This is a genomic window from Streptomyces sp. NPDC037273 (assembly GCF_055603625.1).
Genome location: NZ_JBVJVO010000002.1, coordinates 433,019 through 490,689, shown reverse-complemented (window position 1 = coordinate 490,689; position 57,671 = coordinate 433,019). Strand labels below are relative to the sequence as shown.

Genomic DNA, 57,671 nt, shown 5'->3' with positions numbered 1-57,671 from the left:
AGTGCGTCGCCTTGCTGGTGCACGTCGGGGCCGGGCCGGTCGCGGGGCTGGCGCCGCGCGATCCGTGTCGGGCGGTCCAGCCCGCCCCGCGGGTCTGCGGCTTGAGGACGATGTCCTCAGCCGCCGGCGATGCTGTCCAGGTGCCGCGGTCGCGGGCGTCCGCCAGCGTCTTGCGGGCGCCGGAGGGAAACGGTTCGGGTCCGCCGCTGGCGGGTCCGCCGGCGCAGATGGTGGGCACAGGCCGGTCGGTGGCGCCCCAGCCGAGTGCCTCGGCCATGGACACCCACTGTTCGCGGCCCGGCCCGAACAGCGACTCGGGCTCGGCGACGCGGGCGTGTGTCGGAGGTGGAGGCTCTGCGGTACGCACGCGCGAGGCGAGGAGGATCGCGCGCTTCCTTGTCTGCGGGACGCCGTAGTCGGCTGCGTTGAGGACACCGGTCCACACCGAGAAGCCCCAGGACCGCAGGATCGCAGCGTACTGCTTCCACAGCGGCAAAACGTCTGGGACTTCCTCCATCGCCACCCACTCCGGCTCGCCGACCGAAGCGAGGGCGTGGAGGTAGCGCATCGGTTCTGCCGCGAGGAGGGACCGCTCGTCCTGGCAGGCGGCCAGGAGCCTGTCGCGGGTGTCGCGGCCGGCGGCAAGGTCGGTGACCGCCTGGTGCACGAGCGGCTGGTCCACCAGGCCCAGGCGTTTGCCCGCCGTGCTCCATGCCTGGCACGGCGGGGAGGCGATGAATCCGCGCGTGCGGCCGGCGAAGATCCGAGCCGGGTAGGCCGCGACGTCTGTGCGGATGGTGAGCAGGCCAGCGGCGGCGCGTGTCTTGCACGCCCACTCGTCCCACTCCAGTCCCACGTCCCGGATCCCGAAGTGTTGCAGGGGGAAACTCCAGCCACCCGGTCCCGCGAACAGGTCGATCACGAGATCGCGATCCGTGATCACGAGGCGAGCCCGAAGTCGTCCTGCCCGACCTCTGCGTCGGTGTCGCAGCTGCAGCTCCAGGGGGCGCAGCCGTTCACCACATCCAGCTCGGCGGCTTCTGCCTCGGCCTCCGCCGCGGCGTCGAGGGCAGCGCGCTCGGCTCTGGTGACGTGGTCGATCGGGGCCTCGCCGAGCGGGACACGCGAACGGTGCAGGGACGCCTGGCCCCGCAGGGCGTTGCCGGCCGCGCTGGCGCGGGCGTTGCCCTTCCTGATCGCGGCGTCCAACTCGACGACATCCGCCCATTCGGCAGGCGAGGTGTCACGGGTATGCCGCCACTGAGCATTTCCGTGGAGCGGGCAAGTTATCGAGAATCGAGACAAGTTCGTGACCTTTCGTCTGAGGGAGGGAGTGCCCTCCCAGGCCGGTTGTGGGGTGCCTGAGCGGGCGTGGTGGACACGCGGCATGGCTGCGTTCATGGCGTTCTTCGATGGTTCGACCAGCACCTGGCGGGTCAGCTCAGCCGCCGTGACTTCTGGGATCACGGAACTCTGGGCCGAGGTCGAAGCCGATCCAACGCAACGCAGTGAGATATGCGCCTTCACCTGGAACTTCTGCACGGATGAGAGCCCGGGCGAGGTGCTCCTGGCGGAGGTGGGGCAGGGCCTGGGTGATCGCGGCCAGGGGTTCGTGCGGGGTGAGACGGGTGGCGGTGATCTTCCAAAGAGGGTCGGGGTGCTGGATCGTCCACCATGTCCCGCCGGGGCTGGACGGCGCGAAAACCAGCAGTAGATCGTGCCCCGGGCTGTCCACGCTGACGTGACCGGACGCCGGGTCATGAGTGTGCTCCCACCCGAACAGGTGGATCAGGGGCCCGAGGACATCCGCGAGCCGGTCACCCGTGCCGGCCAAATACCGAGGTGACACCAGGAAGCGGTCCGTGGCGCTGCTCTCCACGGCTACCTGCTTCGCGTGACGGAGACATCGGCCTGCTTGGGCACGGATGGTGTCGTGTTCAGGGCCGGCCGGGACGCCGCCGCGGTGGTGCCGGCGGCGCGCGCGACATCGAAGGCGGCGTGGGCGCAGCTTGTGGCCACGAGGTGGAGGCGGCCGGCGGCTTCTTCCAGGGCGCCCTGGACATCGCCCAGCCCCGTCTCCTGCCGCACCCGGGCCATGTCCTCCGCGATCTCGGGAGATGGGGGAAGCCCGATGGTGTTCAGTGGGTCGCCGGCGACGGCGGAGGCGATGAAGGCGGAGCCGGCGGAGGCCGCAGCGACGTTCGCGGTCAGTTCGGCGAGCACCCGCTGGCTCTCGGGAACCTTCGCGTACGGGCCCGCGGCGAGAGCCCGGGTCAGCCCGACGAGCTTGGCGTTGACCTGCTGCGAGGCGAGGAAGAGACGGGTGCCCTGGGCGAAGATCTCCTCGCTGTCAGAGTCCTTCAGGCGGCGGACACGGACGTCATGTCCTGAGAGAGATCCAGCAGAGGGTTGGGGGACTCCATGGCGGAGCGTCCCTTCGGGGGCCCCTATGGGTTTGGTCAAGGTGATGGGGGGCGGGCGGCGGGCTAGCGCCGTGCGCCTGCGGGCCGAGGTGCGCCCGCGCGTGCCGCGGTGGGGCTCGGGACGGCGGTGGGGAGGGACGGAACGGAGCGGGCTTCCAGCAGGGTCCGGACACCGCTGGAGGTGAGCCGCGCGCTGTACCGCTCTGTCGGGCCCTGCAGCGGGGTGAGGTCGACCAGCTTCTTGTCGACGAGCGCATCGATGGTCGTGGCCCGCAGATGAGCAGGCAGGGGCGTGTCGACCTCCCGGACACCCGAGTACGAGGTTCGGACGACCGCGTCGCCGCGGGCGAAGACCGCCAGGCCCTTGCGCTGGGCCTCGCTCACCTTGACGGCCGTGCTGCCCGTCACGGCCTGTTCACGGGCCGCACGCTCCTGGGCGTAGAGGACGCCGTCGTGACGCAGGAGAGCGGCGCCGACGTCCTGAACGGCCACTGGGGTTCTCGCCAGCGTGTCATTGGCCTGCCCGAGCAGGTGCTCGGACGCTGAGGCATCGCCGTGCGCGAGGGCGGAGATGGCGTTCGCTGCGTGTCCGGCGGCGTTGGTGGTCGCCTCCGTGAGGTGGCGCAGAAGAGCGACGGCGTGAAGGCCGTCCGTGGTGGTGGGGGCGTCGCTCAGCGCGGTCTGAGCCAGGAGCCTGCCGGCCAGGAGCGAGGTCTGGTGTATCCAGCCGGTGGCCCGGACTGTGTCCGCGAGCCGGTCGGCCGCAGAGCCGCGCTGACGCCGGAGGGCATCGAGCCTGTTCATGCTGACCAGCAGGTGTCGGGTGAGAGAGTCGAGGTCTTCGGGGCTCGGGACCGAGCTGTGGGAGAAGTCCAACGGTGTTCCCTGGGGTCGGTGGGTGAGTCCGGAAACAGGCCGCGGGGGCCTGGCCGGAGGGGAAGAGCGTTACGGATGCCGGGCGCTGGCCGTCGGAACTGCGGGGGTGGTCGGCACCTTCACGGCTGTCAGCGCGCGTTCGGCGGTGGCCCAGTCGATGAGGATCTGGTCCTCGGCCCGGGCGGCGGCGGAGGCCAGCCGTCGGGAGAGGTGTTGGGCGAGCCCGCGGTACGTGCCGGCGGCGCGGAGGAGTTCCTCGACCGCCTCGGACAGGTAGTGGCGGCTGGTGTCTGCCGTCCGGTCACCGTCCTCGTAGAGGAGGGCGTCGGTGCGCCCGGTGATGCCGTACGTGCACAGGGAGGCCGCGACGGACATCTGCAGAGCAGCCTCTGAGAAACGGGCAAGGGTCTCGGGCCCGTGCTTCATGACGGCGTACTGGCTGGCCGAGAGGATGTCGAGCTGTTGCATACACCTGATGGACAGCTGGTGGATGCGTACGGTGATGGGGGCGATCTCCCGGACGGGACGGGTGATGTCGCTAGCCCGCACGCCGTCGATCTCGACGCGCAGGTCTCCTAGTTCGCCCGGTACGAGCCCCAAGAGCCGGGTCTGTTCGGCGAGGTCGATGGCCTTCACTGGTCTCCACGGCGAGGGGCGGTGTGCGCGGACAAGGGCGGGGGCCTGTCAGTGGCAGGGGTGGGAACGGTTAGGCACTGTCCGGCGGATCATGTGATTCCTAGGATCCAGGGGTGTCATTTCCCTGTTGGACAGTGCCGGGGGACTGGCTGGATGCGGCAGTGATGAGCGGTGCGGGTCCAGTGCTTCCCGCAGCGGACGGCGAACGGGGGGCCTGTGGGGAGTCGGCGGCTGCATGCGTGGCTCGGGTCGGCGGTGGCGCTGCTTCTCGCGGTATTCGCTGCCATGCTTCTGGGCAGGTCGTGGACCACCTGCGACGTGGGAGTGAACAACGCGGCCAACAGCGGTTTCCTGCTGTGGCTGTTCGTTCCGGGCCTCTGGACGGTCCTGCTGCTGGTCTGGGTCGCGGTGGGCGCCCTTCTTGGGAACCGTCCCCTTCTCCATGCCTTTGCCCTCGCGGTGACGCTCCTCGGTGTTGTCTGGTGCGTCCTCTCGATCTTCTGGGAGGGCGCCGCCACTCCTCCGTGCCCCGGCGGCGTGCCCCCGTGGTGGCCGAGCTTCATCCCCGTCCCGGGATTCTGAGAGATCGGTTCCGGTAGTTCACGGCTTGAGCCAGAGGCGGATTGCTGCTGCGGTGACGGTGCCGTGGAAGACATAGGCTCGCTTGTCGTAACGGGTTGCGACAGCACGGGAGTTCTTGAGGCGGTTGATGGTCCGTTCGACCTCGTTGCGGCGCTTGTATCGGTCAGGGTCGAAGCCGGTGGGTCTTCCGCCCGCGCTGCCTTTGCGTCGGCGGTTGGCGCGTTGGTCCTTCGGTTCCGGGATGGTGTGCTTGATGTCGCGTCGTCGCAGGTAGCGGCGGTTTCGGCGGGAGCTGTATGCCTTGTCGCCGCTGACGTGGTCGGGTCGGGTCCGGGGTCGTCCGCCCAGCGGGCGGGGCACCCGGATCCGGTCCAGGACCTCGATCATCTGTGGGGCGTCGCCCCACTGGCCCGGAGTGATCAGGAGAGCCATCGGGCGGCAGCCGCCTTCCCCGGCGAGGTGGATCTTGCAGGTCAGCCCGCCCCGGGACCGTCCGAGCCCCTCGTCGGGGCGGTGGTGCCGGGGCGTCGTCCTTTTTTCGGAACCCGCGGTGTGGCCTTGCGGGCTCCGGCGGCGTGCTGGTGGGCCCGGCAGGAGGTCGAGTCGACACCGACCATGCCCCAGTCGATCCGGCCGGCCAGGTCGGCGTGGGCCTGGACCGCCTGCAGGATCCGGTCCCAGGTGCCGTCCGCCGACCAGCGGCGATGCCTCTCGTAAACGGATTTCCAGGAGCCGTATCGTTCCGGCAGGTCACGCCACGGGACGCCGGTACGGATCCGGAACAGGATCCCGTTGAGCACGGTGCGGTGGTCGTTCCACCGTCCTCCCCGCCTGCCCGAAGGCGGCAGATGCGGCTCCACAAGCGACCACTCGCGATTCGTTAGATCTCCCCGCCCCATGACCGAACCAACGCGCGACTGATCAGGAAGTCACATGATCCGCCGGGCAGGCCCTAAGCGGTCTGGCCGAAGTCGCCCTGAGCAGGCTGCTGTTTGGCGACGGCGCGTGCGGTGATGGCCTTCGAGGCGCGCGCGGAGGCCGTTGCGAGCTCTTCAGCGCCTGGCTCGGCGTACCAGGGGCGCAGGTCGAGCATGGCGACGCGCATGCCGGTGGCCAGGCACAGGGCGGAGCCCTTGGGCAGGGCGCGGATCGCGTCGGCGGGCAAGATTCGTTCCTGCCGCGTCGACACCGAGGTCGACTTCCCAGACTCGGAGTGCGAGGTCGAGATGGTCTCGACGTCGTGATCGCCGACCATCCGCGAGAGCTTGTCCGCGAAATCCGGATCGTCGATACCAGAGCCGATGATCTTCACGGTGGCCGCGCTCCACATGGCGTCCATGCCCGCGTCCCCCCAGACTTTCTGGCCCTGGCGGTAGGACTGAAGGATGGTGATGGGGATGATCCCGCGGGAGCCCAAGTGGCTGTACAGATCGGGCAGGTCGCTGATCTTGCACACGTTGGCGGCCTCGTCGAGGATCGCGAGCATCGGCGGGTCGAGTCGCCCGCCGGCGCGCTCGGCCTGGGTGGTCGCTGCCCGCATCACGCTGTCTGCGCACGCCGCGATCAGCGCGCTCGCGCCGCCTCCGCCGTCCTTCGACAGCAGGAACAGGGAGTCCGTGCTCGTCACGAAGTCGGCCGGGCGGAACTCGGGGACGTCCTTCTGCGGCGTCACCCAGGCGGCGATGTCCTGGTTGAGGAGGGCGGAGGCGTACTGCCGGGCCGTCTCGTAGATGCCGTCCCTCGTCTCCGGCGGTCCCTCCACCGTGCCCTTCAACTGCGATGCCACGGAGGTGAATCGGTGGTCACGCAGGATGTCGAGCGGGCGCCGGTCGGCGGGGAAGGCCAGCCACTGCATCACGTCGGTGATCGGCCGCTCGTCCAGCGCGGCGGCCAGGAACAGCTGCGACAAGATGTTGCTGCCGGCCTTGGACCAGAAGTCACCCTGCTGGCTCGCGTCCACGCTCGCGGCGAGGAAGTGCCCGGCAAGCCTCCCGGCGCCGTCGAGCGTCTTGGCGTCGGCGAGCGGATTCCACCACATGCTCCGCTCGGCATGGGCGATCTGCTGAGGGTCCATCGACCACACCCGGCCCACCCTGCTGCGCGCATCGTGGCACGTCGTATATGCGTCGCCTGCCGCTTTGTTGGAGGTGAGCAGGACTGGTCCGGGTGCGGCGAGGATCGAGGGGATGGCGAGGCTGGTCGTCTTGCCGGAGCGCGGCGCCATGATCGCGACGGCCACGTCCTCGAAGCCCATGCGGACCTCGTGGCGGGTCCCGGCGAGGTTGCCGACGAGGATGCCGGCGTCGCGGGGTTCGATGTGTTTGGCGTGTCTCAAGCTCGGCCGCAGGGAGCGGGCCTTGGCATCGACGGCCTTGGCGAGCAGCGGTTGGATGTCGCGGGCCGTCGCCATCCCGTCGACGGTCTTCTTTCCGCCGCCGGACCGGTTCTTGTACCGGAGCCACAGGAGGCCCGCGCAGGCGGCGAGGGCCAGCGTCAGCAGGACGGGGACGATACGGGTGGCGACGAGGAGGAGCGTTTCTCCAGTCGCGGGCCAGAGCTGGTCGGGGTGGAGGAGGGCGTCGGTCGGCTGGTAGGGGACCCAGGGGCCGCCCGTCGCCCAGGCGGCGAAGTTGCCGCTCAGCCAGGCGATGGAGGCGGCGGGAAGGCCGACGGCGAAGCCGGCGAGGAGCACCTTCAGGGCTATGTCGTAGCCGTCGGAGCCGGACGAAGGGGAGCTGGGCATGGGCAAGGGGCGGCGGTTCCTTGAGCGGTGCCGCCGGGGACGGCGGCGGGACGGTCAGCGGGGGTGGCGCCGCGTCGGCGGGGACGGACCTGCCGCGGGCGGGGGAGGAGAGCCGGGCCGGCGGGCGGCCAGGCGTGAGACGCGGGCGGGCAGGACAGAGGCGAGGCTTTCGGCCGGCACCTGCTGCCACTGCAGGTCGAGCCGGTGCCGGTTGAGGCTGGGCGCCTGCTCGTAGGTCCGCCGAAGCGGCGCCGGGTGGGAGAGGGCCTGGGCGAAGACGGTGACCCAGGCCGGGTTGCCGGGGCCGGCGAGGTAGACGGGGGACACCAGTGCCTGGTCGACCAGCTCGTGCTTGTTCATCAGCGCCTCACCGCCGACCGGCTGGCGGCGGGCTGCTGGACGGGGCTCGCGATGGCGATGGGGGCCGGTGCGGGGGTTTTGAGGGCGACGGCGTGCAGGTCGAGGATGGCGTGTCCGTGGGTGGCCCAGGCATCCAGGTAGCCCCGGGCTTCAGCGTTCCGCTCGGCCAGCGCGTCGATGAACTGCTCGTCGGTCGGCCGGGAGGTGCGCATGGCCTCGCGGGTCTCAGCCCACTCGGTACGCAGAGCCTCCAGGCGGTCGAGGCCCTTGGTGAGTTCGCTCAGCTGCCACGGCCAGCGGGACTCGACGTCGCCGGCGGCGATGTGCTGCAGCTGGAACCCGGCCGTCGCGAGCAGCTCGCGCGCCGAGCGGCGGACGGGTTCGAAAGCGCGCCAAGTCTGTGTGTCTCGCTGAACCTTGCGCCAGCCGTACGACTCGTCGTCGTACGGCATGCCGTCGGTGTCGGTGTGCTCGTCGGAGTAGGAATCCCAGGAGGCGAGGATCATCTCGCTCTGCACCAGGAACGTCGCCAGTGCCTGGAGCGCGGCGGCGTGCTGGTCGGCGCGATAGGGGAACGAGGGCAGGGTGTTTCCTTCGGTGCGGGTGCGGGTGCGGGTGCGGGTGCGGGTGCGGGTCAGCGGCGGCGGACGGGGGTGCCGGGCAGCGCGACTGGGCCCGTGCAGGTGGTGCGTGTGGGAGGCGCGGGCCGTTGCTGGCGGGCCTCGGCGAGGCGCTTGCGGTGTGCGGTGACGATGAGGGTGCCGATTTCGACTTCCTGGCCCACGTGTAGATGGGGCCCTTCGTCGATCTCGAAGCGGGGCCGCAGAGCGGGGGCTGGGTCGCAGAGAGCGGTGGCGACCGCGCTCACCACTTGGTCCGGGGCGCGGGGGTCGAGGGACGCTCGCCACAGAAAGCCCTCGGGGCCGTACGGACCCGAGTTCCGGGCGACCTCGATCTCCCATCCACACAGGCCCATGGAGGGGGAAATGCGCTGCTCGACCTCGGTGGTGCGGTCGGGGGAAACGATCTTGTGACCGCCGGCGGTGTCTGCCGTGTGCTCCCAGCCCCGCGCGACGAGGACGCTCGCCATGTCACCGCAGGCGTTGTCCGGGGCGGGGCGCATGAGCGCGTCGGTGAGCCCGGCGATGATCTCCACGGGGGCGTCGCCGCTGAACGAGGCGTACCAGTGGCCCGGGCCGAGGATGCTGTTCACCTTCCACCAGCCGCGAAAGTGGTGAGGGGATGGCTTGAAGATGAGTTCGTGCTCTTGGTCGGGGCTCTTCATGTGGATGACCGGATGCAGTGGATCGGAGTGCACGGTCCAACCTGCGGCGCACAGAGCGTGGGTGATGTGCCGGGGGTCACCGGGGCCCGCGAGGTAACGGGGCAACACCGGTGAGCCGAGTTTGCCCAGGTAGTCGTCGGCGAAGGCATCCAGCTGACGCGAGTCGATCACGAAGACGCTGTTCCTTCCGGTGGGTTCTAACGACGGGTACGGGCTCCGCCGCTCGTTGCGTATGGGCGGACGGGAGCAGGCTTGCGGGTGCGGACCCGGGCGGAGGCCCAGGAGTTTCGTCCCCAGGTGGCAGCGCGGGCGGCGGTGATCCGGGCCTGCTGCCAGGAGCTGACCTCGGAAGGCCGTACGGACACGGAGGTGACCTGGATCCACTTCGAGGGCGGGACGTGTCCGCGGGGCCGCATCACCGGCTGCGGGTCGGCGATGGCCGCGGAGAAGTTCTCGATCAGGTGCATGGGGGTCGTGGCCGAGAACACGGCGTCCCAGGTCCGGCCGTGCTCGGTGCAGGCGCCGGCCCACCAGTGAGCCTGACTGGGTCCGTTCTGGTGGAACTGCAGCCAGGTGTTCCGGTCGGGGCTGACGGCGGTGAAGTGCTGGTCGCGCTCGGTTTCCCAGTGCTGTTGCTGGAGCGGGGCCCATGGGTTGGGGGCGTGGGCGGAGCGGTCGCGGGTGAGGGCGTCGGTGAATCCGGCGACGATCTCCACTGGGGTTTGCTGGGTGAAGGTGACCTGCCAGCCGGGCTCGGTCGCGGTGGGCTGGCCCTGGATGTGCCAGCCGCCCGGCTGCGCGGCGGGGTCGTAGGCGACACGCACCAGGTGGTCGGCGCGGTCGAAGATGAGCGGTCCGCCCGTGACGGAGCGGTCGGTCCAGCCGGAGGCGCGCAGGAACTCGGTCACGTGCCGGATGTCGCCGCCGCCGGCCAGGTGCCGGGGTTCGACGAGGTAGTGCTGCTCGGCCTGCTCGCTGGTGCCCCGGGTGGGGTGGTGCCGGTGGCTCATCGGTGCCTCCGTACGACGAGCGGGACCGGTGCCGGCGGCTTGACGGTCGTGGTGGATGGGTTGCGGGCTTCGGCGAGGGTGTCGAGGTGCTCGTCGAGGTCGAGGCCGATGTCGTGCAGTTCGTTGGCGGCGCGGCCCAGGGCGAGCCAGACTTCCGGCGGCAGCAGTCCTTGCGTGGCCTGCCGCTGGGCGAAGCGGCTGGCGGTGGCGGCCAGGGCGCCACGCTCGGGGTCGAAGACGTCCGCCAAGACGGCCACGGTGTCGGGTGGTGAGCATGGCTGGGTCAGGTACTCGTTGAGGTGGTCGAGCCGGGCGGCGATGCTGCGAGCCTGATAGGCGCCGTAGGTACGAGGGGAAGACTGTTTGTTCAGAGGGGGCTCCAGGAGAGCAGCGGATCGGGGCGAGCCGGGGTGCGGTCAGCGCCGGGGGCGGGGTGAGCCGGCGGACGGGGGCGGCGGAGGCTGGGAGGGATCCGCGTTCGGCTTCTGCGAGGTGCGGTGGGCGAGCATGCTCTGTGCCCAGGCGGTGACGTCGAGCTCGTCGGGCTCGATGTTGACGTCGAACCCCGCGAGCAGGAGCGGGAGGATCGCGCGGGTGACGAGCTGGCGCTGCGCCTTCTGACTCAGGCCCTCGGGGGTCTCGTGCCAGGTGTAGACGGGGCAGTCGGGCACCTCATGCCGCCGTTCCAGGCCGGACTCGTCAAGCCGGGCGAGGAGTTCCTCGGGGGCGCCGGTCCTGGTGATGATGTGGAGCCGGTCGGGATGGCCGGCCTTGCGGTAGATCTCGACGTCCTTGTTTGTCTCGTCCGCGAGGGTCAAAGGGTTCTCCAAGAAGAAGGGGATTACGGGCCCGGGCGGCGTGCAGGCCCCTTCGAGGCCGCGGCCCGCGGGGGAGGCGAGGCTGGTGCGACTGACGCCGGCGAGCGGGCTGCGTGCGTGCGCAGCTCTTCGATCTCCCGGGTCTTCCTCAACAGCACGTCGGTGAGGTCCCCCAGGCGTTCCACCGGCCCCCCGTCCCGGGGCTCTGCGGGCACGTGGTCGCCCCAGGACGTCCAGACGGAGACCAGCACGTCCCGCAGCCGGGGCAGTACCCCGGTCTCAGGTGCGGAGATCTCGGCGAGGACGCCGGCGAGCACCGGTCCTTCGTCGGTCTTGCGGGCGAGTTCTGACAGGTAGGTCAGGTACCGGTGGGCGGCTTCCCGGTCTCCGCCCTGGGTGGCGAGGACGTTGAGGTTGGGGTCGAGGTAGGTGCTGTATCCGGCGCTCAGCAGTGCGTACGAGGCGACGGTCGCCCCGATGCGCTGCTGCTCGACGGGCATGGTGACCGGCAGCCGGTGGTAGTAGGTGTTGGGGCCGGGGTGGCGGGTGAAGCCGCCGGTCGTCTGCAGGATGCCGGCTGCCCGCTGGTCCCCGCCGACGGCGAGGACGAGCTGGCTGCGCGGGTCGCGCGTGATCGTCACGTAGCGGGGGAGAAGGAACTCGGGCTCTTCGGTGGGGTTCATCGGTTACGAGCGGCGGACGCCGTCGTGAGGGCGGGGAGGGGGCGGGGCGCGGCCGGTGGTGGCGGAGCAGGATGCCGCATTCCGATGCCGACCCCGATTTCGGCCAGGCGGGCGCCTACGGCTCGTATGGCACGCGCCTGCGCGGCCGTGTCGTCGCCGGCCAGGACGAGCAGGTCCTGGCGGGTGTTGTGTACGAAGCCGTGCTCGGTCAGCAGCTTGGCCAACGGAGCGGAGCCGGGGAGCGGGGTGGTCAGGGCGTCCTCCGCCCAGGTGAGGTCGATCCTCTCGGGCAGCGGCGAGCCGAGCGCGGCGGCGTTGCGGCGGACGTGCGCCAGGGCGTCGGCGTAGCGGGGCAGCAGGTGAAGGATGAGGGCCTCGGCGGCGTGGAACGGGTCGGCGGGGACGGCGAGGCCATCGGGCTCGCGGACTCCCGTGTACGCGGCGGCGGGGAGGTCTGCGGGGGCCAGGGCGGCGACGAGGAACCCTTCGGGCCGGTCGAGGTGGTCGATGACGAGCAGGCGGGTGTTGTCGTCGGTGCGAGTGAGAACCGCGCAGTGGGCCACGCCGTGGGTGGCGATGGTGTGGGCGGTCTGGTCCATGTCCCACACGGCGGTGGTGAGGTGGTCGTACTCGGCGCCGCCGCCGTGGTCGGGGTGGTACTGGCTGGTCCACCGGCCGGGCAGCTCGCCGGCGAGGATGGTCGCGAAGGATTCGAGGTCGCTGGAGGCGGTGTCGTTCAAGGCGGTCCTTGGTGCGTGGGTCAAAGGCGCCGGGCCGGCGGCGGGGCGGGCGGCCGGGGTGGCAGGGCGGGGATGGGGCAGGGGCAGTGGACGGACGCTTCACGTTCGTTTTCCGCGACTTCGCTCGGGCAGGGGCGGCGCGCGGGGTGGTCCTCGTGCCGGTCGGCGAGCTCGGTGCGCAGCTGGTGGAGCTGGGCGGCGACGATCGCGAGGTGGTGGCCGCTCAGGCTGCACAGGGTGGCGGCGGTATGCCGGTCAAAGCCTGGTCGAAGGTGTCGAGGAACTCAGCCGTCGCGTCCATTACTTGACCGAGAGCGGGGAGCACACTGTCGTGGGCGGCGGTCAGCTCAGTCAGGACGGCGGCTGCGTCATGCGTGCTGGTGGCGCGGTGGAGGCTGTCGGCGAGGGCGGCGACCTGCGCGCCGAGGGGTAGATCGTGGGTGGTGTGCCGGTCGGTGTCGAACGGCTCGTCGCAGGCGACCCAGTAGCCGACCGACCGGAGCGCGGAGACCGCGGTGGCGGCGAGGGCCTCCTCGGCGGTCTGGTCGAGGCCGGCGGGGGCACGGTGGTACTGCTCGTGCTGGCGGAGACGTGAACGAAGCCGGTGCGCTGCAGGATGCTGTGCGCCTCCGGATCACTGCCGTGGGCGAGGACTTCGCCGGCGTGCGGATCGCGGTGCAGTTCGATGTGGCGGCGGGGTGCCGAGAACGTCGTCACCCAGCAGGGGTCCAACGTTGAGCATCCGCTCGTGAATCCGGATGATCATCGGCTGGCCGCCTTCGCGTCGGAGGCGTGGACGAGCTGGCCGCGGTCAGTCACCCGGTACCAGCCGAGATCGACCTGTTCCGTGCCGACGACCTTCGGGAGAAGGTAGTCCTCCAGGGCGCGCAGGTAGATCAGGCAGTCGGGGCACCGCTTGGAGAGATGGACGAGGTAGCGGGGGCGGGCGGTGACGAATGACTGCGCGCCGCCTAGCGGGTTGCGCACCCGCCAGCCGTCCTCGTCGGTCGGGATGTGCCACGAGGGGGCCACCACGGTCATCGCGTCGCCCCACAGTTCGCCGTCGGCGACGCCCTTGATCACCACGATCTGGTCGCCGGCGGCGAAGTGAGTGTGGGTGACGTCGCGATCGGAGGTGATGGTGTCGGCGGGTGCGAACGCGGGGCGAGTGGGTTCGGGCACAGCGAAGTCCTTCCGCAGAAAGCCGCAGGTGGCGTTGGGGGCAGGACTCCATGGTCTGGAAATCGGCCGGTTAGGCTAACCGGCGAACGTGCGCTATATATCTGCGGCTTCGCTCCCGGGCTGGCCTTGCGGGAGCGCCGGTCAGCGGTGCGGGTTCTCGGTGCCGATGTCGTCGCTCGTCGCGGCGTCGAGCAGCTCCGGAAGGTCGGTCCCTTCGGCGTCGCGCTGGTCGATCCACCAGCCTGCGCGGCTGATCGTACGGATCTTCTCCTCCAGGACCGCCCAGTCCGCCTCGTCCCAGGCCCCTTCCCTGGCCAGGGCCGTGTACGCGGCGGTGACCAGCTGGAACCGGGAGCGCTCGCCCCACGCCAGGGCCTGCTCGGGCCCCTCCAGCGGAGGCATGTCGAACTGCTCGGCCCACTCGGCGGCAGCCGCCTGCTCTTCCGCGCGCCGGGCGGCGAGCCACTGTTCCTTCGCGGCCGAGTCGGCGTCGCGGGCGGCCTTCCAGCACTCGGTGCACCCACGGCCGGCGAGCCAACGGGCGAACCCGGCCCGGCGGTCGGCCGGCCGGTCGGCAAGGTTGTGGGTGACCTCGTGTCCGCAGCTGTGGATGACGATCCAGGCGGTCTTGATGGGCATGAACGATTCTCCTTCGTCGAGGGATGTGCGAGGTGGGGTGGGAAGGCGGCGGTGCCGGCCGGGTCTGCGGCGCGGGCCGAGTAGGGGCCGGGAGAGTGCGAAGACGGCGGTGGCGATAGCGGCGCCCCCGGCAGGGAGGGCGGACAGGCTGAGGAGATGATCGGTAAGGGTGCCGGCGAGGACGGTGCCTGCAGCCTGCCCGGTGCCGATGGCGAGGATCAGCCACGAGTACGCCTCGGTGGTCCGTGAGGCGGGGGCGAGAACGTCGATCGTCTCGAACCCGCAGGTGACGACCATGGTGAGGAACAGCCCCGGCAGGGCAGCGGCGATGATCGCCGCCTGCGGGCCTGGCTGGACCAGCAACCCCAGCCATCCGGCACCGAACAGCGCTGCGGTGCAGATGAGTTGGGTGGCAGGAGCGGCGCGGCGGCCGAGACGGGCGAAGAGCAGGCCGCCGAGGAACGAGCCGGTGGAGAAAGCTGCCGGGAGTACGCCTGTCAGCCAGTTCGTCTGGTGCAGCTCGGCGACGACGGCGGCCCAGACGCCCAGGCCGCCCAGGGACACACCGAGGGCAGCGAGGCCGATGCACAACAGGGCCAGGCCGCCGCTCGCGAGCCGCTGCCGCTTCGCCGGGCGGGTGGACTCGGCGGCTTTTTCGCAGCCGGGTCGCCAGGCGCGTGAGGGCGGGGAGGTGAGGACCGCGGCGGTGCCGAGAAGGCCGAGCGCGGAGGCCGCGGCCAGGGCGACGTCGGCGCCGAATGTGGCGGCGAGCCAGGTGGCCAGAAGCGGGCCGGTGACGTACATCAGGCCCTGGGAGCCCGTGTCGAGGGCCTGGATGACCTTCCTCTGACCCGGATCGGTCACGACGCTCGGCCACAGTGACCTCAGCCCCGACTCCAGTGGAGGGTTGGCGAGGCCGGCGAGCGCGACGGTGGCGCCGATCGTCCAGATGCTGCCGCCCGGCCCGATGACGGGCAGCGCGAGCAGGCTGCTGCTGGCGATGACGGCGGCCGGCGCGCTCACACGGGTCTGCCCGTGGCGGTCCATGAGCCGGCCCTTCACCGGCTGGGTGACGCTGGCGGTCAGCCCGTAGACGGCGGCGAGCGTGCTGGCCGTCGCCAGCGAGCCTCCGCTGCCCGTGATCCACAGGACCAGGGAGACGGCGACCATGCCGCTGGGCATTCGGCCGGTCAGGGTGCCGGCGAGGAGGCGCAGGACGTGGCGTGTCCCCAAAACGGCCCGGTAGCTCAAGGGCGGTCGGGCAGAAAGACGTTCGGCCAGGAGCAAGGAGAGCGGGGACTTTCCGGGAGGAGGTGAAGGCGCACGCAGCCCGGGCAGGGGTCAGAGGCGGCGCGGGACGCGGGGCGGGGTGGCCTGGATGGGCGGCAGGGCAGCGCTGACGGCGGGCAGGGCCTTGAGATGCCGGGCTGCGGCGTGCGGTGCGGTGGCAGGACGGCGATTGTGTCCTCGAAGACGACGAGCGCCTGGCGGAGTTGGCGGTCCAGGACGTCGGTCTGGACGAGGAGGCCGCGCAGCCGTACGGACATGTCCCGGCCGGCGACGGTCTCGGTGGCGAGCGCGAAGTCGGCGCATTCCGACAGGAGGTCGGAGAGCTGGGAGAGGTGCCGGGGGCCGGGGCTGTCGCTGACTAGAGGCCCCAAGCACCTCGGCGACCGTCTGGCTCTGCGTGGCGATGGCGACGTCCTCTATGAGGTCGGTCAGGGCCGGAAGCATCCCCGGGATACGGAGAACCGCCCGCGCGCGTGCAACACGCCGGGCTGGACCGCCGGCGGCAGAGCGGCCAGGGCCCGGTCGTGGGAGTCGTACCGGCCCAAGACACGCATCGTGGCGCTGTCGACGTCCCCGGCGACGATGAGGACACAGCCCTCGGCGGGGTCGTCGAGGTCCGGAACCCCGGCGACGGTGAGCTGCCGACCGGCCGCGTCGTACCGGCTCTCGTACAGGTACATCATGTGGCGGAGGCGCACATCGTGAGCGTGTGCGGTCCACCGTGCTTCCTCGGCGACGGGCAGTTCGGGCCCGGTGGGCGGCGGGGCGTCCTGGACGGCGAGGTCGCGCAGGAAGCTGGCCCGTCGGGCCCAGGTGACCTGGCACTGCCGGACGGTCGCCCGGTCAACGGACGTCTCGTCCGCGAGGCGGCGGCGGGCCAGGTCCGCGGCGGCTTCGAGGTCGTCCACGAGCAGGTGCCACCCGGCCGCGTGCCGGGTGGGCGGTTGGAACGCCAGAGCGGCACGGGCTCGGTCGACCAGAAGTCCCGCATTGGGCAGGAGGGCTCCGAACTCCGCTTCCTGCTGCCGGTGTTGTACCGCCGCGATCTGCCGCGCCAGGGCAATGTGCTCGGGCCAGCCGGTGCTCGCGCGGACGCGCTTGACCGCTTCGTAGGCGTGCGCCTTGATGGCGGCGAACCGCTCGGCGTAGGCCCCCAGCGCGTCGAGTGCCGTATGGGTATCGGCCGGGCCGAGAGCGACGGAGCTAGTGAGAGGCCGCGTCACCGGCGCCTCGCACTGGGCTGAGGCGGGGCGGGCAGAGAGGGCAGATCGTGCGCGGGCCTCCCGGCAAGGAGTGCCGGGCTGGTGGTGGGCACGCCGGTGTCGGTGGCGCGCGTCACGAGGTCGATCAGCCCATCGCCGCCCTCCAGGAGCCACCAGCCCAGCGGGTCGGAATGAGCCGAGACCGGGACCGGTTCGGTTCCCGGTGCCGGGGCGATGGTGATGCTCTCCGCCTCCTGAAGGAAGCCCAGCTCGTGCTCGTCGAGCGTGCCCATCTCACGGATCGCCGTGATGACGTGCGGCACCGCGGTGGCGAACCTTTCGTAGGCGCCGACGAGGTCCGCCGGGGCCGGGGTGGGGATGGTGCCGGCCTCGTAGGTCTCGCGGGCCCAGGTGAGGTCGTCCGACAGATCGGCAGCGTGTGCTTGGAGGACCGCGCGGGCGTAGGCCGGCAGGAGTTCGACGGTGATGACGTGGGCGGCGGCGGAGGCAGTCGGTCGGACGGTCACGCCGCACGGTCCGGGGGCGGTGACCGGTCCCGGAGCATGGCGGGGCTGGAGCGCACCGACGTGGTAGATGTCGAGGCTGGGGTCCTTGACGACGGCGAGTTCGGTTCCGTCGTCGCGCTGGAGGATGGCTGCCTGCCGTACTCGGTGGCCCGCCAGAGTCCGAGCGATGGACCCGTCGCCCCACAGGCAGGCGGCGAGGTCCTCCTGCCAGATGGGGAGTGAGTAGTTCTCGACCCGAGCGGTCCACTGCCCGGGCAGGTGCTCGATCACGTCGAGCGCGAAGTCCCCGATGTACCGGTCGCTGCTGGGCGTCAGCCGCAGGCCAAGGGACTGCTCGGCAACGGTGCGGAGGGCGAGGAGGGTCTCACGGGCGTGGGCGAGGTCGGACAGTGGCAGGACCATGTACCCGGCCTCGTTCCTCTCGAACCCAGCGAGTTCCAGGGCGTGACGGGCCCAGCGCCAGTTGCTGCCGTCGACGAGGCCGACGATGCCGTCGCGGTCGCTCGTGAACAGGGTGATCTGGGTGTCAGAGACGGCTTCAAGGGAGTTCAGGGGGCAGGGGCCTCTCGGTGGGGGAGCCTGGGCGAGACGGGCTCGGTGTGGAAGGCGGTGAGGTGGTCGATGCCGAGCTGATAGAGCTGGCGGTCGGCGATGCCGAGGAGGTCGCCAGCGCGCAGGTACCGCTCGGCCAGTACGGGCTGTCCGTGCTCGCGGCACCAGATGCCCGCGGTGCGCAGGGCGTCTCGGAGGGCGAGGAGCGGGCTGGCCTCGGTGCCGGTCAGAGCGTCGAGGAGGACGTGGACCTGGGCGGCGGTTCGGTCGCGGGCCATGTGTCGCGTCCAGGCCCGTACGGACTCGGCCGGGTCCGGCAGGGCGAGGCCGACGAGGTAGCTGCGGGCTTCTGCGCGAGCCCGGCGGCGTAGTTCCGTGCCGGACGGATCCTGTGCGGCGGCGGTCATCGGCCCCGTCCCGGCTCACCCCGTGGCGATGCCGGCGCGGGGAGATGGGCCTCGTACTCGTGTGTTCGTGCGTGGTTGAGCCGGTGGGTGAGGTCTTTCAGCTTCGCCGGGACCTCGGCGGTGACGTGCGTCCTGCGACCTGTGGACGGGGTGAAGTCCGGTGTGGCGCGCAGACGCAGCGCGATGCGGTCGAGGTCGATTTCCACGACCCGCAGGGCACCGCTGAGTTCGGCCAGGCGTCGCGCGTCGCGGTCATGAACGGGGCCGGGGAGGCTGGAGACGGCAGAAGCTACGGCGAGGAGCAGGTCGGCTGCGGGCCGCAGAAGACCGTCCTCGCTCTGGGCCAGGGGGGCGAGCGCGCGCCCCGCTTCGTACGGCTGCTGGAGGCCCGCCCCGCTCGAGGCCCAGTCCTTCAGGATCTGGGCCGCTGCCACCACCGACGGCGGGATATCCGCACCGCCCGCCACCGGGGACAGAGCGGGGTCGAGGCGGACGGGGTAGTGCGCGGCACGGAGCAAGTCGGCCGCGTGGGAGGCATGCTCGTTCTCCCACTCCATGCCCATGTCGAACGGGAGGCGGTGCCAGGTGCCACGCAGGGTGGGCTGCTTGACGAAGCCGGCTCGCGCGAGCAGGTCGGACGCGAGCGAGTCGATCAGCCCCGCCGCCTCCACCTCGCCGCCCCGGCCGCGGACGATTGAGATCGGGTCCTTGCTCATCTGATACGTCCCTGACCCGAGACAGGGAGCGAGGCCACCGGCCGTGCAGGGACGGCCTGGGTGGTGACGGTCGGCCGGTACTGCGAGGAACGGCTTCCGGCGGCCTGCGCGATCCGGGAGCGCCGCTCAGCCAGCCCGGCCCGGGGCCGGACCTGGGGCGGGCCAGCGCTCTGGGAGGGGTCGAGGGTGTAGTCGGCGTGGACGTCGAAGCCGTGCCGGCGCAGGTCGTGGACGGCCTGCCGGGTGCGGCGCACACCGTCGTACTCCGGATTGGTCAGCCGGTACAGCCCCTGGACGCCAGGGACGGGTTCGAACTGCTCGCTCGTGAGATACCAGTGGCCCAGGTGCGGTGGCGTGTTGGCGGTGGGAGCCGCCACGAACCCGAAGTCGGGGTGTCGGCCGAAGGTGAAGTGCTGCTTCAGGAGGTCTCCTTGGGGCGGGTGGTCAACGGCGCGGAAACCGGGTGGCGGTCCAGGTGGGCGCTGCGGGTGACGCGGGGGTGGGGGTCAGCTTCGGCAGATCGCGGAGCAGGGACATCGGCGGCGGCATGCCCGGCAGCCACAGCGCCATCGCTTCGCTGAAACGGGTCCGCGGGTCGGTGTCCCATGAGACGACCGGACCGCGAGAGTCGTGCTGGCGGCTGATGACTTCGACGCCGGCCGGATGGAGGACGTAGCCCGAGTAGTGGCCGTCGGAGTTGTCCCGGGTGATGACTTCCCGCTCGGCGGGTGTCCCGTCGAGGTTCACGACGCCGGTCATCTCGGAGTTGAGGGCTCCGGCGATCAGGATGGCGGGGTCAGTGCATGCGGGCGTCGGTGTCGAATAGCCGTTGCTCGGTGGGGTGGAGGAGGTGCTGGACGACGAAGCTGCGGCCGGCGACGCGCCACAGGCCGCGTCCGCGGGTGAGGCGGGAGATGGCTTCGGTTTCGACGGCGGTCAGGCCGAGGAGGGTGGCGGCGGCCTGGATCTGGTCGGTCTCCTGCCGGTAGATGATGCGGGTGGAGCAGTCGGCGAGGAGTCCTTCGGCGAGGGCTCGACCCTGGGATCCGGCGTCGCCGGCGGTGAGTAGATCGCTGAGGCGGTGGATGACCATGAGGTTGGCGATGCCCAGGCCGCGGGAGAGCTTCCACTGGGCCTGCATGCGCTGGAGGAGGCCGGGGTGGCGCATGAGGCGCCAGGCTTCGTCGTAGACGATCCAGCGTCGGCCGCCGTCGGGGTCGGTGAGCGCGGCCTCCATCCATGCCGAGGCACAGGTCATTGCGAGGACGAGGGCGGTGTCGTCGCCGGATCCGCCGAGCCGGGACAGATCGATGGAGAGCATCGGGCTGGCCGGGTCGAACGCGACCGTGGAGGGGGCGTCGAACATCCCGGCGAGGTCACCGCGGATGAGACGACGCAGGGCGTGGGAGAGGTCGCGGGCGGCGTCACCGAGGTGGCCGGAGACGGTGCCGGCGGCGGCGTCAAGGAGGTGCGGTTGAGCGAGGGTGTGGGCGATGTCGCCGAGGAGCGGGGCGCGGCCGGCGGCGGTTGCGGCGTGGACGACGCCGTCGAGGGCGATGTCGAGGACGGTGTGCTCCATGGGGAGCAGGTCTCGGCCCAGGACGGTGCGGGCGAGGGAGCCGAGTAGGAGCAGGCGGCGTTTGCGGACCTCGCCCGCCCAGTCCGCTTCCGGGACGGATAGGGGTCGGGGGGCGGCGTCGAGCGGGTTGAGGCGGCCGGGCAGGCCCGGGCCGAGCGCGATCGAGGTGCCGCCGAGTGCGGCGGCGACCGGGGTCCATTCGCCCTTCGGGTCGCACGGAACGTACACGCGGTAGCCGAAGGCGACCGATCGGAGCGCGAAGGACTTCGCCAGCGCGCTCTTGCCCTGCCCGATGACACCGGCCAACAGGATGTTGGGGTTCGTGAACCCCTCGACCCTCCCGTACAGGGAGAAGGGGTCGAAGACGAACGAGCCTTCGGCGTGGACATCGCGGCCGATGTAGATGCCCTCGGCGCCGAGGCCGCCTTCAGCGAGGAAAGGGTAGGCGCCGGAGGCAGTGGCGGTGGTCATGCGGTGGGCGGGCAGGCGCAGGCGGTTGCCACGGGCGGAGGCGGGGCCGGGGCGTCCGGCGGGCGGGTAGAGCGGCGCGGGCATCTCGGCTTCGGCCGCGGCGGCGCCGGTGGCCTCCAGGGAGGCGGCCTGCGCTTTGGCGCGGGCTTCGGCTAGCTGCTTGCGGGCGGCGTGGCGGCTGGTGCGGTCGGTGCCGTGCGGGGTGAACAGGGGACTGGCGGATGCGCGGCGGGCCCGGCGTCCGGGGCGGTGTCGGGACATGAGTGCGGATCGATTCTGCGCGGGACGGGTCAGGCGGTGCCGTGGTCGGCCGGGGTGGTCTTGCGGCGTACGGCGTGGCCGGAGGCGAGGTGGCGCTGGCAGATGGTGAGGACGAGCGGGCCGTCCGGGAGCCGGTCGGGGGTGCAGGCGGGCGCGGCCGGCAGGGTGTGGAAGGCGTCGTGGAGGCTGGCTGTGGCCTGCCACAGCCGAAGGTGCGCGGTGGCCAGATGCCTGCCGGCCGCGGGATGTTCAGGGCGCCCGGCGTCGGCGAGCTGGTCGAGGAGCAGGTGCAGGAGGGTGACGTGCTCGTGCAGGTTGTCCAGATGCCTGCGGTCAGCCGGTGCCCCGTGCGCGGTGGCGCGGGTGTGGTGGCGGATGCCAGCGGTCGCGGCCCGCAGGTACGGGTGCGCGTCGGACGGGTCGGTCGCGGTGGTGGTGGCCAAGAGGGGAAGGGTCTTTCTGCGGGAGCCTGGATCGGATCAGGCGGCGGGGCCCTACTTCTCCTGGGCGGTGCGGGCGAGGGGGAGTGCGGCCAGCGCGAAGGCGCTGGGCTGCTGGTAGACGAGGCGGCGAAGGTCGACCTGGGCGGTGACGGCGGCAGTCACGATCTGGGCGCAGGCGGCGTCCAGGGCCTGGTCGGTGTCGGCGGAGACGGTGAGCAGTCCGGTCATTGCGACGTCTGCGTGGCCGGCGATCAGCTGCCGCTCGCGCTCCTTGACGTCGCCGTACTCGACGACATCGGCCTCGGAGTCGACCTGTCCGCGGCGGGCGCGCTCGTTGGCGTCGGCGATGATCGTTGCCTTGGTGCGCTGGACATCGCGGAGCGCGGACTCGAAGCCCTGGGGGACGTAGAGGAGGGAGAACGTGCGGCGGACTCCGGCGGTGAAGAGCAGCTGGTGGAGGAAGCCGGCGTGGCTCTCGGTCCGGGGCCATTGCTCGACCCAGTAGGTGGCGTGGCGGGCGGTGTCGGTGATGAGCCGGTCGGGCTTCTCGACCTGGACGACGGGCCCGGCGGCGGCGGGGTCGGCTTCCGCGCGGCCGGTGTCCGACCACTGCTGCAGCCCGGCCAGGGCCTTCGGGTCGTAGGCAGTGCGGATGACGGCGGCGATCTCCCGGGCGGTCAGCCAGCCGGTCACGGTCAGTCCGGCGGTGCGGGCGGCCTGGGTGAGGGAGGAGGTGGCCTGGCCGAGGACGGTGAAGGCGCCGGGAAGTCCGCCGCCGGCCTGGTTGATCAGGCGCTTGGCGGCCTTCAGGTCGAGGGAGATGGCCAGGTAGGTCTCGTGCGGAGCGGCGGCCGGGCCGGCGGAAGCGACGAGGTCGCTGTAGACCTGCCCGGCGAGCTGGGTGTCGGGCCGGCCGTGGCTGGTCCAGTGCCGGGTGAGGGTGTCGCCGGAGTCGGGGACGGTCCGCTCCAAGACCTGGACGGTGGCGATGTGCCCGGTGCGGGCGATCCCAGCCAGGGCGCGGCCCCACGCGCTCACGTGGGAGTTCTGGGTGGCAGGGTCGAGCAGGGCGAAGGCCCGGCTGGTGACCCGGGCGACGGCTGTCAGGGTTTGCTGGTGGGGGTCGTGCAGGGCGGCAGCCTGCCCGTCGGCCGGCGTGACCACCTTGATCGAGGCGGCCGTGCCCGGCAGATGGAGCGTTCCCTCGGCGCGTGGGCGGGTGGCAGGCCGGGCGAACCACAGGGTCTGCCCGGTGCGGCGGCGTTGCGCGTAGCGGGCGACGATCGGGGCCCAGTCGATCAGGGACCGGCCGCGGCGCCGGACGGCGACGAGGGCGGCGACTGCTGCCCACAGCGGGGTGAGGATCAGGGCGCCGGGCAGGCCGGTGGTCACGACGGTGACCAGGAGCAGGGCGAGCGCGGCGGAGGTGAGGACGAGCTGGGGCAGGGAGAGGCCGAGCAGGATTCCGCGCCGCGACCGGGCTGGGAACTTGACCATCATTGGCGGGGTGAGCGTGAGGTCAGACAAGGCGGAGGGCTTTCAACGGCGAGGGCGGTGACCCCCGGGGCAGGACACGGAAGTGGTGTCCCGCCCCAGGAGCCGGTGGACGGGATCGGGGTGTCTCAGGAACCGGTGGGGGACGGCGGCGCCGTGAACGGGCTGCCTCCTGTGGCGGACCCGGAGTCCTGCGCGGCACCGACGGCACCGATGGCACCCGTGCTCGGGGGCGACCCATCCTGCGTGCTGCGCGGTGTCGCACCCGGGGCGGGGCTTCCGGAGGCGCTGGTGCCGGTACCGAAGGCGTTGCTCGGGTCCTGGGCCGCCGGGCTGGTCGGCATGGAGCGGACTGACTCGTTGAGGCCGCTCTTGACCTTGTCCATAGCCGGTGAGGCACCGGTGCTGCCGCCGCTGCCGGAGGGGCTGGCGGCGATGTCACCGGGGAATCCGCCGGCCCCCGAGGCCGGGCCCTGGGGCGCTGCAGCTCCGGCTCCCGCCGCGGCACCACCGGTTCCCGCGGTCGCCGCCGCGGCTGCCGCTTTGCGGCTGGCGCTCTCGGCGTGCTGCTTGGCGAGCTGGGCTCCGGCCCCGCCGGAGCGGTGCAGCGTCTCACCGTCGGTGGACTCCGCCGCCCAGTGCACGAACTTGAACGTCGCGTACGGGCAGAGCATGACCAGCAGCATGATGACGATGCCGGCCATGACGTCGGCGAGCGCGGCGATCTCGCCGTCCGCGTCGGTCTTGCCCAGGGCGGAGATGCCGAGGAGGAAGATCACGGTCATCAGGAGCTTGGAGACGATCAGCGTGGCAGTCGCTTCGATCCAGCCGCGCCGCCAGCGGCGGGCGGCTTCCCATCCTCCGCCGGCGCCCGCGAAGACCGCCACAGTCACGAGGACGAGGATGCCGACCTTGCGCACCATCATCACGCACCAGTAGAGGACTGCGCCGACGGCGGCGCCGAGGGCCGCGAGGGCGGCCACCAGCCAGCCGAGCGGGGAGACGGCGGCGATCTGCGAGACCTTCACCATGCGGCGGACGGCGTCTTCGATCGGTGTGCCGGCCGCCGCGAACAGCGAGTCGGACAGGGCATCGACGACTTCGATCGCGACTGTGGTCAGGGCGATGGCCGCGAAGCAGAAGATCACGCCGCCGGCGGTTCCGGTGAACGCCTGGACCAGGGCCTGCCCGTCGCGCTTCATCGCGGCACGGATGAGCTGGGCGCAGAAGGTGGCGACCAGGATTGTCAGCCCGATCGGCAGCAACATCTCGTAATTGTCCCGGAACCACCCTGCGCCCAGGTCGATCCGCGTGGTGGTGTTGACGGCTTCGGCTGCCAGGTCGGCTGCCGCTGCTGCGAGTTCGCCGCACGATTTGGCGATCCAGTTGCCGATGCCTTCGGTGATCGCCTTGCCTGGGTCGGAGACGAAGTCGATCGCGTCGGCGGCGGTGCACAGGCTGCCCGCGACGGGAAGAGCGCAGAAGTCCACGGCGGACTCCTCCTATCTGTTCAGCGGGTCAGGGGGCGGTTTTCGGCGCGATGGCGACCAGGGTGCAGTCGGTGTTAGGCCGGCACTGGACGGCGAGGGTGACCGAGCGGTCCTCGGCGCCGCCCCCGCTGTCCTTCCAGGCGATGGTCTGCTTGCCGGTGACGGTCACGGCGTAGATGTATGCCTCGGTCAGGGCGGCCGGGTCTTCGGCCAGGGCCTGCTTGAACGCCGAGGGGAAGTGCGACTGGGAGACGGTCGCGATGGCGTACTGGGCCTGGTCGCGCATGCGTGACCACAGCAGCGGGTCGGGTACCTGGGCCTGGACCGAGGTCCAGTCGGTGTACTTCGTCTCGGTCGTCATCCAGGCGTGCATGCCGGCGAGCTGCTGGTCGCGGGTGGTGGCCCGGGTGTCGTAGGACCAGAGCATCACCGCCGCGGCACGGCCGTAGGCGAGGGGATCGGACAGCCGTGGCGGCGGGGAGGCCGTCCCCGTCGACGGTCCCGAGACAGAGACAGAGGTGTCCGGACGGGCGGACGGGCTGCTGGCGGACGGCTTGGCGGTGGGGGCCGAGCCTTGGCCGCCTCCTGTGGTGACGTAGGCGGCGAAGCCTGCCCCGGCCAGCAGCACGGCCAGGACGGCGGCGAGGGAGGCGACGCGCCGACCGGTCGACCAGTGCGAGGTCAGGAGGCCGACGCGCGGGCGGGAGCGCTTGCCCATCAGCGGACCTGGGTGCCGAGCGTGGAGAAGAAGGCGACGATGCCGTTAGCGGCGCCGAGGCCGAGCGCGGCCCCCGCGGCGACGACCGCGCCCTTCTTCCCGTTGGCCTCTGCCTGGTGGCCACCGCTGTGGTGGCCCCAGGCCCACACGCCCAGGGAGACGGCGAGCGCGCCGACGACGGCGATGATCCCGAACAGATTGAGCGAGTTGACCACGTTGCGCAGCACGCTCAGGCCCGGCAGACCACCCTCCTTCGGGGAAACGCCGGGGTCGTAGGCGAGGTACAGGACGTGGTCCGTGAGAGACGAGAGGGAGGCGAGGGTGGAGATGGTCGAACTCCTTGCGAACGCAGGCCAGATGGCCATGCGGGAAAGAGGAAGAGGGAAGGCGCGGCGGCGGTGGCGCACGGCGGCCTGGGAAGCGGCCCGTGACCCGGCAAGCGAGCGGGGAGCGCTAGGAGTTGAGAGCGGGGATGCGGCGGACGGCGAGGATCTGCCAGTCGGCGGCCTTCTCGATCCGCACTGGGCGTCCGGTCTTCGGGGCGTTGATCACGAGACCTGCGCCCATGTACATCCCGACGTGCTCGGGGACGGCGGCGGTGCCGCGGGTGAAGAGCAGGTCACCGGGCCTCAGGGCGTTGGCCGGGACCGGCACGCCCTCCTTGACTTGGGTGTACGTGGTGCGGGTGAGGGCGACGCCGGTCTGGGCGTACGCCTGCTGCATCAGGGAGCTGCAGTCGCAGCGGGCCATGGGGTCGGGGCCGTCGGCGTCCTTGCAGGTGCCGCCCCATTGGTACGGGGTGCCGAGCTGGTGCATGGCCCACTTGATCGCGGTGCGGGCCTTCTTGGAGGCGTCGGCCGGGATCTCGTAGCCGTCCGGAACGGAGCCCTGGGGGATCTCGCCCCACTGCGATCCGTTCTCGCCGGGTCGGCATCCGCCGTCCGGCGCGCCCTCCTCGGCCGCTCTGTCGCCCCCGCCTTCGGGGAGGGTCTTGGCGATCGCCTCTCGTAGGGCGCGGGCGAGCGGCTCCCACTGCGCGTACGCGTCGGGGTAGCCGGAGAGTTGGACGGCCTGCGCGGCCTGGGTGAGCGTCATCTGCTGCCAGCCCGCGACCTTGAGGAGGCCTTCGTAGAAGCGGGTGGAGGTGTGGACGGGGTCGAGGATCTCCTCCGGAGTGCCCCAGCCCTGGCTGGGCCGTTGCTGGAACAAGCCCAGGCTGTCGCGGTCCCCGTAGCGCAAGTTGCGCAGGCGGGATTCCTGGATCGCGGTCGCGAGGGCGACGACCTGGCCGCGCTCGGGAACCTTCATCGCGACCCCCGTGGCGACGATCGTCTTGGCGTGCGGGATCTGCTCGCCGGGCAGCTCCAGGCCCTCGACGTGGAGGCCCGGGGCCGCGCCGGTCCCGCCGAGGATGCCGGCGACCTGCTGGGCGACGGCGTCGGAGTCGACAGTGTTGTCGACGGCGCACTCGGATGCGCGGGAAGCGGAGCTGCTGGCGGCAGCCGCAGCGGCGGCTGCACCGGCCAGGAGGAGAGGGGAGAGGACGACGACGCCGAGGACAGCGGCTATGCCCTTCAATCCCGAGCGCCCCCGTAGGCGGTAAGGGCTCTACGCGGTGTTCGGGGCAGGGGAGGGTACGGCTGTGTCACGAAAGGTCCTTCGGGTGAAGTCCGGCCGCGCTGGTACGAGGTGAGAAGGGCGCGAGGGGCCGGGATGAGGTGATGGGGAAGCCTGGGAGGAGGAGCCGCGGGGGGCGAATTGCCTCTCGCCGGTCAGGCGTCCTCAAGGGCATCGGGAGCGAAGTCAGGGCAAGGGTGTGCCTCCGCGAGGGCAGGGGAGGGGAGGCCGTCCGGCGGATGGGGCTGGGCGGTGGTCAGACTGTAGGACGCGATTCCCGGTTGACCTAATTTCTCGCCTGGAGGGGGTCAACCGGGAATCGTGTCCTACAGTGTGGCTTCCCCCGCTCGCCCGCCGCTCTCCTTCGGTATGCCGGCCTCCCGTGCCCGCATTCGCCAAAGCGGCGCCCGCTTTCCGAGCGAGCCGGGATTCCCATTTCTTCCCGTGACCCGAATTGGGGTACCTCTTTGCCTTTTTCCCTCCACCACGGCGACGCGCTCGGCGTCCTGGGAGACCTCCCGGACGACTGCGTGGACGCGGTCATCACCGACCCGCCGTACAACTCCGGCGGCCGGACCGCGAAGGAACGCACCTCCCGGACCGCCCGTCAGAAGTACACCTCCGCCGACGCCGGCCACGAACTCGCGGACTTCCCCGGCGAGAACATGGACCAGAGGTCTTACGGCTTCTGGCTGACCCAGATCATGACCGAGGCCCACCGCCTGACGAAGCCCGGCGGCACCGCGCTGCTGTTCACCGACTGGAGGCAGCTCCCGGTCACCACCGACGCGATCCAGGCGGCCGGCTGGCTGTGGCGCGGCGTCCTGGCCTGGCACAAGCCGCAGGCCCGACCGCAGAAGGGCCGGTTCAAGCAGTCGTGCGAGTTCATCGTGTGGGCCAGCAACGGCGCGATCGACGGCTCCCGCAACCCCGTCTACCTACCGGGCCTCTACTCTGCCTCGCAGCCGTCGGGCAAGGCCCGGCAGCACATCACGCAGAAGCCGGTCGAGGTGATGCGCGAGCTGGTGAAGATCTGCCCGCCGAGGGGCACCGTCCTCGATTTCACCTGCGGCTCCGGGTCCACCGGCGTGGCCGCGCTCTTGGAGGGTCGTGACTTCATCGGCGTCGAGAAGACCCGGCACTACGCCGAGATCGCCTCCGGCCGTCTGACCGAAACGCTGCACCAGACCCTCGGCCAGGGCGACCTCACTCTGACCGCCTGACTCTGGATCCGCACAAAAACGAGCCGCAGAAGGCTCGTTCTTCGCGCGTGCGCGGAACGGGGATCCGCCACCCCCATCGCTCATTCTTGAATTTCCGGCTGCAGCGTGCGCCGGAGGAGGAGATTTCCTTGGTCCCTGACCCTCTGGAGGAATTTGGCGCCGCCGGGGAATTTAACCCGGTGCGCCTCCCGGAAGGCGACCTGGACAGCATCCAGGCCACCGTCCGCAAGCTGCTCGACCGCTCCGACGAGCAGGCCCGCCAGCTCGATCACCTCGCCGCCGCACCCGGGCGGGCGTCGCTGCCCGGCTTCGGCTTCCCGCCGATGCCCGCGGCAGCGGTGATGCCGCAGGAGCCGCGGCCGATCCTGGAGCTGGACGGTGAGGAGTACGAGAACGAGCTGGACCTGCTCACCGACTGGGTGGAGGACTTCCTCATGCCCACGTACGGGGCGGAGGTCACCACCGCCTCCCCGTGGTGCGATCAGTGGCAGGAGCACCTCGACGTCGTCGCCTGGCTCCACGCCCTGTGGATGGCCTACCTCCAGCACAAGGACCCCGAAGCCGGACCGGCCGGGCCTTTCGTGTGGCACCGGGACTTCCTCACCCACTGCATGGCCGCCGTCCGGGCGGCAGGCGGGCCGCTGTCCGCCTGCCAGACCGACCCCGAGCGTCCATCGCACCGCCTCCTTCGCGGCCCCGGCCGTTCCGTGCGCGCCGCCGCCCGCGACGCCGAGACGGGGCAGGCGGAAGGATGACCGCCGAGGGCCGGCCGCCCGCCTTCGGCCTCACCTTCGACCCGCGCGCCCTGACCGACCTGCTCCAGGCCCCGGGCGACATCCGCGACCTGTCCCTCTCACTGCTGCAGGACGTCGTCACCGCCGACCTGCACGGGAGCAAGCTCACGGCCGAGCTGACGGGACTGCGCAAGTTGTACGTCGACCACCGGGCCGCCTGGCGGATCGTCTACGCACTGCGGCCGGCCCCGGCAACCTCGGCCTATCCCATGGAGATCCACGTCGTGGCCGTCCGTCCCCGGGCCCGCCAGGACGTGTACGACACCGCGGCCCAGCGCCTCGGCATCGCCCGCCGCCCGGTCGGCGCCCGCGCCCACGCCGCTCGCACCCGCTCACCCCAGATCGACGCCTACCGCGCGATCCCGAAGCCCGGCCCACCGCCCGGCCTTCCCGGCCCCGCCCAGCCCACCGTCCTCACCACGAAAGCCGTACGTTGACAGCCTTCCCGAACTTCCTCGACCACTTCTCCGCGACCCTCCTGGAGCTCCCCGCCGAGATCCAGCCCCACACGACGGTGATCAGGGAGACGAGCGAGTGACCGACAACCAGCCGGCCATCAACGAAGAGCAGATCCACAACGCCAAGCTGGTCTGGGACTTCCACCAGATGCGACACGACGTCCGCCCCGTCGACGTCGCGATCGGCCTCGGGAGCCACGACCTCGGCGTCGCCGCCTTCACAGCTGAGCTCTACCGCGCCGGCCTCTTCCCCACCGTGGTGTTCACCGGCGGCAACAGCCCCACCACCGCCAAGGTCTTCCCCCGCGGAGAAGCCGTCCACTTCCGCGAGCACGCCCTCACGCTCGGAGTCCCGGACAGCGCGATCCTGGTTGAGCCTAACGCCGGTAACACCGGCCAGAACGTCGGCTTCTCCCGGACGCTGCTCGCCTCCGCCGGCATCCACCCGAAGTCCGTGCTTCTCGTCTCCAAGCCGTACATGGAGCGCCGCTCTTACGCCACGGCCCGCAAGCTCTGGCCCGAGGTCGAGGTGACCTGCGCCTCGGAGCCCATGGAATTCGACGACTACCTCAAGAGCATCGGCGACGAGAAGCTCGTCATCGACATGCTCGTCGGCGACCTCCAGCGCATCATCGAGTACCCGACGCTCGGTTTCGCGATCGAGCAGCATGTCCCGGAGGACGTACATGCCGCGTACGAGTCCCTCGTCCACGCCGGCTTCACCAGCAGGCTCATCGGCGCTTGAGAAACCCGCACCAGGCGGGCGGTGCGCGATTCACCAGCCCAACTTCTTCCCCCGGCTGAGCACCCTCGCCAAGATCTTCGCGGCGGACTACTGGATCGTCCTGGACGACGTCCAGTTCGCCCGCCGCGACTACCAGCACCGAGCCCGCCTGGGCAGCACCTCCGACCCCGCACAGCGTCAGTGGCTCTCGATCCCCACTCACCTCCCTCGCGGCCGGTCAACACTGGTGAGGGAAGCCGTGCTGGCCGACCCGGAGCGGTCCCGTCGGCGGGTCATGCTCGTGCTCGCGCAGCAGTACGGGGACTGCACTGACTGGCCGCGCTTCCGTCATGAGCTGGAGTCCATGCTTCTCCTGTTCAGAGGGACTGGCCGGACGGCTGATGTAGCCGAAGAGTCCACTCGGATCCTGCTCCGCCTCCTGGGGTGGAGGGGCCACGTCCTGCATAGCAGCCAGCTCCCTGCTCGGACGGAGCGATCGCAGCGCCTCGCCGACCTGGCCGCTGCCATCGGTGCCCGCGGATATTTATGCGGTACCGGGTGGCATGCGATACCTCGCAGTGGCGCCGTTCGCGGCACGGGGGGGGTGTCCGCCATTCCCTTCCTTACGCCGGAGGCCGGAATCTGGGAGGACAGCCGTGAGGTGAGCGCCGTGCGCCCTCTCATGACCTACGGCATTCGGGCCGTCGCAAGGGAGCTGCACGCCGTTGCATCCCGGCCGGGACCCTCCTTTCGCTCGGTGTAGAGCGCCTAGCGGACGCGGTCCGCGTCCCTCGCCCGGTGGGCCTCTGGGGACCAGAGTTGGGGACCAGTGTGCACTGCACCGATCTCCAGCCGCGTGTTCGGTAACGGCTGACTACCCACGCCAGGGGCGCTTATCACGTCGGGTGCACGTGATTCCGACCGGTGTTGCGGCTGGATGCCTCCTCCCGGTGGACCTGTTCGGTGTCCTGCATGGCTCGTCAGGCAGCAGAACCTGCTTGATCTCAGCGGTTCCTGGCGCGCAATGGCGAACGGAAGTCGCCAATCCCTGCAAAGGTGTTGATCAGCTGATCAGAGCGCCATTACGGTGCGTGAGTGGACGACGACTGGTTGGACGACGAGCCCGATGAGGGCGACCGCTTCTCCGACGCTATCCGCCTCTTGCTATTGATCTCGGCGGTTGCCACCCCTCTGGACGACGGGACACGGGCGGTCGCCCCCGACGGAGCTGTGGCAGTCCTCAAGGCGGAGAGCCGCTTGCAGAAGCTGGACTTCTGGCTGCGGAACCCCGATTACCTGGCTGACGAGCTGCTCAACGACTACGAACGCAGCGGAGAAGGGATTCTCCTGGATATCGCCGGGGACATCCTTGACTCCGACGAGCCGGAGATCTGCGCGATCCCCATGGTGCGCTATCTCTTCGGTGCGTTTGAGGCGCTGGATAGGGCGTTGAGTGTGCTGGTCGCACCCCGCTTGCTGGTCGTTACCCAACAGCGCAGCAGCCAGCGCGTCTTGCAAGACAACTACTACCTCACCGACAAGGGGCAGCAGCTGGCCCGGCAGGCCACGGAGCAGTTCGCCGAACTTGCCTGGTACACCGAACGCGCACTGCTGGTGCAAGCCCTGGCCGAGGCCACAGGACATTCGGCGCTGGCCCTCGCCCGTCGGCAATACCTTCAGCGCGACTACGCGGAGACACCGCTGAACGAGATCATCCCGTCCATCGCCGCCCGTACACGCGCGAGACTCGCCGAACTACGCAGAGCACAACTTCAGGGGGACGCCGCATGACCGTCGACCAGCTGCCGTTCCCCGATGAGAACGACCTCTATGAGCGTATAGCCACCAAGGCGGGAGCGGCTGACCCTGCCGATGTCGAACGTGTCTTGGGTGCTCACGGCGTCAACCTCACGAAGCCGTTCCCGGCATGGCGAGAACTCATCGTCCGCTACCTCTACTGCGACGGCAACAAGACGGGCACTGCCCAAGGGCCGTTCACCTTCGATGCACACTTCGGCGTAGGCACCTGGGCGATCGCCAGCGTCATAAACGACTGCGGGAAATCGAGCCTCCTCTGGGCGCTAAGCTTCGCGCTGCGGGGAGAGGGCTTCAGCGGATTCGTACGGCCGGCGACCGTGCCCTGGTTCTCCTACGTGCGTGCTGATATCGAAGTGGGAGGCGTTGCCGCCTCCGTGCGCTTGACCTTTGACCGCCCCGGCAGACCCAGCGTCCGTCTCCTGTCAGCGGACAGCATCGATGACCTCACCGCTCTCAAGGGCCGCCACGAGGATGCCCCCGGTGTGCATGTTGCAGCGGCCGCCGGGCCGAGCGGTGCCAAAGCTCTGATCGACCGATTCATGCTGGATCGTCTGGGGCTGCGCCCCCTGTCCGTGTGGCGAGCCGAGCCTGGGGCACCCAAGGACGCCGAGGGAAACCGGGACAGTGTGGAAGACGTTCACCGGTGGGCGAGCTTCTTCTATGCTCTCGCCCTCAACTCGGGCAACGACAGCGTGCTCCTTGGGCCCACAACGACCGGGCAGCTGCCCGTCCGGCTGATGCAGATCTTCCTCGACGTTCCCTACGTCGCCGAACTGACCCAGCTCACGACACGGGCTCGCAAGGAAACCCAGGAGGACAACCGCGTCGCACGCCGTGCCCGCGAGGACGAGGTCGCGCGTCAGGAACAGACCGAGCCGCTGCGTCGTGCCCTGGTAGCTGCCGAGGAGCGCCTCGGCGCGCTCCAGGCCGACCAGCCAGACCTGGCCGCGCTTCTGGAAGAGGTCGAGGCAACAGCCGGCCGGGTGGCCGCTTCCCTTGGTGCGCACCAGGCTGCCCAAGAGGAATACGGGTCCGCGCGCAGGATGCGGTTGACGGATCAGCGCAGGGCACGAAGGGCCGCCCAGAGCAGCGCAGCCCGGATGTTGCTCGGGGCTCTTGATCCGGAGGCATGCCCCCGTTGTGACCACGCCATCGATGAGGGGCGGAAGGAAGCGGAGGAGACGCGGCACCTGTGCTCGATGTGTACGAACCCGCTTCCCGATGTCCAGGAAGACCCTGAGGCCCTTGCGGAGGTGGCGAAGCGGTTGGCGGACCGCGTCAGCGCCTCGTCGAAGGCCGAGCAGGCAGTTGCGGCCACGGTTCAGGCCGCCGCCGCAATGCTGGATGCCGACCGAGCTGCTCATGAGCGAGCCCAAGCACTGCTACGTCAGGCGCAGTCAAGCCAATGGCACGCTGCATACGAGGCGGCGACGCAGGAGGTCTACCAACTTCGGGGAGCGCTTGGAGTCGCCACCCGGACTATTGGAGCCATCGCCCCAGCCGTCGACGACTACCTCGCCGCGAACGCCGAGGGTGCCCAACAACAGCCCGACCCGGACGCAGCAATCCTCGAAGCGGCTGCGGACGTACTCACGGAGGCGGTGGGCGAACGCAGCCGTGCCCTCTTCGCGGAGCTCAACGTCGAGATCGTGAAGATCGCGCAGAATCTGGGCGTGAAGGATCTGACGGGCGTCAGCCTCGCCCTGAACGGCCACGTCAACGCCAGGAAGTCCGGTGCCAGGCATCGGTTCTCCGCTTTCAGTCCCACCGAGCGCCTGCGTATCCGGATCGCCACTGTGGTCGCCATGATCAAGGTGTGCCGCAGGCGGGGCATCATGTCCCATCCGGGGCTTCTGCTGATCGACGCGCCCACAGCCGAGGAACTTGCCCCCGAGTACGTCCACCTCGCCTTGAGAACTCTCTACGACGCCGGCGCAATGCCTGGGATGCAGATCATCATTACCTCGCTGGAGAAGGAGGTATGGGACATCTTTCCCGCGGACCGTATCGTGACCGGTCCAGAGAGGCGTGAGTTGTTCTAGCGCTGCATGGAATTTTGAAGCGGCGAAGAGATTGAGAGGGGGGCCGTGCAGGCCATCGACGAACGCATCGCGCAATGGGCTGCTCACGCCAGCCGCTCGGAGAGGCGCGCGGGCCCCTCGATCGACGATCTCGGCGGTCAGAGTGAAGTCCTGGCGGCCATAGACCGCTTCGCAGACGGGCCCATGTTGCCCTACCTCGTCAGTGCCGTCGGTAGGCAATACTGCGAGGCCGGACCCGAGGCCGCCACGCCCTTCTACGATGGCGTTCTCTCTTGCCTGCGCCGCCAGCACAACCATGCCGCGTTTGCCGGTGCTGTCGACGCGCTCACTGGGCACCCCGGACTTGCACAGGCTTTGGGACGGCCCCTCGTCCGCATCCTTGTCGAGCGACTCAACGACGGCCGAGACTCCGACGACGATGTGATGCTGGCTCTCATCGGCGTCGAGGCAGCCGACTGCATGGTCCAACTTGCCATGGCCCAGGTCATCGGCCCTTCCCGGCTTCTGGGCGCCATGGATGAGGCGACTGAGGAGCCGCATCAACTCCCAGAGGCGCTTGCTGTCCGGCTGCCACGTCTTATCGGCGTACTTGCAGCTCACCACCCCACCATCGGGCTCCGTGGGCTGCTTGAGCGTTGCCTGGGCCCTGAGCACATGTTCCGTGATGCGGCCTTCGAGCTCGCTCTCATAGACCTGCGCGACGCTCTCGAGCAGAACGACTATGACGCCATGGCGGCGCAACTGAGGCAGACGCAGGCGCGCCTCACCGAGCTCCTCGGCAACGACCCGGATCGCGTCGACGCGAGGCTCTACCACGCGGCTATCGAATCCATTCTCGGCTTCTCGGCACCTGACGCTGTCACCCGCGTACCTCAGGCAGTCGCGAACGTGCGAGCAGAGCTGCGGCGCTACCGCTCGTGGCGCCGGCGCACGACCACTCCGGGATGGGCCCGCCCACGCGACAAGGACATCACCGCCTGGGCGGAACTCGCCTTCCTGCTGGAGGCGGCTGTCACGCACATGGGGGACGACGATCCCTGGTACGGGAACGTCACACCGATTCTCAGTGCACTCCTTCACGCGTACACGGCCCACAACACGGTGACCGTACTTAAGGACACACCTACAGGCTCTGCCGTCAGGACGATGGTGGCGCCTGTCATCGAGGACGCCTTCCTACGCAACGAGAACCGTAGACAGTTTCTTCAATACGCCCTGACCCACGACGAGGACCTGCGGGACGACCCCGCGGCGCGCGAACTCCATACATCGCTCTCCGTGCGGGCCTCTCAGTCCACGCCCTCCGCTGGATCCCGGACCGGCGGCTGGAGAGCGGATCCGGGAAAAGGTCGCCGCTGGCACAGACTCGCCGGCCTATTTGACGCGGATGACTTCCAGGGATTGGCAGAGAGCTCGACTGAGCACATGCTGGACCGTCTGGAGCTGGCGCTACGCAACCAGGAGGACTTCCTTGCGACAATCTCCGACGCGAAGTACGGCCGATTGCTCGAGAGACTCCGCCGTGAGCTGGGGAAATCCCGGGACTGGCTACCAGACATCGCCGAACCCTTCATGCTGCTACTCGAAGCCACCATCCGATACGCATACATGTGCTACGACATCGGGCGACAGATAGGCGGTGGCTATACGGAGTTCCTGCGTCTGCGAGATAAGGACGGCAAGAAGCAGAAGGTCGACGAAGCCCTCTTCCACCAGCACTACCAAGAAGTCCTGACCTACTCGGCGCTGTTCCGGGTCGTGCAGTGCGAGGCCATCAACGTAGGGGGCGGTCGGGCCGACGTCCTCGTTAGCTTCCCAGCGGCCCGGTTCAACGTTGAGTGCAAGATCGAAGAGGACGACGCGAGCGAGGCCGGGCTCCACCAGTACGTCGCGCAGCCGACCGAGTACCAGAACACAAATCCGTCGTTTGCGATTCTTCTGGCCTTGGACAAGACGGTCGGGGCGGAGGGCGCTGTGAACCTGTTCGACAGTGTCTGGATCGACGAGGTGCAGCGACAAGGTGAACGTGAACCTTGCCGTGTGGTTGTCATCCGGGTACCGGGTAGCCGGGACAACCCCAACCGTCTTCGGCCGGCTCCGTAGCAACCGACCCTGGGCGCGGATGCTCCGTGGGGACCAGTTGGGGACCACACGGCGTGCGCGATGGCTCACGACAGGGCCTTGCACGCACAGCTTGGGCCATGATTAAGCCACTGGGCCAAATGGGCGCAGGCATCGCTCGACATCGGACAGCGCCTCATGCTCGGCCTGCCGCTTCGCGGTGATGAACTCGGTCAGCGCCTCGGCGTTGTCGAAGTTGAGGTCTACGAGCAGCGTCTTCACGGCCGCCCTGCCACTCCGTGTTTCTCCCTGGCCAGCAGTCGCGACAGGTTCTCTTGTGCCACCCGTCTGAGGCTGCGGGTCGTGATCCGGCTTGTTCGATAGTTCCTCTGGTGAAGCTCCGAGATCGGGTAGATCGGTCGGCCATCGCGGCGGTGGCGGATGAGGGCCGTCGAAGGGGGTAGCAGCGAGCGGCGTGTCGGCGTAACCATCCCTGGTCTTAGCACCCCCACGCCGGACGATCAGTTCAGCCTCGCCTGCAACCTGGCTGAGGTTGGCTGATCGGTGCAGAAGCCACTTCCCCCGCACCTGGCTGTCAGCTCACCTATCAGTGGCCGCCAGAAAGTTGGGTCTGGTGATTAAGAATCAGCGAGCGTGGCACGTTACATAGTCGACGGACCTTCCATGTCTGTCGCTAGGTCTGGCTGCTGGCTACCCGGCGCAAACGGTTCAAGTCCCAGCAGCCAGACCAACGACCTGACGCCCACGGGGCGGATGAGTCGTGGTCGCCTACCACACGTCACCGGTAGGCGCCTCAAGTGTGCCCACATTCCACTCACGCTGGCGACCGCAGCTTGACCACCACTCTCTGCTTCCGGTCGAATCATTCCCGTGATCAGCCGCGGACCCACTTGCGCCGGGTAGCCACTGATCACGTTGGGTAGCGACAGACGGAAGGATGGAAGCATTGAAAGTGACTCGCAGTTACATCGCCGGAGTCACCACGCTCGTGGTCTGCGAGTGGATGCAAGTGACGAGCAGTGATTGGGATACGGCAGCCGCGACAGTGGAGGCTGGCGTGATCGGTCTCGCAGCTCTGCACACGATCGGAGTCGGTACCTTGCGGGTGCTCGCGTTCGCCAAGCGCATGCGCCGACTTGAGCGGATCGCTGATGACGTAGCCCTGGCACATCACGTTACGGCGAACGCCCCTACTGTCCGTGACGCTTAGGGAAGGGAGCGCCTGGGAGGCCGACAGCAGCACGGATGCTGCGTCGGCCTCCCAGGCGCACTTCTTGGCCCTCTACCCAAGCCTCTACCAGCAGATCACGGCCTACCTTCGGCACGGCTCCGCCCGGCTAGACCGCTTCGACGCAGAGGACGCTGCTGCCGAACTCCTCCTTCGGGCAGCAAAGGACTGGGAGCGCATAGGAAACCTCGCCAATCCTGTCGGCTATCTCCTCACGGCCGCCCGGAACCTCGCGATCGACATGGCGAGACAGCGCCAACGGATGACACCCACCGAGGAGGGTGTGCTGTACGCCCTTCTCGATCGAGTCCCCCCAACGGATTTCTCTGACGAAGGACTCTCAGATGTTGTGCGTGAAGCCGTGGAATCCATGCGTCCGAGCAAGAGACGCCAAGTCGTCAGCCTGCAGAGTCACGGCCTAACTGATGCCGAGATCGCAGCCACACTGGGCATCAGTCAGAATCAGGTCTACGTACAACGACACCGAGCGGTCCGCGAACTGAGGGAAAGGCTCGCTTCGCACATCAGGCCCAAGCAGAGGCAGCCACGCGAACAGAGAGCCTCCGACTAGTCACTGTCCCTGCTTCTTCCTTCCGCGGTCGTCCATCACACGGCCAGCTCCGGCAACGTTCAGCACAACGGCGTCACCGACGAGCCGGAACTCGGCATCGCGTCTGGCAGTAACGCCCTCCGTACATCCGCTCATGGTCGTTGATGCTGAACCTGAGTGCCATGGCGGAAGCGTCTCAGCGCGGGTACTGGCTCGCCGGCGTGTACGGAGAGCACGGGGCGATGCCTCCGGGGGCGTACATAACGATCTGGCAGGCCCGCTTCTGCGGTGGGTTACCGCCAGGGTGCCTGGGCGCGCTGAGCCTGCCGTTGTGTGGAGACGGCGTCAATGCGTGCCCTGGCCAGGAGGTGGGGGAGCCGCCCGGCCGCGTGGGTATTCCACCAACAGTGGACCTCGGGCGAGAAAGCGCTCTTGGGCACGCGGTTGATGGCCTCTTGATAGACGGCTGGTGAGTCCGGCCACTCGGTCTCGGCGATCACCCGCAGGGAGCGGCGCGAGAGGCCGTCGAGGAGGGTGAAGAGCCGTGGGAGAGCGGTCAGACGGTGTTGGCTGTGACCGGCATTCCGGACACCGCCGGGATATTGACTCCAGAGGAGGTGCTGGGCCGGCTAGGGCAGTTCGATCGCTTCGCGCCCGTCGTAGGCCACGACCACCGGCTCGGCCATGGAGGCAGCGATGCCGGTGACCATTCCTCGACCTGTGTCGTGCAGTTGATCGACCAGCCTGGCCACCCAAGGCTCATCTCGTAGATCGCGCTTGATGGCCCGCTCCAGGGCGTCGTGGGCGCGTGCCCATCGTGCCGCGACTGGGGAGGAGCGGATGTGCTGCTCGGCAGGGGAGAGATGCATCAGAGCTTTGAGCCATCCCTCGCACCACCGGTCGAATCTGTCCTGGTACTTGTAGCGCGCAGTGCCCGGCGAGGCGTCCTCCAGCTCTCGTGCCGTCAAGGCTTCCTCGCAGATCTCCTCCCAGGTCTCTTGCCAGGGGAGCCGGAACTTCCCAGGCCGCCGTCGCCGGAAGTCGGAGTCGAGGAGCGTTGCCGTCCCGATCAGCAGCAGTTCTTCCGCGGCCTTCCCGCCGCGGTACGTGTCGGCGTGGCGTTCTGCCAGCCGATCCCGGGCGGCGCCAAGTGCCATGAGCGGTTTGCGCAGCAGGCGGTGCGCGTCCTTCGGTTGACTGGATCCCGCTCCATGTAGCCCGAACGCGAGCACATCGCAGTACGCCTCCACGTCGTGTCCGGATTCGAGTCGATCGGCCAGTCTGGCCAGCTCTGTCATGCGTGAGATCAGACGGCGGGCCTGCGCGTAGTAGTCGGGAAACGGGTTGGGGCAACGCCGACAGCCTCCGGGCTCCGGCACGTCGGCCATGCTGCCGCACTCCGGTACCCGCAGGCTGACGCCCGCCCGCTGCGGAGGCACCCGAAATGCCTCGCACGCCGCAGACAGGTGGAGCACCGAGCCGCTCGCTCCCTGCCACAGCGGTACATCCATGCCCGCCAGAGGGCCGAGAGGAACGTCGCGTGCTGTGGGAAGGGGTGCCTCATCATGTGCTGCAACGCTCGCGGACACGCTCGTGAGCTCCTACCTCGGGATGTCGAATGTGTACCGCGCCAGCCTGTCGCACGCCCGAGGGCTACGGCGTGACTTTCGCCGATTGAGTGACGGGACGGTGTAAACCAATGACCGGCCCGCGCCGGCTGTCGCATCGCGATGTCAGCTCGCCCACGAGAGTGAGGAGCGTCACAATGGGGTGGGGTGGTGCTCCGGCTCGGTTGGAGGCCTGGGGTGTGCGGGGCACGCTCGATGTGCACCAACCCCGAGTGGGCCGGGATGACGGCTGGTTGGGGACCAGTTGGGGACCACACGGCGTGCGCGATGGCGCACGACAGGGCCTTGCACACACAACACGCGCGCTCATTAAGCCTGTTATATCCAGAAAATACCCTTGACCCTCACTCCTGGGGGTCAAGGGGTCGCAGGTTCAAATCCTGTCGTCCCGACTCGAAAGAGTCGTAGGCCGGAGGCCGTTTCAGAGCAATCTGAAACGGCCTCCGGTCGTTTTCCGGCGTGGCGACGGTCGCCGGGTGGGCGGAGGCCGGGGTTCGGGGCGGGCGGAGGCCTGCGTTCCGTGTGTGGGTGGCGCGTGTTCGTGCCAACTCTGCTGTTTCACAGTCGAGTTGAGACGGTCTGACCTATGTTCGAGTGGCCCGTAGATGTTTCACGGTTTGCTCAGGAGGTCTGATTTGTCGCCCAGACGCGTTCGCTCCCTCGACGGAGCGTTTCGCCGGTCTCATCTGCTCATAGCCCTGGGGCTCGGCTCGGTGCTCGTCGGGATGACTCCCTTGCTCGGGGTGGCGAGTGCGGGGGCGGGGGGACGTGGTCCGACGCCGCGGCCGGGGCCGGGCGGGATCGCGCAGGAGGCGGCGAGGCAGTCGCCGCATCATGGGGTGGCGCCGGCGAATGCCATGGAGCCGACGGCGCCGGTGCTCGACCGGACCGGATGGACGGCGACGGCGAGCGATGAGGAGACCGTCGGGGAGAACGGTCGTGCCGCGAATGTCCTCGACGGGAACACGGCCACGATCTGGCACAGCAAGTGGACGGGGACTCCCGCGCCGCTGCCGCACAGCATCACCGTCGACATGCACCGTACGACGGTGGTCTCGGCGCTCGTGTACAAGCCCCGGGCCAACGGGGTCAACGGGCGGGTCGGCGAGTACAGCATCAGTGTGAGCACCGACGGGCGGAGCTGGGGGAGCCCGGTCGCCACCGGCACGCTCGCCGACGACGGCAGTGCGAAGACGCTGGGGTTCGCGCCGCAGGGGGCGCGGTTCGTGCGGCTCACCGCCCTCACCGAGGCCGGAAAGAGAGGTCCGTGGACCTCCGCGGGGGAGATCGAGCTGCTCGGTGACCCGGGGACGCCGGCGGCCACCGTCGACCTGGCCCGGACCGGATGGACGGCGACGGCGAGCGACGAGGAGACCGCCAAGGAGAACGGCCGGGCGGCCAACGTCCTCGACGGTGACGCCGCCACGATCTGGCACAGCAGGTGGTCGGGGACCGCGGCCCCGCTGCCGCACAGCATCACGATAGACATGCACCGCACGGCGGCCGTCTCGGCGCTCGTCTACCAGCCCCGCAAGGACGGACCCAACGGGCGCGCGGGCGCGTACACCGTCACCACCAGCACCGACGGCACCACCTTCGGGGCGCCGGTCGCGCAGGGCACCTGGCGCGACGACGACACCGTGAAGACGGCCACCTTCACCCGTACCGCGAACGCCCGTTACATACGACTGACCGCGACCGGTGAGGCCGGCAACCGCGGGCCGTGGACATCCGCCGCGGAGATACGCCTCAGCGGACCGGCGAACCCCGCCGCCCACGGATCGTGGAGCCGCGTCACCGGGTTCCCGCTGGTGCCGGTGGCCACCGCCGTCCTGCCGGGCGACAAGCTCCTGGCCTGGTCGGCGTACGCGGTCGACCGCTTCGGCGGCAGCAACGGCTACACCCAGACCGCCATCCTGGACCTGAAGACGGGCAAGGTCACCCAGCGCCGCATCGACAACACCGGCCACGACATGTTCTGCCCGGGCATAGTGATGCTCGCCGACGGCCGCGTCCTCGTCACCGGAGGCAGCAACGCCGAGAAGGCGAGCATCTACGACCCGGCCACCGACGCCTGGTCCTCCACCAGCGACATGAACATCGCCCGCGGCTACCAGGCCATGACCCTGCTCTCCACCGGCGAGGCCTTCGTCCTCGGCGGCTCCTGGAGCGGCGCCGCCGGGGACAAGTCCGGCGAGGTCTGGTCACCGGACACCCGCACCTGGCGCAAGCTCCCCGGCGTCCCCGCCACCGCCGCGATGACGGCCGACCCGCGCGGCGCCTACCGCGCCGACAACCACATGTGGCTGTACGCCACCTCCGGCGGCAAGGTGCTCCACCTCGGCCCGAGCAAGCAGATGAACTGGATCACGACCGGCGGCGCCGGGACCCTCACCCCCGCCGGCACCCGGGCCGACAGCCAGGACGCCATGACCGGCAACGCCGTCCCGTACGACATCGGCAAGGTGCTCACCCTGGGCGGCTCTCCCGCGTACGAGAACACGCCCGCCACCCGGCGCGCCTACACCGTGAGCGTCGACGGCGACCAGGTCAGCTCCGCGCGGACGGGCGACATGGACCACGCCCGTGCCTTCGGGAACAGCGTCGTGCTGCCCGACGGCAAGGTCGCCGTGTTCGGCGGCCAGTCCTACCCCGTACCGTTCAGCGACGCCACCTCCGTGCTGACCCCCGAGCTGTGGGACCCGGCGACCGGACGCTTCACCCCGCTCGCCTCCATGGCCATCCCGCGCAACTACCACAGCGTGGCCAACCTGCTGCCCGACGGGCGGATCTTCTCCGGCGGCGGCGGGCTCTGCGGCGACTGCGCCACCAACCACGCCGACGGGGCCGTCTTCACGCCCCCCTACCTGCTCAACGCCGACGGCTCGCCCAAGCCCCGCCCGGTCATCACCGGCGGCGTCCCGCCCCGGGCCGACGCCGGCGCGTCCCTCACCGTCACCACCGGGGGACCGGTCGCCTCCTTCGTCCTGATGCGCGCCGCGGCCGCCACCCACTCCACCGACAACGACCAGCGGCGCGTCCCGCTCACCTCCACGGCCACCGGCAGCGGCACGTACACCGTGTCCATCCCGGCCGACAAGGGCGTCGTCCTGCCCGGCACCTACATGCTCTTCGCCCTGGACGCCCAGGGCGTGCCGAGCACCGCCCGCTTCATCACCGTCTCCTGACGATCCGTCGGCTGAGTCCGTCCGTCCGGCCGGCCCGGAGCGCCCGTGGTGGCGCTCCGGGCCTTGTCGTCGAGCGGGGCGTCGGAAGCAGGGCGCTCCTCGCGTCGGCATGGCGGCCGGCCGTCGGGCGATTTTCGTGTCGGCAGGTCTGTGGAAACTCTTGCCGGAGCGGTTCTGGCTCTCTAATGTGAACCTTCAAATTCCAGGAGATGTTTCAGCCTGGCTTCTTGGGGGCTCTGTTTTGAACGATCAAATCTTGTCGGGTCCGGCAGCGGGCTATCTGGACTTCGCGAGGGTCGGGCCGTTGGGCGGGGAGGCCGCGGCGGCGTTGGTGGGTGCGGCGGGGCTGGCGGCGCGGTGTGGTCCGGGGGACCTGGAAAGGCTGTTCGGGCTGAGTGACGGGGCTCGGGAGTCGGCGGGGCGGCTGTTGGGGGCGGCGGCGGAGGAGATCGCGCTGGTGCCGTCGACGAGCAATGGGCTGTTCACGGTGGGGGCGGGGCTGCGGGGGCCCGGGGTGGTGCTGGTGCCGAGGGAGGAGTTCCCGGCGAACGTGTATCCCTGGCTGCGGTTCGCCGGGCGGGGTGGGCCGGAGGTGCGGTTCTTCGAGGCGGACGGGGGGCGGCACGTCACGGCCGACCTGGTGCGCCGGCACCTGGCGCCGGAGGTCACCGCGCTCGCCGTCAGTGCGGTGGACTCGTTGAGCGGGCACATGGCGCCGCTCGGCGCGCTCAAGGAGGTGCTCGGGCCGGAGCGGCTGCTCATCGTGGACGCCATTCAGGGGCTCGGGGCCGTGTCGTTGGAGACGGACGCGGCGGATGTGCTCGTGAGCGGGGGGCAGAAGTGGCTGCGGGCCGGGTGGGGAGCGGCGTTGCTGCTCGTACGCGAGCGGTGCGCCGAGCGGCTGGAGCCCGGGCTCGGGGGGTGGGCCGGGGTGGTGGATCCGTTCGTGGAGAAGCATCCGGCGCCGTCGTTGCCCGGGGCCGCCGCCCATCTCGCCACCAATCCCGACTTCCCGGCGGCCGCGGCTCTCGGCGCCGCCGTCGACGGACTGTTCGCGCGGGGTGGGCCGGCGGTGGTGGGCGGCCGAATCCGCTCCGTCCTCGGTGAGTTGCTCGAAGTGGCGAGGGGGGTGGGTGCCGAGGTGCTGCTCGACCGTCTGGGGGAGGGGGAGCGGGCGGGGATCGGTGCCTTCCGGCTGCCGGGGTGTGATCCCGTCGCCGTCCACGGGGCCCTCGACGCGGCGGGGGTGGTCACCACGCGTCGGGGTGAGTGGATCCGGCTCTCGCCCCATGCCTCCACTCCGGCTGCCGCGGTGGACCTGCTCGCCGATGCGCTGCGTTCGTTCCTTCGTTCGTCCCGGACGTGAGACGGGGCGTGGGACGGGGCGTGGGAGGGCGAGCGAGGCGGGGGCGTGAGACGGGGGCGTACGGGAAGCCGGAGTCGCGCCCGCCGCCGTGCCGGACGCCCAAGTCCCCTGACTGGAACCGGTTCCGTACCTACACACATCACAAGGAGTCGAAATGTCCTATCAGTTGAACCGTCGTCAGATCCTGCACCTCGCCACCGCTTCCGCCGCCGGGTTCGGGCTCGCCGCCTGTGGTGGCGGTGAATCGGGTGCGGGGGCCGCGGGCGCCGATGGCGACAGCGGTCCGATCACGGTCTGGAGCTGGACGACCGCGGCGGAGGCGCTGCGGGGGGTGGTGCCGTCCTTCGAGCGGGACAACCCGGGGATCAAGGTCGACGTGCGGGACCTGGGCAACCCGGCGATCTGGGACAAGATCACGGTGGGGCTCGCGTCCGGGGGCAAGGGCCTGGCGGACGTGCTGCACATCGGGGTCGACTACCTGCCCGGGTACATGGAGAAGTTCCCCAAGGGGCTGGCGGATCTGTCCAGACTCGGCGCGGACCGTTACAAGGACGCCTTCGCCGACGGCCTGTGGCCGACGGTCATGGGCAAGGACAGAGCGGTCCACGCGCTGCCGTGGGAGGTGAATCCGCTCGGCCTGTTCTACCGGCACGACTACTTCGAGAAGGCGGACGTCGACCCCGCCTCGATCTCCAGCTGGGACGATCTGATCGCGGCCGGGCCGAAGATCCTGGCCGCCACCGGCGCGCAGCTGCTCGGCCTCGACAAGCCCGGCACCAACCAGGACATGGACTTCTTCCAGAACCTGATGCAGCTCCAGGGGGCGTTCTACTTCGACCGCGAGGGGAAGGTCACCCTCGCGTCGGAGGAGGCGGTCCAGGCGCTCACGGTCATCAAGCGGCTCAACGACGCCGGCCTCATCGGCGACATCGCCGGCGAGGGCACGTGGAAGCGCCTGGTCGGTCAGGGGAAGCTCGCCACCGCTCCGTATCCCGCGTGGGCCGTCGAGTACCTGGCCACCAAGTTCCCGGCGCAGAGCGGGAAGTGGCGGGTGATGCAGCCACCCGCGGCCGTGCCCGAGGGGAAGCGCGGCGCCATCGTCAACTCCACCTATCTGACCGTCTCCGCGACGAGCAAGCGCCGCAAGGCCGCCTGGAGGTTCGTCGAGTACGCGCTCACCAAGCCCGCCGAGATCAACCGGATGTTCGCGTCCGGTGGTGTCTTCCCTGCGCTCAAGGCCGCCTACGCGGAGCCGAAGTTCGACGCACCGAACCCCTTCTACGGCGGCCAGAAGGTGCTGCGGTCGTTCGTCGACTCGCTCGCTTCCGGAGGGGACCCGACCAACTTCACCGGCGACTACAGCCGCGCCCTGAAGCTCGCGAGCGATGCCCAGAGCCAGGTGCTGGTCAAGGGGGCCGATCCGGCCGAGGCGCTGAAGGCCGCGGCGAAGCAGCTCGCCCAGCAGACCGGCCGGCAGCAGGCGGCCTGATCATGTCCCTCGCCCCGCCCGAACGCGCGCCCGCCGCGGGGTCCGCCCCCGCCGCCTCCGCGCCCGCTTCCCCCCTCGCCGGTCGTGCCGCCCGCCGCCGCGTCGGCCCCGCCCGCCCTGGCCGGCGCGGACTGCTGACGCGGACCTCGTTCCCGTATCTGCTGATCATGCCGGCCGTGCTGGGCTTCGCGGTGTTCAAGGCGTATCCGATCGGTGCTTCGTTCTGGATCAGCCTCACGACCGGGAACGGCGAGGACGCCCGCTTCGTCGGGCTCGCCAACTACCGCCGCCTCGTGGGCGATCCGCTGTTCTGGACCGCGCTCAAGAACACCGCGCTGATCCTGGTCGTGCAGGTGCCGCTGATGCTGGGGCTCGCGCTGCTCGTCGCCCTCGGCCTCAACTCGACCAAGGTGTGGCTGCGTCCGCTGTGGCGGCTCGGCGTGTTCGTGCCGTCCCTGACGGGCCTGGTGGCGGCCGGCGTGATGTTCTCCGTGATCCTCAACAAGGAGGCGGGGCTGCTCAATTGGGTCCTGTCGCTGGTCGGGATCGATCCGGTGGACTGGCTCGGCAGCCCCGGCTGGGCGCGGGTCGGCGTCGTCCTCGTCATCACCTGGCACTACACGGGCTACAACGCGGTGATGTACCTCGCCGGACTCCAGGGAATACCCAAGGAGTTGTACGAGGCGGCGATGGTCGACGGGGCGGGTCCTGTGCGCCGGTTCCTCGCCGTCACGCTGCCCCAGCTGCGGCCGATCCTGCTGCTCACCGTGGTGCTCTCCACGATCGGGACGCTCCAGCTCTTCGACGAGCCGTACGTCCTGACCGGTGGCGGCCCCGACAACGCCACCCTGACGGTCACCATGTACCTCTACGACAACGGCTTCAAGTTCTTCGACTTCGGCTACGCCTCGGCGCTCGCCTACGCGCTCGCGCTGCTCGTGTCCCTCCTCGGCATCGCCCAGGTCCGGCTGATGGGGGAGCGCCGGTGAAGACGCGCGGACCTCTGCTCACGCTGCTGCTCGCGGGTGCCTTCGGGCTGTGCGTCGGGCCGTTCTACTGGCTCGCCATGGCCGCCACGCAGGAGGACAAGGACGTGTTCTCGTGGCCGCCTAAGCTGCTTCCCGGCGGGCACCTCCTGGACAACCTGCGAGGGCTCCAGGAGTCCGTCGGGCTCACCCGGGTCCTGCTCAACTCCTTCGTGGTGGCGGGCGTCCAGACCGTCGGGGCCGTCGTCGTCTCGGTCCTGGCGGGGTACGCCTTCGCGAAGTTCGAGTTCCGCGGGCGCAGCCTGTTCTTCGTCCTGCTGCTCAGCACGCTGGTCATCCCGGACACGGTGATGCTGATCCCGATCTTCCGGATGATGATGGACCTGGGCCTGATCGACACCTACCAGTCCGTCATCCTGCCCGGCGTCGTCACCCCCTTCGGGATCTTCCTGATGCGGCAGGCGCTGAGGTCCATGCCGGACGAGCTCCTGGACGCGGCGCGCGTCGACGGCGCCGGGGAACTGCGGGTGCTGTGGCGGATCGTGATCCCGGTGAACCGGCCGATCATCGCGGCCCTCGCGCTGTTCGCCTTCCTCGGCGGCTGGAACCAGTTCGTGTGGCCGCTGATCGCGCTGCGCAGCCCCGAGATGTACACCCTGCCCGTGGCGACCGCGACCCTGCAGGGTCTGTCGACCACCAACTTCGCGCACGTCCTGCTCGCCGGCGCGATCGCCGCCATCCCGGTGATGGCGCTCTTCCTCGTCCTGCAACGCCAGTTCATCTCCGGTCTGCTGGCCGGGGCCACCAAGGAGTGACCGCCACCGTGACCACCGCACCCGACACCACGGCGCAGCAGCCCGTCCCCGCCTGGCGTCCGAACCACCCGGCCGACGCCGGCCCCGGCACCGTCGTCCACCGGCAGCTGCCCACCGGGCTGTTCCACGCCGACGGGGCCCCGCTCACCCTCCACCTCACCGGGCTCGGCGGCGAGCGGTGGGAGTCGGCCGCCACCCGGGTCGCCGAGGGTGTGGCGCTCGTCGAGATCAGGGCGGCCCAGGCCGTGACCGTGCGCGCCGAGTGGCGGGTGCCCTGCACGGGGGCGACCGCCTTCTGGACGCCGGGCACCGACGCCTCCCGATGGCTGCCGCCCTCGTGGATCGCGCCCAGGACCGTATCGCTGGCGCTGGGGGCGCCCGTCGCCAGCCTCGTCGGGGCGGGTGACCGGGCCCTGTGCACGGTGGCGGCCGGCGAGACGGTCGCGCCGGTACGCGTCGGGGCGGGCGTGGTGGAGGAGAGCGGCGAGTTCGCCTTCATCGTCGAGCGCGAACTCGTCCCGGACGGAGCACCGTTGAGACTGTGGATCGATCTGAGCGGGCGTCACTTCGCCGCCACGCTGCGGGACGTCACCGACTGGTGGGCCGAGGGGACGGAGCACCCCGGCGTCCCGCCCGCGGCCCGGATGCCCGCGTACTCCACCTGGTACAGCCTGCACCAGAACGTCGACGCGGCCACCGTGGAACGGCAGGCCGCGCTGGCCGCCGGGATCGGCTGCGAGAGCGTCATCGTCGACGACGGCTGGCAGACCTCCGACCGGACGCGCGGCTACGCGCACTGCGGCGACTGGGAGCCGAACGCCACGGCGTTCCCCGACCCCGCGGCGCACGTCGCCGAGGTCCACCGCATGGGCCTCGCCTACCTCCTCTGGTACGCGCTGCCGTTCATCGGTCGGCGGAACGAGGCCTGGGACCGGTTCAAGGGGCTGACCCTGCGCGAGGAACCCCACCTCGACGCGGCCGTGCTCGACCCCCGCCACCCCGAGGTCCGCGCCCATCTCGTCGAGAGGGTGTCCCGGGCCGTGGAGGAGTGGGGCATGGACGGGGTGAAGCTCGACTTCATCGACCGCTTCGCCGTCGCCGATCCGCCGCCCGCGCCGGCCGGCGCCGACCACGACACCGTCCACGAGGGCGTGCGCAGACTGCTCGCCGACCTCGACGCCCGGCTGCGCCGCACCCGGCCCCAGGTGATCGTCGAGCACCGGCAGCCGTACGTGAGCCCCGGACTCTGGCCGTACGCCACCATGGTCCGGGCCACCGACTGCCCGCTCAGCCCGGCGGAGAACCGCCAGCGCACGGTCGACTGCCGGCTGCTCGCGGGGCCGCTCGCCGTCCACGCCGACATGATCATGTGGCACGGCGGGGAGACACCCGAGTCCGTCGCCGTCCACCTGGTCAGCGCCCTGTTCTCGGTACCGCAGATCTCCGTCGACCTCGGCGCGCAGACCCCGGACCAGCTCGCCGTCCTCGGCTTCTGGCTCGGCGTCTTCCGCCGGCACGCCGACGTCCTCCAGCTCGGCACCCTGGAACCCGCGCGCCCCGACCTCGGCTACCCCCTGGTCCGCACGCACTCCGAGGAACACCGGACGACGGTGGTCGGACGGTATGCGCCGCTGCCCGTCGCCGTACCGGACCAGGGCCCGGCCGAGGGCGGGCCGTGGACCCTGCTCGTCGCCAACGCGGACCGCGACACCGAGGTGCTGCTGACCGCCGTGCGGCCGGAACGGGCCCTCGCCCGCGTCCAGGACTGCCGTGGTGAGATCCTGTCGGAGACCGTGCTCGACCTCGTCGCCGGGGTGAACCCGGTGACCGTGCCGACCGGCGGCCTGCTCACCCTGACGCGCGCGCACTGAACGACGGGGGCGGGGGGGGGGGGGGGGGGGGGGCACCCCCCCCCCCCCCCCCCCCCCCCCCCCCCCCCCCCCCCCCCCCCCGCCTCGCGGACATCGCGGCCCAGTCCGGCGTCAGCGAGGCCACCGTCAGCCGCGTCCTCAACGGCAAGGCGGGGGTGGCCGGCGCCACCCGGCACAAGGTGCTCGCGGCGCTCGACGTGCTCGGCTACGAGCGTCCCGTGCGGCTCAAACGCCGCAGCGCGGGCCTCGTCGGGCTCGTGGTGCCCGAGCTGACCAACCCGATCTTCCCGGCCTTCGCGCAGGTCGTCGAACAGGTCCTCGCCGGGCACGGCTACACCCCGGTGCTCTGCACCCAGATGCCCGGCGGCGCCACCGAGGACGAGCTCGTCGAACAGCTCGTGGAGCGCGGGGTGGCCGGCATCGTCTTCCTCTCCGGGCTGCACGCGGACGCCACCGCCGACCCGGCCCGCTACGCCCGGCTGACCGCCAGGGGCGTGCCGTACGTCCTCATCAACGGCTACAACGAGCACATCGACGCCAACTTCGTCTCGCCCGACGACCGGGCCGCGGCCCGGATGGCCGTGCGCCACCTGGTCGAGCTCGGCCACGAGCGGATCGGGCTCGCCATCGGCCCCACCCGGTACGTGCCCTCGCGGCGCAAGGCCGAGGGCTTCGCCGCCGAGCTGTACGAGTCCCTGGGCGTCGAACGGGCCGACGCGGAACGCTTCATCAGGCCCACGCTGTTCGGCGTGGAGGGCGGGCACGCGGCCGCCGACATCCTGCTGCGCGAGGGCTGCACGGGCATCGTCTGCGCCTCCGACCTGATGGCGCTCGGCGTGATCCGGGCGGTCCGCGCCCGTGGCCTCGACGTCCCGGACGACGTTTCCGTCGTGGGCTTCGACGACTCGCCGCTGATCGCCTTCACCAGCCCGCCGCTGTCCACCGTGCGCCAGCCGGTGCAGGCGATGGCGACGGCCGCCGTCGGCGCGCTCCTGGAGGAGATCGAGGGCAATCCGGTGCAGCGGACGGAGTTCGTCTTCCAGCCGGAGCTGGTGGTGCGCGGTTCGACCGCGCAGCCGCCGCAACTCCTTACGTAACGGCTTGCATTCGGGTCTGACTACGGGCGTGCGGAGGGTTGACCGCACGCCTGTACGCCCCTACGGTCACGGCTGAAAACAGTTGCTGAACTTTTCGGCAACTTCTTGCACCAGCTCTTGCGACAGGGACGTCGTACAGGAGGAAGCATGGCAAGAAAGACCGTGGCCGCTGCACTCGCCCTCGTGGCGGGAGCCGCTGTGGCCGTCGCGGTGAACCCCCAGGCGCAGGCCACCCCGCCCGGCGAGAAGGACGTCACCGCGGTGATGTTCGAGTGGAAGTTCGCCTCCGTGGCACGGGAGTGCACCGACCGCCTCGGCCCCGCCGGATACGGATACGTCCAGGTCTCCCCGCCCCAGGAACACCTCCAGGGCGCCCAGTGGTGGACCTCGTACCAGCCGGTCAGCTACAAGATCGCCGGACGTCTCGGCGACCGCACCGCCTTCAAGAACATGATCGACACCTGCCACGCGGCCGGTGTGAAGGTCGTCGCCGACTCCGTCATCAACCACATGGCGAACGGGTCGGGCACGGGAACGGGCGGGACCCCGTTCTCCAAGTACGACTACCCGGGCCTCTACTCCGGCTCGGACATGGACGACTGCCGGTCCGCCATCTCCGACTACGGTGACCGCGCCAACGTCCAGAACTGCGAACTGGTGCAGCTCCCGGACCTCGACACGGGCGAGGACTACGTCCGCGGGAAGATAGCCGGCTACCTCAACGACCTGCTCTCGCTCGGCGTCGACGGCCTCCGCATCGACGCCGCCAAGCACATGCCGGCCGCCGACCTCGCCAACATCAAGTCCCGCCTCACCAACCCGAACGCCTACTGGAAGCAGGAGGCCATCTTCGGCGCCGGCGAGGCCGTCTCCCCGAGCGAGTACCTCGGCACCGGCGACGTCCAGGAGTTCCGCTACGCCCGCGACCTCAAGCGCGTTCTCCAGGGCGAGAAGCTCGCCTACCTGAAGAACTTCGGCGAGGCCTGGGGCTACATGCCCTCCGCGCAGTCCGGCGTCTTCGTCGACAACCACGACACCGAGCGCGGCGGCGACACCCTCTCCTACAAGGACGGCGCGAACTACACCCTCGCCTCCGTCTTCATGCTCGCCTGGCCCTACGGCTCCCCGGACGTCCACTCCGGCTACGAGTGGACCGACAAGGACGCGGGCCCGCCCAACGGCGGCCAGGTGAACGCCTGTTACACCGACGGCTGGAAGTGCCAGCACGCCTGGCGCGAGATCTCCTCCATGGTCGCCTTCCGCAACACCGCGCGCGGCCAGGCCGTCACGAACTGGTGGGACAACGGCAACAACGCGATCGCGTTCGGCCGCGGCTCCAAGGCCTACGTGGCCATCAACCACGAGTCCTCGGCGCTCACCCGCACCTTCCAGACCTCGCTGGCCGCCGGCACCTACTGCGACGTGCAGTCGAACACGGCCGTCACGGTGAACGGCTCCGGCCAGTTCACGGCCACCCTCGCCGCCAACACGGCCCTGGCCCTGCACGTCAACGCGACGAACTGCGGCGGGGGCACGACCCCGACCACGCCGCCGACGACCCCGCCCGCCACCCCGGGCGCCGCCTTCAACGTCAACGCCACCACGGTCACCGGCCAGAACATCTACGTCACCGGCAACCGCGCCGAGCTCGGCAGCTGGGCCCCCGCCTCCGCCCTCAAGCTCGACCCGGCCACCTACCCCGTGTGGAAGCTGACGGTGAACCTCCCCGCCGGAACGTCCTTCGAATACAAGTACATCCGCAAGGACGCGGCCGGAAACGTCACCTGGGAGTCCGGTGCCAACCGCACCGCGACCGTCCCCGCCTCGGGCCAGATCGTCCTGAACGACACCTTCCGCAACTGAGCCTCCCCCCACGAAAAGGGCCGCCCCGCCGGGGCGGCCCCCTCTTCCCGTACCTCCAGGGAGCACCCCCGTGACACGCAAGAGAACGGCGGTCGCGCTGGCCGCCGCGCTGTGCGCCGCCCTCGTGCCCGCCGTCCCCGCGGCCGCCGCGCCCCGGCCCCCGGCCCCGCCGTCCGACCGGGCCCTCGCCGCCCAGCCCGCCCGCCAGGACCTCACCCGCGAGCAGTTCTACTTCGTCCTGCCGGACCGTTTCGCCAACGGCGACACCTCCAACGACCGCGGCGGACTCACCGGCAGCCGGACGCAGACCGGCTTCGACCCCACCGACAAGGGCTTCTACCAGGGCGGCGACCTCAAGGGCCTGACCCAGCGGCTCGACTACATCAAGGGCCTCGGCACCACCGCCATCTGGATGGCGCCGATCTTCAAGAACCGGCCCGTGCAGGGCACCGGCAAGGACGCGAGCGCCGGCTACCACGGCTACTGGATCACCGACTTCACCCAGGTCGACCCGCACTTCGGGACCAACGAGGACCTGCGGAAGCTGATCGCCGCCGCCCACGCCAAGGGCATGAAGGTCTTCTTCGACGTCATCGCCAACCACACCGCCGACACCGTCGACTACGCCGAGCAGAAGTACGGCTACCGCCCCAAGGGGGCCTACCCGTACCTCGACGCCTCCGGACGCCCCTTCGACGACCGGGACGCCATCGGCGAGGTGGACGCGGACTCCTTCCCGTACACCCCCGTCGAGAAGGCGAACGCCAAGGTCCCCGCCTGGCTGAACGACCCCACGATGTACCACAACCGGGGCGACTCCACCTGGGCCGGGGAATCCGCCGAGTACGGCGACTTCGTCGGCCTCGACGACCTGTGGACCGAGCGCCCCGAGGTCGTCGAGGGCATGAAGCGGATCTACGAGAAGTGGGTCCGCGACTTCGACATCGACGGCTTCCGCATCGACACCGTCAAGCACGTCGACCTGGACTTCTGGACCCAGTGGGCCACCGCGCTCGACGCCTACGCGAAGAAGCGGGGCCGCGAGGACTTCTTCATGTTCGGCGAGGTCTACTCCGCCGACACCACCGTCACCTCCCCGTACGTCACCCGGGGCCGGCTCGACGCCACCCTCGACTTCCCCTTCCAGGACGCCGCCCGCGCCTTCGCCTCCCAGGGCGCCGGCGCCGACCGCCTCGCCAAGGTCTTCGCCGAGGACTACCGGTACACCACCGACAAGGCCAACGCCTACGAGCAGGTGACCTTCCTCGGCAACCACGACATGGGCCGCATCGGCACCTTCCTCAAGCAGGACAACCCGAACGCCTCCGACGCCGAACTCCTCGACCGCGCCCGGCTCGCCAACGAGCTGATGTTCCTCTCCCGCGGCAACCCGGTGATCTACTCCGGCGACGAGCAGGGCTTCACCGGCGCCGGCGGCGACAAGGACGCCCGCCAGCCCCTCTTCGCCTCCCAGGCCGCCGACTACCTCGACGACGACCAGCTCGGCACCGACCGCACCCACGCCTCCGACGCGTACGACACCAAGCACCCCGTCTACCGCTCCGTCGCCCGGCTGTCCGCCCTGACGAAGGCCCACCCGGCGCTCCGCGACGGCATCCAGCAGCAGCGGCACGCCGAGGGGAACGTCTACGCCTTCTCCCGTACGGACGCCAGGACGCGCACCGAGTACCTCGTCGCCACCAACGGCGCCACCACCGCGAAGACGGTCACCGTCCCCGTCGACTCCGCCGCCTTCCGTGTCCTGTACGGGGGTCAGGACGCCGCGGCCGTGACGGCGAAGGACGGCAAGGTCACCGTCACCGTCCAGGCCCTCTCCTCCCTCGTCCTCAAGGCCGACAAGGCCCTCCCGGCCCCCGCCGCGAAGCCCGCCGTCACCCTCGACGCCCCGGCCGCCGGAGCCACCGGCACCGTCGAGCTCTCCGCCGACGTCACCGGCGGACAGCTCAACCGGGTCGTCTTCGCCGCCCAGGTCGGCAACGGCCGCTGGCAGACCCTCGGCACCGCCGACCACGCCCCCTACAAGGTCACCCAGCACGTGACCGCCCCCGCCGGCACCGCCCTGCGCTACAAGGCCGTCGTCGTCGACAGCGCCGGCCGCACCGCGAGCGCCACCGCCGCCACCACCGCCGGCCAGGTCCCCGCGCCCGAGAAGCCGGTCGCCGTCGAGCGCGCGTACGCCGTCGTCCACTACCGGCGCGAGGACGGGAACTACGACGGCTGGAAGCTGAAGGCCGCCGGCCAGGAAGCCGCCTTCACCGGCCGCGACGCCCACGGCGCCTTCGCCTGGGTCAAGGTCCCCGAGGGCGCGTCCACCGTCCCGTACACCGTCGAGAAGGACGGCACCGCCGACGGCCCCCAGCGAAGCATCACTCTCGGCCGCACCGGCGAGGTCTGGATCACGCAGGGCAAGGACGGCCAGTCCGACACCGACCCCGCCCCGGCCCCGCAGGACAAGACCAAGGCCGTCATCCACTACCAGCGCCCCGACGGCGACTACGACGGCTGGGGCCTGCACACCTGGACCGGCGCCGCCCAGCCCACCGACTGGTCGCGCCCGCTCATGCCCGTCCGCTTCGACGCGTACGGCGCCGTCTACGAGGTCCCCCTCACCGAAGGCGCCGGCTCCCTCTCGTACATCCTCCACAAGGGCGACCAGAAGGACCTGCCCACCGACCAGTCCCTCGACCTCGCCACCTACGGCCACGAGATCTGGGCGCTCTCCGGACAGCCCAAGTACCTCCTCCCGACCGTCGGCGGCGCCCCCAACCTCGACCTCGGCAAGGCCGAGGCCCAGTGGATCGACCGGAACACCGTCGTCTGGAAGGTGAAGACCACCGACTCCGCCAGCCAGCAGCTGGTCTACGCCGAGGACGGCGGCATCACCGTCACCGACGGCGCCCTCAGTGACGAGGGCCGGTGGCTCCGCCTCGCCCCGTCCTCCCTCACCGATGCCCAGAAGGCGAAGTACCCGCACCTCGCCGCGTACCCCGCCTTCACCGTCGACCCGCGCGACACCGACCGCGCCCGCGACTCCCTGCGCGGCCAGCTCATCGCCACCCAGCGCGCCGCCAACGGCGCCCTGCTCGCCGCCACCGGCGTGCAGACCGCCGGCGTCCTCGACGACCTGTACGCGGCCAAGGCGACGAAGGCCCAGCTCGGCCCGGTCTTCCGGAACGGCCGCCCCACCCTCTCCCTCTGGGCCCCCACCGCCCACTCCGTCGCCCTCGAACTCGACGGCAAGACCGTGCCCATGCGACGCGACGACGCCTCCGGCGTCTGGTCCGTCACCGGGAAGAAGGACTGGGCGGGCAAGCCCTACCGGTACGTGGTGAAGGTCTGGGCGCCGAGCGTCCAGAAGCTCGTGGAGAACAAGGTCACCGACCCCTACTCCACCGCCCTCACCACCGACTCCGCCCGCAGCCTCGTCGTCGACCTCACCGACCCCCGCCTCTCGCCCAAGGGCTGGAAGGAGCTCAGGAAGCCGGCCGCCGTGCCGCTGCGCGACGCCCAGATCCAGGAACTCCACATCCGCGACTTCTCGATCGCGGACACCACCGCCGAGGCCGGCCACCAGGGCACCTACCTGGCCTTCACCGACAAGAACAGCAAGGGCTCACAGCACCTCAAGGCCCTCGCCGCCGCCGGCACCTCCTACGTCCACCTGCTCCCGGCCTTCGACATCGGCACCATCCCCGAGAAGAAGTCCGAGCAGACCACTCCCGCCTGTGACCTGAAGGTCTACGCCCCCGACTCCGATGAGCAGCAGGCCTGCGTCGCCGCCGCCGCGGCCAAGGACGCCTTCAACTGGGGCTACGACCCGCTGCACTACACCGTCCCCGAGGGCTCCTACGCCACCGACCCCGAAGGCACCCGCCGCACGGTCGAGTTCCGGCGGATGGTCCAGGCCCTCAACGGCGACGGCCTGCGCACCGTCATGGACGTCGTCTACAACCACACCGTCGCCGCCGGACAGTCCGACAAGTCCGTCCTCGACCGGATCGTGCCCGGCTACTACCAGCGCCTCCAGGCCGACGGCACCGTCGCCACCTCCACCTGCTGCGCCAACACCGCGCCCGAGAACGCCATGATGGGCAAGCTCGTCGTCGACTCGGTCGTCACCTGGGCCCGCGACTACAAGGTCGACGGCTTCCGCTTCGACCTCATGGGCCACCACCCCAAGGAGAACATCCTCGCGGTCCGCAAGGCCCTCGACGCCCTGACCGTCGCCAAGGACGGCGTCGACGGCAAGGCGATCGTCCTCTACGGCGAGGGCTGGAACTTCGGCGAGATCGCCGACGACTCCCGCTTCGTCCAGGCCACCCAGAAGAACATGGCCGGCACCGGCGTCGCCACCTTCTCCGACCGGGCCCGCGACGCCGTGCGCGGCGGCGGCCCCTTCGACGAGGACCCGGGCGTCCAGGGCTTCGCCTCCGGCCTCTACACCGACCCGAACACGTCGACCGCGAACGGCACCCCGGAGCAGCAGAAGGCCCGCCTCCTGCACTACCAGGACCTCATCAAGGTCGGCCTCACCGGCAACCTCGCCGACTACACCTTCACCGACACCTCGGGCCGTACGGTCAAGGGCGGCCAGGTCGACTACAACGGCTCCCCGGCCGGATACGCCGCCGCCCCCGGCGACGCGCTCGCCTACGTGGACGCCCACGACAACGAATCCCTCTACGACGCGCTCGCCTTCAAGCTCCCGGCCGGCACGTCCCCGGCGGACCGCGCCCGCATGCAGGTCCTCGCCATGGCGACCGCGACCCTCTCGCAGGGCCCGGCGCTCTCCCAGGCGGGCTCGGACCTGCTCCGCTCCAAGTCCCTCGACCGCAACTCGTACGACAGCGGCGACTGGTTCAACGCCATCCACTGGGACTGCGCCGACGGCAACGGCTTCGGCCGTGGCCTCCCGCCGGCCGCCGACAACAAGTCCAAGTGGTCCTACGGCAAGCCGCTGCTCGTGAACCCGGCCCTCACGGTCGGCTGCGAGCAGATCGACGGCGCCTCCGCCGCGTACCGGGACCTCCAGAAGATCCGCACGACCGAGCCGGTGTTCTCGCTGGCCACGGCGGACGCGGTCCAGACCGCCCTGTCCTTCCCGCTCTCCGGCCGCGACGAGACCCCCGGCGTCATCACCATGCGCCTCGGCGACCTGGTCGTCGTCCTCAACGCGAGCCCGCGGGGCACGACGCAGCAGGTTGCCGACCTGGCGGGCAAGGGCTACGCCCTCCACCCCGTCCAGGCGGCCGGATCGGACTCGGTCGTGAAGTCGTCCTCGTACGAGGCGGCCTCCGGCACCTTCACCGTCCCGGCCCGGACCGTCGCGGTCTTCAAGGCCGCGAACTGACCGGAGCCCCACCCGGGCCCTGGCGTGACGCTCCCGTCACGCCAGGGCCTTCTCCATGAGCGTCACCGCGTACCGCCGGCCGTCGGCCCCGACCTTCTCCAGACGCGGGCCGACGGCCGCGTACCCGGCGCCCGCGTAGTACGTCCCCAGGCGCGCGTTCCGCTCCTCGTGGTCGAGGCGCGCCAGCGTCCGGCCGGAGGCGGTGATCCGCTCCTCCGCGTGCGCGAGCAGCACCCGCCCGGGGGGGGGGGGGGGGGGGGGGGGGGGGGGGGGGGGGGGGGGGGGGGGGGCAGGAGGGGGGGGGGGGGGGACACAAGAAGCGCCAGCCCACCCA

Annotated in this window: 56 protein-coding genes (1 of these 56 cut by a window edge); 22 read left to right on the top strand and 34 right to left on the bottom strand. The window is 70.4% G+C overall.

All coding sequences use genetic code 11. From position 1 onward, the window contains the following. The 6 genes from ACZ7G1_RS07430 to ACZ7G1_RS07405 all read right to left on the bottom strand — a co-directional run. Positions 1-943, bottom strand: the 5' portion of a protein-coding gene (locus ACZ7G1_RS07430) for a DNA cytosine methyltransferase (protein WP_470873800.1). The gene continues 347 nt to the left of window position 1, outside the view; the window shows 943 of its 1,290 coding nt (coding positions 1-943); its start codon is at positions 941-943; its stop codon lies beyond the left edge, outside the window. Then, positions 940-1,209 carry a hypothetical protein gene (locus tag ACZ7G1_RS07425; protein ID WP_470873802.1) on the bottom strand — a complete coding sequence of 90 codons (270 nt, stop codon included), beginning with the start codon at positions 1,207-1,209 and terminating at the stop codon, positions 940-942. The genes ACZ7G1_RS07430 and ACZ7G1_RS07425 overlap by 4 nt, the downstream gene beginning before the upstream one ends. A 232-nt stretch (positions 1,210-1,441) precedes the next feature. Further along, complete coding sequence (locus ACZ7G1_RS07420) at positions 1,442-1,879, bottom strand: SPDY domain-containing protein (protein ID WP_470873804.1); 438 nt, start codon at positions 1,877-1,879, stop codon at positions 1,442-1,444. A gap of 2 nt (positions 1,880-1,881) precedes the next feature. Beyond that, positions 1,882-2,463 carry a hypothetical protein gene (locus tag ACZ7G1_RS07415; RefSeq protein WP_470873805.1) on the bottom strand — a complete coding sequence of 194 codons (582 nt, stop codon included), beginning with the start codon at positions 2,461-2,463 and terminating at the stop codon, positions 1,882-1,884. 23 nt (positions 2,464-2,486) lie between these two features. Beyond that, positions 2,487-3,227, bottom strand: coding sequence for a hypothetical protein (locus ACZ7G1_RS07410; protein ID WP_470873807.1), 741 nt, complete (start codon positions 3,225-3,227; stop codon positions 2,487-2,489). 141 nt (positions 3,228-3,368) lie between these two features. Next, positions 3,369-3,935, bottom strand: a complete 567-nt coding sequence (locus ACZ7G1_RS07405; RefSeq protein ID WP_470873808.1) for a hypothetical protein — start codon at positions 3,933-3,935, stop codon at positions 3,369-3,371. Positions 3,936-4,190: 255 nt separating this feature from the next. On the opposite strand from ACZ7G1_RS07405, the gene ACZ7G1_RS07400 reads away from it, so the two are divergent. Beyond that, positions 4,191-4,517 (top strand): hypothetical protein, encoded by a 327-nt coding sequence (locus ACZ7G1_RS07400; RefSeq protein WP_470873809.1) that lies wholly within the window; start codon positions 4,191-4,193, stop codon positions 4,515-4,517. Between the two features lie 18 nt (positions 4,518-4,535). Here ACZ7G1_RS07400 and ACZ7G1_RS07395 read toward each other — a convergent pair. The 10 genes from ACZ7G1_RS07395 to ACZ7G1_RS07350 all read right to left on the bottom strand — a co-directional run bounded on the left by ACZ7G1_RS07395 (position 4,536) and on the right by ACZ7G1_RS07350 (position 12,156). After that, a protein-coding gene (locus ACZ7G1_RS07395) for an IS5 family transposase (protein ID WP_470873810.1) occupies positions 4,536-5,416 on the bottom strand; the annotation gives its coding sequence in 2 pieces (ribosomal slippage) (positions 4,536-5,056 and positions 5,056-5,416; 882 coding nt in all). Positions 5,417-5,469: 53 nt separating this feature from the next. Then, positions 5,470-7,260: a type IV secretory system conjugative DNA transfer family protein gene (locus ACZ7G1_RS07390; protein ID WP_470873921.1), complete on the bottom strand. Its 1,791-nt coding sequence runs from the start codon at positions 7,258-7,260 to the stop codon at positions 5,470-5,472. A 54-nt stretch (positions 7,261-7,314) separates the two neighbouring features. After that, entirely contained in the window at positions 7,315-7,620 is a 306-nt protein-coding gene (locus ACZ7G1_RS07385) for a hypothetical protein (protein WP_470873811.1), read from the bottom strand. Next, the gene (locus ACZ7G1_RS07380) at positions 7,620-8,138 is read right to left on the bottom strand and encodes a hypothetical protein (protein WP_470873812.1); all 519 of its coding nucleotides are present in this window, start codon (positions 8,136-8,138) and stop codon (positions 7,620-7,622) included. The genes ACZ7G1_RS07385 and ACZ7G1_RS07380 overlap by 1 nt, the downstream gene beginning before the upstream one ends. A 116-nt stretch (positions 8,139-8,254) precedes the next feature. Continuing rightward, complete coding sequence (locus ACZ7G1_RS07375; RefSeq protein WP_470873814.1) at positions 8,255-9,076, bottom strand: SPDY domain-containing protein; 822 nt, start codon at positions 9,074-9,076, stop codon at positions 8,255-8,257. Between the two features lie 26 nt (positions 9,077-9,102). Further along, positions 9,103-9,915, bottom strand: coding sequence for an SPDY domain-containing protein (locus ACZ7G1_RS07370; protein ID WP_470873816.1), 813 nt, complete (start codon positions 9,913-9,915; stop codon positions 9,103-9,105). Further along, positions 9,912-10,163 carry a hypothetical protein gene (locus ACZ7G1_RS07365; RefSeq protein WP_470873817.1) on the bottom strand — a complete coding sequence of 84 codons (252 nt, stop codon included), beginning with the start codon at positions 10,161-10,163 and terminating at the stop codon, positions 9,912-9,914. The genes ACZ7G1_RS07370 and ACZ7G1_RS07365 overlap by 4 nt, the downstream gene beginning before the upstream one ends. A 168-nt stretch (positions 10,164-10,331) precedes the next feature. Further along, positions 10,332-10,733 carry a hypothetical protein gene (locus ACZ7G1_RS07360; RefSeq protein WP_470873818.1) on the bottom strand — a complete coding sequence of 134 codons (402 nt, stop codon included), beginning with the start codon at positions 10,731-10,733 and terminating at the stop codon, positions 10,332-10,334. Positions 10,734-10,756: 23 nt separating this feature from the next. Then, positions 10,757-11,416 carry a hypothetical protein gene (locus ACZ7G1_RS07355; protein WP_470873819.1) on the bottom strand — a complete coding sequence of 220 codons (660 nt, stop codon included), beginning with the start codon at positions 11,414-11,416 and terminating at the stop codon, positions 10,757-10,759. Further along, a complete protein-coding gene (locus ACZ7G1_RS07350; protein ID WP_470873820.1) occupies positions 11,413-12,156 on the bottom strand; it encodes a hypothetical protein in 744 nt (247 codons plus the stop codon). The genes ACZ7G1_RS07355 and ACZ7G1_RS07350 overlap by 4 nt, the downstream gene beginning before the upstream one ends. Positions 12,157-12,242: 86 nt before the next feature. Between ACZ7G1_RS07350 and ACZ7G1_RS07345 the strand changes: the two genes are divergently transcribed. The 3 genes from ACZ7G1_RS07345 to ACZ7G1_RS07335 are packed head-to-tail and all read left to right on the top strand — an operon-like array spanning position 12,243 to position 12,751. After that, on the top strand, positions 12,243-12,464 hold the full coding sequence (locus tag ACZ7G1_RS07345; RefSeq protein ID WP_470873822.1) for a hypothetical protein: 222 nt from the start codon (positions 12,243-12,245) through the stop codon (positions 12,462-12,464). Beyond that, on the top strand, positions 12,461-12,589 hold the full coding sequence (locus tag ACZ7G1_RS07340) for a hypothetical protein (protein WP_470873823.1): 129 nt from the start codon (positions 12,461-12,463) through the stop codon (positions 12,587-12,589). The genes ACZ7G1_RS07345 and ACZ7G1_RS07340 overlap by 4 nt, the downstream gene beginning before the upstream one ends. Before the next feature lie 3 nt (positions 12,590-12,592). After that, on the top strand, positions 12,593-12,751 hold the full coding sequence (locus ACZ7G1_RS07335; protein ID WP_470873825.1) for a hypothetical protein: 159 nt from the start codon (positions 12,593-12,595) through the stop codon (positions 12,749-12,751). Positions 12,752-12,918: 167 nt separating this feature from the next. Here the strand turns inward: ACZ7G1_RS07335 and ACZ7G1_RS07330 are convergent, their stop codons facing one another. From ACZ7G1_RS07330 to ACZ7G1_RS07260, 15 genes are all read right to left on the bottom strand, one after another. Beyond that, positions 12,919-13,338 carry a hypothetical protein gene (locus tag ACZ7G1_RS07330; protein ID WP_470873826.1) on the bottom strand — a complete coding sequence of 140 codons (420 nt, stop codon included), beginning with the start codon at positions 13,336-13,338 and terminating at the stop codon, positions 12,919-12,921. 141 nt (positions 13,339-13,479) lie between these two features. Next, positions 13,480-15,210, bottom strand: coding sequence for an MFS transporter (locus ACZ7G1_RS07325; protein ID WP_470873827.1), 1,731 nt, complete (start codon positions 15,208-15,210; stop codon positions 13,480-13,482). A 485-nt stretch (positions 15,211-15,695) separates the two neighbouring features. Beyond that, positions 15,696-16,490, bottom strand: a complete 795-nt coding sequence (locus tag ACZ7G1_RS07320) for a hypothetical protein (RefSeq protein ID WP_470873829.1) — start codon at positions 16,488-16,490, stop codon at positions 15,696-15,698. Beyond that, positions 16,487-17,398, bottom strand: coding sequence for a hypothetical protein (locus tag ACZ7G1_RS07315; RefSeq protein ID WP_470873830.1), 912 nt, complete (start codon positions 17,396-17,398; stop codon positions 16,487-16,489). The genes ACZ7G1_RS07320 and ACZ7G1_RS07315 overlap by 4 nt, the downstream gene beginning before the upstream one ends. A gap of 146 nt (positions 17,399-17,544) precedes the next feature. After that, positions 17,545-17,955 carry a hypothetical protein gene (locus tag ACZ7G1_RS07310; RefSeq protein ID WP_470873831.1) on the bottom strand — a complete coding sequence of 137 codons (411 nt, stop codon included), beginning with the start codon at positions 17,953-17,955 and terminating at the stop codon, positions 17,545-17,547. Next, the gene (locus ACZ7G1_RS07305; protein ID WP_470873832.1) at positions 17,952-18,671 is read right to left on the bottom strand and encodes a hypothetical protein; all 720 of its coding nucleotides are present in this window, start codon (positions 18,669-18,671) and stop codon (positions 17,952-17,954) included. The genes ACZ7G1_RS07310 and ACZ7G1_RS07305 overlap by 4 nt, the downstream gene beginning before the upstream one ends. Beyond that, a complete protein-coding gene (locus ACZ7G1_RS07300; RefSeq protein WP_470873833.1) occupies positions 18,668-19,048 on the bottom strand; it encodes a hypothetical protein in 381 nt (126 codons plus the stop codon). Before ACZ7G1_RS07300 ends, ACZ7G1_RS07305 begins: the two co-directional genes overlap by 4 nt. A gap of 67 nt (positions 19,049-19,115) precedes the next feature. After that, positions 19,116-19,430, bottom strand: a complete 315-nt coding sequence (locus tag ACZ7G1_RS07295; RefSeq protein ID WP_470873834.1) for a hypothetical protein — start codon at positions 19,428-19,430, stop codon at positions 19,116-19,118. Positions 19,431-19,467: 37 nt separating this feature from the next. Then, complete coding sequence (locus ACZ7G1_RS07290; RefSeq protein WP_470873835.1) at positions 19,468-20,982, bottom strand: VirB4 family type IV secretion system protein; 1,515 nt, start codon at positions 20,980-20,982, stop codon at positions 19,468-19,470. A gap of 29 nt (positions 20,983-21,011) precedes the next feature. Continuing rightward, positions 21,012-21,425, bottom strand: a complete 414-nt coding sequence (locus ACZ7G1_RS07285) for a DUF6238 family protein (protein WP_470873836.1) — start codon at positions 21,423-21,425, stop codon at positions 21,012-21,014. A 51-nt stretch (positions 21,426-21,476) separates the two neighbouring features. Beyond that, positions 21,477-22,925 (bottom strand): SCO6880 family protein, encoded by a 1,449-nt coding sequence (locus tag ACZ7G1_RS07280; RefSeq protein WP_470873837.1) that lies wholly within the window; start codon positions 22,923-22,925, stop codon positions 21,477-21,479. Positions 22,926-23,047: 122 nt separating this feature from the next. Next, entirely contained in the window at positions 23,048-24,409 is a 1,362-nt protein-coding gene (locus ACZ7G1_RS07275; protein WP_470873838.1) for an SCO6881 family protein, read from the bottom strand. A 28-nt stretch (positions 24,410-24,437) separates the two neighbouring features. Further along, positions 24,438-25,127: a hypothetical protein gene (locus tag ACZ7G1_RS07270; protein ID WP_470873839.1), complete on the bottom strand. Its 690-nt coding sequence runs from the start codon at positions 25,125-25,127 to the stop codon at positions 24,438-24,440. After that, the gene (locus ACZ7G1_RS07265) at positions 25,127-25,492 is read right to left on the bottom strand and encodes a DUF6112 family protein (protein WP_470873841.1); all 366 of its coding nucleotides are present in this window, start codon (positions 25,490-25,492) and stop codon (positions 25,127-25,129) included. Before ACZ7G1_RS07265 ends, ACZ7G1_RS07270 begins: the two co-directional genes overlap by 1 nt. 88 nt (positions 25,493-25,580) lie before the next feature. After that, positions 25,581-26,705 carry a C40 family peptidase gene (locus ACZ7G1_RS07260; RefSeq protein WP_470873842.1) on the bottom strand — a complete coding sequence of 375 codons (1,125 nt, stop codon included), beginning with the start codon at positions 26,703-26,705 and terminating at the stop codon, positions 25,581-25,583. A 506-nt stretch (positions 26,706-27,211) separates the two neighbouring features. Here ACZ7G1_RS07260 and ACZ7G1_RS07255 point away from each other — a divergent pair. The 8 genes from ACZ7G1_RS07255 (at position 27,212) to ACZ7G1_RS07220 (ending at position 35,906) form a co-directional block, all read left to right on the top strand. Beyond that, positions 27,212-27,967, top strand: coding sequence for a DNA-methyltransferase (locus ACZ7G1_RS07255; RefSeq protein WP_470873844.1), 756 nt, complete (start codon positions 27,212-27,214; stop codon positions 27,965-27,967). A 179-nt stretch (positions 27,968-28,146) separates the two neighbouring features. After that, complete coding sequence (locus ACZ7G1_RS07250) at positions 28,147-28,722, top strand: DUF4913 domain-containing protein (protein ID WP_470873845.1); 576 nt, start codon at positions 28,147-28,149, stop codon at positions 28,720-28,722. Further along, positions 28,719-29,198, top strand: a complete 480-nt coding sequence (locus ACZ7G1_RS07245; protein WP_470873847.1) for a hypothetical protein — start codon at positions 28,719-28,721, stop codon at positions 29,196-29,198. Before ACZ7G1_RS07250 ends, ACZ7G1_RS07245 begins: the two co-directional genes overlap by 4 nt. A 97-nt stretch (positions 29,199-29,295) precedes the next feature. Beyond that, complete coding sequence (locus ACZ7G1_RS07240) at positions 29,296-29,964, top strand: YdcF family protein (protein WP_470873848.1); 669 nt, start codon at positions 29,296-29,298, stop codon at positions 29,962-29,964. Next, complete coding sequence (locus tag ACZ7G1_RS07235) at positions 29,888-30,706, top strand: WbqC family protein (RefSeq protein WP_471204006.1); 819 nt, start codon at positions 29,888-29,890, stop codon at positions 30,704-30,706. The genes ACZ7G1_RS07240 and ACZ7G1_RS07235 overlap by 77 nt, the downstream gene beginning before the upstream one ends. Positions 30,707-31,038: 332 nt before the next feature. Next, positions 31,039-31,734, top strand: a complete 696-nt coding sequence (locus tag ACZ7G1_RS07230) for a hypothetical protein (RefSeq protein ID WP_470873851.1) — start codon at positions 31,039-31,041, stop codon at positions 31,732-31,734. After that, complete coding sequence (locus ACZ7G1_RS07225; RefSeq protein ID WP_470873853.1) at positions 31,731-33,803, top strand: hypothetical protein; 2,073 nt, start codon at positions 31,731-31,733, stop codon at positions 33,801-33,803. The genes ACZ7G1_RS07230 and ACZ7G1_RS07225 overlap by 4 nt, the downstream gene beginning before the upstream one ends. A gap of 45 nt (positions 33,804-33,848) precedes the next feature. Further along, positions 33,849-35,906 carry a hypothetical protein gene (locus ACZ7G1_RS07220; RefSeq protein ID WP_470873854.1) on the top strand — a complete coding sequence of 686 codons (2,058 nt, stop codon included), beginning with the start codon at positions 33,849-33,851 and terminating at the stop codon, positions 35,904-35,906. A gap of 102 nt (positions 35,907-36,008) precedes the next feature. Here ACZ7G1_RS07220 and ACZ7G1_RS07215 read toward each other — a convergent pair whose 3' ends face one another. Next, positions 36,009-36,146, bottom strand: a complete 138-nt coding sequence (locus ACZ7G1_RS07215; protein ID WP_470873856.1) for a hypothetical protein — start codon at positions 36,144-36,146, stop codon at positions 36,009-36,011. Positions 36,147-37,084: 938 nt separating this feature from the next. Here ACZ7G1_RS07215 and ACZ7G1_RS07210 point away from each other — a divergent pair. Then, a complete protein-coding gene (locus ACZ7G1_RS07210) occupies positions 37,085-37,684 on the top strand; it encodes an RNA polymerase sigma factor (RefSeq protein ID WP_470873857.1) in 600 nt (199 codons plus the stop codon). A gap of 608 nt (positions 37,685-38,292) precedes the next feature. Here the strand turns inward: ACZ7G1_RS07210 and ACZ7G1_RS07205 are convergent. Further along, positions 38,293-39,174, bottom strand: a complete 882-nt coding sequence (locus ACZ7G1_RS07205; protein WP_470873859.1) for a hypothetical protein — start codon at positions 39,172-39,174, stop codon at positions 38,293-38,295. A 956-nt stretch (positions 39,175-40,130) separates the two neighbouring features. Here ACZ7G1_RS07205 and ACZ7G1_RS07200 point away from each other — a divergent pair. The 9 genes from ACZ7G1_RS07200 (at position 40,131) to pulA (ending at position 57,337) form a co-directional block, all read left to right on the top strand. Then, positions 40,131-42,479: a discoidin domain-containing protein gene (locus ACZ7G1_RS07200; RefSeq protein WP_470873860.1), complete on the top strand. Its 2,349-nt coding sequence runs from the start codon at positions 40,131-40,133 to the stop codon at positions 42,477-42,479. A gap of 256 nt (positions 42,480-42,735) precedes the next feature. Then, positions 42,736-43,845, top strand: a complete 1,110-nt coding sequence (locus ACZ7G1_RS07195; RefSeq protein ID WP_470873862.1) for an aminotransferase class V-fold PLP-dependent enzyme — start codon at positions 42,736-42,738, stop codon at positions 43,843-43,845. A 154-nt stretch (positions 43,846-43,999) separates the two neighbouring features. Further along, positions 44,000-45,334, top strand: a complete 1,335-nt coding sequence (locus ACZ7G1_RS07190) for an extracellular solute-binding protein (protein ID WP_470873863.1) — start codon at positions 44,000-44,002, stop codon at positions 45,332-45,334. 2 nt (positions 45,335-45,336) lie between these two features. Continuing rightward, positions 45,337-46,323 carry a carbohydrate ABC transporter permease gene (locus ACZ7G1_RS07185; protein WP_470873864.1) on the top strand — a complete coding sequence of 329 codons (987 nt, stop codon included), beginning with the start codon at positions 45,337-45,339 and terminating at the stop codon, positions 46,321-46,323. Beyond that, positions 46,320-47,135, top strand: coding sequence for a carbohydrate ABC transporter permease (locus tag ACZ7G1_RS07180; RefSeq protein WP_470873866.1), 816 nt, complete (start codon positions 46,320-46,322; stop codon positions 47,133-47,135). The genes ACZ7G1_RS07185 and ACZ7G1_RS07180 overlap by 4 nt, the downstream gene beginning before the upstream one ends. Before the next feature lie 8 nt (positions 47,136-47,143). Further along, positions 47,144-49,006 carry a glycoside hydrolase family 36 protein gene (locus tag ACZ7G1_RS07175; RefSeq protein WP_470873867.1) on the top strand — a complete coding sequence of 621 codons (1,863 nt, stop codon included), beginning with the start codon at positions 47,144-47,146 and terminating at the stop codon, positions 49,004-49,006. 92 nt (positions 49,007-49,098) lie between these two features. After that, positions 49,099-50,103, top strand: a complete 1,005-nt coding sequence (locus ACZ7G1_RS07170; RefSeq protein WP_471204025.1) for a LacI family DNA-binding transcriptional regulator — start codon at positions 49,099-49,101, stop codon at positions 50,101-50,103. Between the two features lie 147 nt (positions 50,104-50,250). Then, complete coding sequence (locus tag ACZ7G1_RS07165; RefSeq protein WP_470882528.1) at positions 50,251-51,966, top strand: carbohydrate-binding module family 20 domain-containing protein; 1,716 nt, start codon at positions 50,251-50,253, stop codon at positions 51,964-51,966. Positions 51,967-52,036: 70 nt separating this feature from the next. Next, on the top strand, positions 52,037-57,337 hold the full coding sequence (gene pulA / locus ACZ7G1_RS07160) for a pullulanase-type alpha-1,6-glucosidase (protein WP_470882526.1): 5,301 nt from the start codon (positions 52,037-52,039) through the stop codon (positions 57,335-57,337). 36 nt (positions 57,338-57,373) lie between these two features. On the opposite strand, the gene ACZ7G1_RS07155 is transcribed toward pulA, so the two are convergent. Beyond that, on the bottom strand, positions 57,374-57,571 hold the full coding sequence (locus ACZ7G1_RS07155) for a hypothetical protein (RefSeq protein WP_471204003.1): 198 nt from the start codon (positions 57,569-57,571) through the stop codon (positions 57,374-57,376). Positions 57,572-57,671: the final 100 nt, after the last annotated feature.

Bases quoted from the DNA above. Each gene is read 5' to 3' on its own strand.
- ACZ7G1_RS07410 (WP_470873807.1), bottom strand. From the start codon at position 3,227: ATGAACAGGCTCGATGCCCTCCGGCGTCAGCGCGGCTCTGCGGCCGAC.
- ACZ7G1_RS07390 (WP_470873921.1), bottom strand. From the start codon at position 7,260: ATGCCCAGCTCCCCTTCGTCCGGCTCCGACGGCTACGACATAGCCCTG.
- ACZ7G1_RS07385 (WP_470873811.1), bottom strand. From the start codon at position 7,620: ATGAACAAGCACGAGCTGGTCGACCAGGCACTGGTGTCCCCCGTCTAC.
- ACZ7G1_RS07370 (WP_470873816.1), bottom strand. From the start codon at position 9,915: ATGAGCCACCGGCACCACCCCACCCGGGGCACCAGCGAGCAGGCCGAG.
- ACZ7G1_RS07355 (WP_470873819.1), bottom strand. From the start codon at position 11,416: ATGAACCCCACCGAAGAGCCCGAGTTCCTTCTCCCCCGCTACGTGACG.
- ACZ7G1_RS07315 (WP_470873830.1), bottom strand. From the start codon at position 17,398: ATGGTCCTGCCACTGTCCGACCTCGCCCACGCCCGTGAGACCCTCCTC.
- ACZ7G1_RS07310 (WP_470873831.1), bottom strand. From the start codon at position 17,955: ATGACCGCCGCCGCACAGGATCCGTCCGGCACGGAACTACGCCGCCGG.
- ACZ7G1_RS07305 (WP_470873832.1), bottom strand. From the start codon at position 18,671: ATGAGCAAGGACCCGATCTCAATCGTCCGCGGCCGGGGCGGCGAGGTG.
- ACZ7G1_RS07295 (WP_470873834.1), bottom strand. From the start codon at position 19,430: ATGACCGGCGTCGTGAACCTCGACGGGACACCCGCCGAGCGGGAAGTC.
- ACZ7G1_RS07290 (WP_470873835.1), bottom strand. From the start codon at position 20,982: ATGTCCCGACACCGCCCCGGACGCCGGGCCCGCCGCGCATCCGCCAGT.
- ACZ7G1_RS07280 (WP_470873837.1), bottom strand. From the start codon at position 22,925: ATGATGGTCAAGTTCCCAGCCCGGTCGCGGCGCGGAATCCTGCTCGGC.
- ACZ7G1_RS07270 (WP_470873839.1), bottom strand. From the start codon at position 25,127: ATGGGCAAGCGCTCCCGCCCGCGCGTCGGCCTCCTGACCTCGCACTGG.
- ACZ7G1_RS07265 (WP_470873841.1), bottom strand. From the start codon at position 25,492: ATGGCCATCTGGCCTGCGTTCGCAAGGAGTTCGACCATCTCCACCCTC.
- ACZ7G1_RS07245 (WP_470873847.1), top strand. From the start codon at position 28,719: ATGACCGCCGAGGGCCGGCCGCCCGCCTTCGGCCTCACCTTCGACCCG.
- ACZ7G1_RS07235 (WP_471204006.1), top strand. From the start codon at position 29,888: ATGTCCCGGAGGACGTACATGCCGCGTACGAGTCCCTCGTCCACGCCG.
- ACZ7G1_RS07225 (WP_470873853.1), top strand. From the start codon at position 31,731: ATGACCGTCGACCAGCTGCCGTTCCCCGATGAGAACGACCTCTATGAG.
- ACZ7G1_RS07205 (WP_470873859.1), bottom strand. From the start codon at position 39,174: ATGGATGTACCGCTGTGGCAGGGAGCGAGCGGCTCGGTGCTCCACCTG.
- ACZ7G1_RS07190 (WP_470873863.1), top strand. From the start codon at position 44,000: ATGTCCTATCAGTTGAACCGTCGTCAGATCCTGCACCTCGCCACCGCT.
- ACZ7G1_RS07185 (WP_470873864.1), top strand. From the start codon at position 45,337: ATGTCCCTCGCCCCGCCCGAACGCGCGCCCGCCGCGGGGTCCGCCCCC.
- ACZ7G1_RS07165 (WP_470882528.1), top strand. From the start codon at position 50,251: ATGGCAAGAAAGACCGTGGCCGCTGCACTCGCCCTCGTGGCGGGAGCC.